A 57230-nucleotide genomic window follows, 5' to 3' on the forward strand; every position below is an offset into this window, starting at 1 on the left:
GGACGCTTGTATTTCTGGCCCGCTCGATCATGATGGCCGCGCGCTCTTCGGCACTCAAATGCTTGTATTTCGTCATCACAACACCCTACCTCATGACGGGTGTTGCACTTGAAACTAGAGTCTAAGCAGCAAGCAGAAGAAGCGCGGCTCGCCGAGCTGGACAGCATCATCACGACGATGCGTGAGCAGATCGCCGAATATGGCATCACACCCGAGCAGCTTTTCGGGCGGCGCCGTGCGGCCGCGACGAACACGCGGGCGCCGATCGCGCCGAAGTACCAAGACCCGAAGACCGGCGCGACCTGGAGCGGGCGTGGCAAGGCTCCCCAATGGATCGCGGGCGCGAAGAACCGCGATCGGTTCTTGATCGAACAATAAGCCCGAAAAACGGTTGAGCACGATGTCGACATCGTTACCCGATGGGAAATACTGGGCGACGTGTCGTGAGCGGACAATCTTTGCTGCCATGGCAAACGGGCATGGCGACGTATTTCCGCGCGCAGAGATGATCGTAAAAGATGGATGGGCTACGTTCACCCGTGACGGCGTCGAAGTGTGGAACTGCAGCGCGCGCTACGCTGCTGCGCACTTCGACGTTCAGTCCGCTTAGGAGGATCTGCCGATGAGCCAGCTTGTTCGGATTGCGCCGGGCGTCGTGTTCTCCGTCGATGTCCTTGGTGCCGAATGGGCGCGCAAGTATCGGCAGACCAACGCGCATGTGAGTTCGAGTGAGAATCCGGAACCCGGACACCAGTCGAGCCGAACTGCGCCGGAAAGCAACCCTGCGGCTCCCTCGAGCATGCCGGACCAGATGTCGTTGTTGTAGGGAGCGATTCAGGCCCGACAGAACTAACGTGTGGGGACGTCTGGCTGCGCACTGTCCGGGCACCTGAAACAACTTCCGTCAACAGAATCAAACTAGGCTTGAGATCAGGTGACACCCACACGTCGCCCGATGCCCGTGCCGCGCAATCGGGATGCCGTCATCCGTCATCGAAGCATCACCCTCCTCGATGACATTCGGTGAGACGCTGGGGTGCTGCGGACAAGAGACAAGGTCACCTTTGCGAGCTACAAAGCGACCATCGAAGCGCATCTTCGTTGACCCGGTTTCGACCTTGCCGCCGTGGTCAGTGGCATCCCCAACTCGAATCAGATTAATCACTCAGGTTCCTTAAGTTTTTGATCTCCAGAGGCGCTGCTCGCGCGTTATCCATCATCAACGCCATACCCAGAAATTGCTCAATGCCCCACCCCGTTATAAATTTCACTTCGACAATCCTGAATGAAACTCATATTCTCGATTGGGGCTTTGCAACTTGCATCATTACTTGATCGAAATCTGATCGGCTTTGATCCAACGAAGCAAATGTTTACCTGATGCGTTAACGTAGTCCACGTAGGCCCACCCCGTCGGAGACTGCTTCAGTACGGTTACGACATCATTCTGGACGAGATAGGCTCGACTTGCGGTCGCGTCGTCGGGAGCGGTAAATAGAGTCGCTTTAGCTACCGATACAGTGGCGGTCCGGCCTTCTGCGTTCGCTTCTTGCACCACTGGTTTAACAGCAGAGGCGCCGGAGTCTTTCGACAGTGCCGCTTCGATCAAACGCGCGTCGTTTGTTGCACCTTTCATGCGCAAAGCGGCTTCAATTTTTCGATAAGATTCCCGGTTACTCGACGATAACGGGTCACAACGAAGTAAATTGTCGGCACCAGAATCGTCGCGAATAATCCCGTCGGCTGGCTGCCCTGCCTCAATAGAACTTAAGACGTTGCTTGCCGACGGACGATCGCTCTTCAGCATTGTGGTAGTTTGCTCGTCTGTCCCCCATTGGGCGGGATGACCGGCTTTCCAGCCTTGTCCGCATATTTCACCCGTTTGATTTGAGGTAATGCAACCCGTGCGTACCTCGATAACTGGGCAAAATTCCCGACTCAGGACAGACTCCGGTTTCCCTTGCCCTTGCCATACTGTTCCGGTTTCCACTCGCCCGATGACAACATACTGGCCAGACGGCGAAATGTTAGCGGTATTCGGCGGCTCAACCTCTGTGCCTTCCGCGTTCTTTTCGCCTGAGCGCGGCAGCAGACCGAACGTCGTTCCGTCCGGCAACGTAAATACCGCACGCTTCCAAGATCGATTGGACAAAGGTGCCTTAGGGTTTGATGGGTTGCTGTAGATGATCGCGCCACCAGCCGGTAAAGAGAACCGAAATGTCGACGATGATGTCTTGGCAAGTACGGGTGTCACAGTGGCAAGTGAAACGACGGCAGCTGCCACGCCGATACAAATAGCATGCATGGAGGCGAAGCCGAGCCGAAGATGGGAAGCCCCAGGTTTCATAGATTTTAACGTTACCTTTCTCAAGACGGCAGTCCGAGAGCACTTACTAAATGTTGATATCGCGTTCCCGCGACCGACACACCATTGACCACCGCCATACTGCGCGTTGGCCCGTAGTCCTGCAGGATACTGGTTTCGTACGTAGCCCTGTTTGCCCCCCATTCTGCCGGATTGCGCGATGCTTGCGGATGGTTCTTGAAGAACCGATCCAAAGAAGCCTGCATACTTCCTGCCGTCGCACCAGGATAGTTGACGTCCTGGTCCAAGGCGGTAGCACGACCGAGGGGTGATTGCAAATAATCCTTGATCCGATATGGATAGCCGCTTGGAGACTTGTTGATCGCCTGATTGAGGCGATCAACAAAGTCCTTGATTTGCAGTTCTTGGTATAGCGGCGACGATACCGCGTGGGCCATCGATGCGACTGGCGGACACTTGATCACCTTGCCCATTGTATCTTTCGAACAATCGCGACGTAGCGCGCGATAGAGGTCGTCACCGATAAGCCGAACGCCATTCGTGAACGTCGGATGTGCGTAGCCTAATTCCGAACTGTCACCCGACCCATTCACAGTCCAGCCACAGTTGGCAAAGTACTGTTGGTACGCATCTGGCTGCGTATCTCGGAATGTCGCGATCTGAACAGCTAACTCCCCCTTGCTCGCCGAACCGCGAATGATCTTCTGCATCGCCCCAGCGCTAATGATCGCAATATCAATTGCTTGAACGGTATCCACACAACCTTCATTCTGAGCCATGGCGCGAAGAATCTTCTCTTCCACCTCGCCTAAGGTTCCTTTGGCACGCATTGTTGCTAGCGCTGGGCAATTGCCTAGCGAGATTTTTCCCGAATGCTGTGGCCCGTACCACGGATCAGTCTTGGTATGCATAAAGCGCGTTCCGGTAACGGTCATGCAGCAACCGCAATCGCACTCACCCCCACTCTGAACGAAATTCCCGATCAAGCCGATCGGATGGAAATGCCATGGCTTCGGGTCCTTAGAGGTGGCCTCACTCGTTCGGACAGTTTTCTGAGATTTCTAAGTGGAACGTCCGAGGCAATCATGCTGCCGATTTGATCGCAGGCAGCGTCGCGAAGTATGCCTCATCCGGCGTCCGATCCGCCAGGCTCGAATGGGGCCGTTTTCGGTTGTACAGCTCGATGTAGTCGCCGATGGAGCGCCGGGCATGGCTGACCGACTCGTAAGCTCGCAGGTAAATCTCTTCGTACTTGACGCTGCGCCACACGCGTTCGACGAACACGTTGTCGCGCCAGGCCCCTTTGCCGTCCATCGACAGCCGCACGCCTCGACCCAGTACGGCCTCGATGAACGCGCCCGCCGTGAACTGGCTGCCCTGATCGGTGTTCACGATGTCCGGCAGTCCGTAGCGGGCGAACGCTTCTTCCAGTGCCTCGACGGCATGCGTGGCTTTTTATTGAGATCGGCCACCCGGAAGACGTCACGGAAGTCTGTTCCGGGACCGTCCGCCAGGCTGACCTTCAACGGAAAGTTTTTCCAGCCTTTGACGGGCGCCGTCGTAGTCTTATTGACCAGACTGCTTTCGACCCAGAACGGATCACCGGTCGGCGTCTCGATCGGATCCTGCTTTGACGGCGGCTTCGCCTTGGACTTCTTCCCCTTGCCAGCAGGAGTAGCCGGCACCGGCTGCGCAGCAGGAATGGTGACGGTCTTCGGCTGCACCTTGACCCATCGTGATTTCGGATCACTGACCGGCACCAATTTCAAGTTCGCCTGCTCAAGCGTGTAGTCCGGATCCGGAATCTTCGTGACAAGCTTCGCGCCCATGAGGATTTCCAGGAACGGCTTATCCGAATCCGTATCCGGCAACTCCTTCGCGCGCGCCTGGCTCTTTGTGATGAACGCCGGCAATTCTGGCCCTGCAAATACTTCTAGATGTAGCAACGGTCGACTCGGCTGCGGGGGGCTAAGCTTTGCCTCTCTGTAGCGCTGATATTGACCGATATGGGCAATGACGTCGCCTGCATTCACGTGGAAGGGCTTCTTCAGCACGACCACCTGATCGAGCGGTCCTGGCTGGGGAATGGCCTCAAGTTCCGACTTGAATACGTAACCCCAGGGCATTTGCTTGTCAGGTGGCCGCCCCATAGTCGAACCAACCGGCGTACCCGCTATGATCTTTGTGACCTTAAAGGGCCGCGACGGCGGGTGGAGACTGCGGATCTCTAATCCACTCGGATTGAACTGAGCAGTTCTGGGGAATGACGCCATGAACAACCGACAGGGACACACATCATGAACACACCCTCCATTATTGCGATTCCCATCCTGCCGTTCGGCATGGTCCACTGCCACCTGATCATCGGTGATGAGGCCTGTGTTCTCGTGGACACGGGCACGCCGGGCTCAGAGGGCAAGATTGAGCGGGCTGGACTTGCCCCTGCATGACCGGTCACGCGGTCACGCTTAGGTTGGAGAATTTGCTTGCTGGCGAAACTCGCGTGGCGAGCGGTATTTCAAGGCGCTGTGCGGATGCGACTCGTTGTAGTGGTCGAACGCAATGGCCAGGTTCTGCAGCGCCGTTCTGGCGTCGGGCTTGGGCATCCACGAAACGTAATCACGCTTCATCGTTTTGACGAAGCTCTCGGCCATCCCATTGCTCTGCGGACTTCTGACGGGTGTCGTGACGGGCTTCAGGCCGATTGCCCGCGAGAACGTCAGCGTCTCGTCGGCAATGTAGCAGGAACCGTTGTCGCTCAGCCACTCGATTTCGCTGTCCGCCTTCAACGCACCGGCGAAACGGTTTTCGACCGCCTGAAGCATCACGTCGCGCACCATGTCGCCGGTGTAACCGCCGGTGCTTGCAGCCCAGCTCATGGCTTCACGGTCGCAGCAGTCCAGTGCGAAGACAACGCGCAAGGGGGCACCGTCATCGCAGCGGAATTCGAAACCGTCCGAGCACCAGCGCACGTTGCTTCTGTCCACCGATACCTTGCCATCGTGCCGACGCGTGGACGTAGCATGACGAGCTCGGCGCTCGAGCAGCAGGCCGTGGCGACGCATGACACGGTACACCCGTTTTGCATTGACGCGAGGTTGGCCCAGTGCGTCCCGGCTCCGCCTCAGCAGCGCCCATGCACGCTGGTAACCATATGTGGGCAGGTCGGCAACCAGCCCTTGAAGTTCGGTGACGAGCGGCATGTCATCCCTACCGGGCGTCTTGCGCCGGTCGCCCCATTCAGCGGGGCGATTCAATTTGACCGCGAGATTCGAGCGCGACACACCCAGGACTTCACATACCGTCTTCAACGGTCGTCCCCCGGCAGCAATGGTGAGCGCGCAATCAATTTTTTTGCCCGACCGTACTCCACGGCTTCACGGAGGATTTCCACTTCCATCGTTTTCTTTCCCAGCAACCGCTGGAGTTCGCGAATCTGCTTCATTGCTTCGGTCAGCTCCGATGCCGGAACCACCTGTTCGCCGGCACTGACCGCCGACAAGCTTCCGTCCTGATAGAGCTTGCGCCAAGCGAAGACCTGGTTGGCATTGACCTGATGGCGACGGGCAACGCCCGAAACCGTGGCGCCGGGCTCGAACGTCTCGCGCACTATCGCGAGTTTCTCTTCGACTGAACGCCGACGGCGCTGCTCCGGCTGGGTCAGAATTTCGACGGGTTCTACGTGGTGACTGGGCTTAAACATAGGCGGAAGACTACCTCATAATTTAAGCGTTACCTCGTGTCCGGTTTTCGCGGGGGCCGGCACAACCTCCACGATTCCCGGCGCAGTTCAACGACCGTGGCGTGCGATTGATTCGCGTATCGAAACGAAAATTCGTGCCACTGCATTTAGCCTCTACATCACAGCGGTACGCTAACGACATCAATTGAATCCGAGCGAGATTGATGAACGAGGCATTGTTACGTAATCGAGCGTAAGCACGAAGCGACTGTCATGTTCACGACATCATGCAACGCGAACAGATTGCGGACGTGCGAGATCCACCATGCGGTTCAGTACGCCCACGCGGATGGCGACTTCGGCCGCTTGCGAGTCGGTACGCCGTGCCCACAAGCGGTTACCGATAAGCGTCTTCAGGCGATACCTGACGTTCTCCGCAAACGAGCATCGAAGGTAGCCGCTACCCTTATTCCATTGGCGACGGCCGAGTCGGGCGATCGTATAGTTGCGCCACCTCAACCTCGACGTGTTTGTGGGCCGATGAGCGGTGCCTTCGCGCAGCGGAATCGAAGGCGTTGCGCCGCGCGTGGCAATTACAGCATGGCACGGCCCGGAGTCGCACCCCCCGTCGCCGACGACATCGAACTGCTCGATGTTCCACATCGTGACATTACCTCGATTGATCAGCCCCGGCGTTGTAGGCCGCCCAGTTCCTGACACTGTAGCGCGCTTTCGGCTCGCTCGTCTGGTTCCACTCCCTACGCATCTTCTCGGAAAAACGTAGTGACCCGATTTCCCCGCGTCCTTACCGAAACTACCCACCAGAGAGGTTTACATGATTAAGAGTAAAGGCGTCCCCGTGACAAGCCAGGCTGCGCAGGCCCAACTGGAGCAGACCAGAAACGAAGACAAACCGATTTCCGGGCGCGAGTACTGCAGCAATGCTGATTCGCAAGGAGCAATGCGCCCCCATCCGCAGCGTAGTTTCTTCTTCGAGGGTTTTAGCAAGCTGTTCCCTGGGGGAAATACGAACCCCGCTGCACAAGCTGCAACCGAGCGACATTTCTCCGCTAGCGCCACCCGGCAAAAACGAATGCAAAGCAGCATCGATTCATCCGCTCACTCGTTGTCATCTGCAACCGGAACGGGTCAGCAAATGAGTGATACCGAACGCGCTCACAAGCCCGATGCGTTAAATATCGAATGCACATGGGATTCCAAAGAGAATAATCTTAAAATTGAAAGCTCGGAATGTCGAAAGATTATTTTCGCAGTTCAAAAACGAAATAACGTTGTTGTGCAATCAAAAGAAAAGTCCGGAAAAGAATACGTAGCCGCCCTTGGCAGCGATGGATATATCATCAAAAGAAAGCAACACGGTATTCTTGGATTGGCTAACGAAAGATTTGCCGAGCACAATTTCACGAAAGCTCTAGCAAGCAAGTTAAATGCAGTACGCGATAGAGAAGAAGTGCTCTCGAAATACCCGAGTGCTGAAAAATATGGGCACTATGTTAATGCACTTAAAGATATCGCAGACTCCATTGACATACCCAAGAATGAGATGAATGATTTCTCGCAAAGATTGCTAGAAATGAACGAATTACACGGGGACATATTGAACAAATTTTCTAGCGCTAGCGACCTGGGAGATCTTCATGGATTAAAATTGAAAGTGGATTTAGCTTCGATGATAACCAAGATTGAAGGCGAGAAAAGATTTATTTCCAAATACATGAAGCTCGCCGACAAGGGCACATTTTTTAAATATGACTCAACGCTTTCGCGAGCTAGCGCAGCTTTGCTTAAGGATATCATAGATTCAATAAAAGACGACTCCACCCGCGAATTCGATCTTGCACGGAACTCACTCCTTAAAATGAGCACCAACGAGAGGATTATTTCAAAAATCAATGAAATTGATTTGCTCAAAACTGAGGCAGAAAATGGATATGAGGCGGCCAAGGATAAAATTGATGTGTTTTTAAAATCAAAAGATGAACGTCTACACCTTCAACGCGAAACGTCTCCGCTTAATGAATTTCCCGAGCAAACAGTCGGAAATGTTTTTTTGGCGGTGCGCTCCCTGATAGATATAACCACCTTGCTCGAGAGTGATCAAGGCTTGGGCTACCAAGCTCTTGCGCGTCTAAATGGATCGGCCGCAAATCAGAAGCTCGAAAGATTAAATACCCTAACGACGCGCGTACAAGATTCAAGCCTTTCTGGAAAGCGGCTAGACGAATTTAAGGGTGAGCTACTCGAAGACATAAATTCGTGCATTAGATTTTTCAAAGAAAAATCAATGATATCTAGCGGATATAGAACGCAAACATTAGAAGCCCTTTCTGATTGGATAAGAAATTTTAAATATGGTCAAGCGTAAAAATAGTTGTTGCGCTCTGGGGCAGCCCTCTGAAGCATCGGACACAGCCTCCCGCTTAAACTAACGGGTAGGCATAAGACTGTGTTTTTGACTAACACCAGGCAGGAAGTGATGGACGTGTTGACGGGCCCGGAGCGTCGGCGGCGCCGGACGGCGGAGCAGAAGCTGACGATGGTGCGCGAGAGTTTCGAGCCGGGGAAGTCGGTTTCATTGGTGGCCCGCCAGCACGGGCGTGAACCCGAACCAATTGTTCCACTGGCGCAAGCTATACCAGGACGGGAGCCTGTCGGCGGTCAAGGCTGGCGAAGAAGTCGTTCCGGCATCGGAATTAGCTGACGCGCTCAAGCAGATTCGCGAACTGCAACGAATGCTCGGCGAGAAGACGATGGAGCACGAGATTCTCCGCGATGCAGTCGATCGAGTTCCGGTGCGACAACGGAGAGCCGCTGCGCGTGACGTTCGCGCTGGACTGCTGCGACCGCGAGGCGATGAGCTGGGCAGCTACGACAGCAGGCCACAGCGGCGACATCGTGCGCGATGTCATGCTGGCGGCGGTGGCAAATCGCTTCGGCAATGCGTTGCATGCGCCATCTGGAATCGAGTGGTTGAGCGACAACGGCTCGGGCTACACGGCTGATGATACGCGCCGGTTTGCGGCGAAAACCGGCCTGAAACCATTGATCACGCCGGTGTGCAGCCTGCAAAGTAACGGCATGGCGTAGATTCTCGATTTTTTCCGAGAAGATGCGTGGGGAGTGGGACCAGACGAGCGCGCCGAAAGCGCGCTACAGCGTCAGGAACTGGGCGGCCTACAACACCGGGGCTGATCAATCGAGGTAATGTCATGATGTGGAACATCGAGCAGTTCGATGTCGTCGGCGACGGAGTTTGCGACTCCAGGCCGTGCCATGCTGCAATTGCCACGCGCGGCGCAACGCCCTCGATTCCGCCGCGCGAAGGCACCGCTCATCGACCCGCGAACACGTCGGGGTTGAGGGTGACGCAACGATACGATCGACCGACCCAGCCGTCGCCAATGGAATAAGCGTAGCGGCTACTCTCTCAATCAATGGGATGCGCTCATTCTGTACTGCGAAGACGGTCGCGTCGAGATCAGCAACGCCCTTGCTTAGAACGTCCCGCGCTGCGTCAGTCTCGGGAGAAAAAATTTCTTGTTTGCAGGTTCCGACAGTGGAGGTGAGAGAGCCGCCGCGATGTACCTCCCGGTCGGCTCGTGCAAGCTGAATGATATCAACCCTCACGCATACGCGAGTTCGATGCGCGAGTAGAAGCCACAGTCGCCCGCGATTTCGCCCGAGCGAAAGGCGCGAATCGTGTCCATGCCGCGCAGGTACAACTGCTCAAAGCCGAAGAGTGTGAAGCTCGTGTATTGCCCGCCCAGCGGGCCACGGCAAACCAGCAATGCCGGGAGGGGCCGTTACTCTTCGAATGGTGTAGCTCACGGGGTAAGGTCATCTTCTGATGGTGTACTCGGAGAGGCAGAATCGTGGCTGCTTGCGTCCGGTATCTGTATTTTCTGAAAATCGGCTGTAATCAGATGACGCGGCACTTTCAACTCTGGGCGAAACATGCCATTCATGACCTTGTTCAAGTCAAATTCACTTTCTGCCCCAAGAATCATTGTCTGCGCCTTGTCGCTCATCCCACGTATCGCATGAATCAACGAGAGACCAACCCCCGGAATCATGTGACGTCCTGAAAACACGTATTTCGATCTATTGTACGTGTAAACATTAGATTGTGCTTTTTCATAGTCTTTTTCGTCAAGATTTGGCAAATGCTCGCGCATTGTATTCTTCCTTGGTTTATACATGTCGTTCATGCTAAGCCATGCGTGGGAAAACTGCGGTTGGTCGAGATTGAATCGCATCAGCGTCGACCCAAAGGTACTAGCCTGTTTTTTTGCAATGTCACCACACTCTAGCGAGAAAAATACATAATCGTCGTTGCGCGCCCATTTGATGTCACTCATCGTGGAATTGGCGTCACTGAACCCTATGTCTTTTTTGCCAATGAGTTTTTGCCTGGAGTACAACGAGGCGACACTCGCCTCAAGATTAACAGGGTCCGCTGTCGTAAAATGGGATGCGTAGAATTTTTGTTCGGTGAAGTTTCTCAAAAACCTCCCCTCCATTTCATTTAGCGGTCTTTCTGTGAGTAGTTCGTTGCGCAGGCGTGAAATATTTTCCGCTGACAAGCGGTCGATCGAGTCAACCTGAGAGATCCACTTATTATCAGTGCGCGACATATGCCAAAGCTGATCTGTCGTGGCGAGATGTTTGGTCCACAAATGCCCTGGCGGCACGAGACTCATGTCGTCGTCTGCGAGTTTATGTTTAAGGAGACGACTGTCTCTTTTCGACAGCCTTTCACGTTCAAGCAAGCCTACCTTGGCTCTCAATACAGGCGAGGTCAGCTTCTCTGCGGGAATAATCTTAGTTTCTTTTTCCACTGTTGGCTTGAGCATGTGTTTTTGTGCATTTATTGATAAGCCCTTTCTGAGCGCTGAAAGTACCACAAGGCCAGCGCGCTGCTCATCCTTCGCGAGCCCCGTAAGACCGTCCAAAGGACCGACATGGGAAGTCGGCATCGGAATTGATTGCCCATTATTATCGAGAATTTCCGAATTACTTTCCGGCTGCGACTCGTAGTCGTTATTGGTCAATCCGATTTCATGTGATGAAATTTTCATTTGCATTTTCCTGAATAGTTCGTAAATTACAATACGTATTCGTAGCCCGTTCTCGGTTCATTGCGAGGACCGCCTGGTGGATCGGTGCATCGAGATCGTCCGTGGACCGGAACGTCCCGTTCGCCAGGTGGTGCCGTTTGAATCATGAGGGATCAAGAAGTCGCTGAACACGCGCTTTACGAATAGTCGTATTCCAATGCGAACCAGAAGGGCGGATAGCGGGCGCTGCTGCTGTTGAGGTCCGAAGATTCTGCTAGCGGTGATCATATAATCGGCTAGCGAAAAGCTAACGTAGTCGTCGATATGAATGGATTTTTTGTTCATCGCCTTCATCGATCGCGCCGTGGCGATTCAGACACTTATCCGTATACGGTCAATGAAGGACGACGGTGTGAGCTGTGGCGTGAGGTGGGAGACTAAATGGAGTTAAGTGGGCATATTCCAGGGCAGCGGCGCGGTGTAGTCGCCTGCGGTTTGCGCGAGCGGAAGGCGCTGGAACAGCCAGGTGAGGTAGCGGTACGGGTCGATGTCGTTGGCTTTGCAGGGTTCGACCAGCGAGTAGAGATTCGCGCTGGCGTGTGCGCCGGCGACGGTGTCGGCGAACAGCCGGACGACGAACGGCCTAATCGCGTTTTCACAGAGGTTGTTGGAGATGGCCGATCGCCGTTCTCGACGTAATGAACCACTGCCCGTTCCGATCCTGCAGGGCCTTGCTGAGCATGCTGCCCGGTACGACGGCTGGCCGATGCTCGATCAGCACCTCCTCGATGACGGCAAGCACGCGTGCGCTATAGCTGCGGCGTAACCGCTACCGACGATCGGCTTCCCACTTCGCGCTGCGCGCCTCGTCAGCGAACAGTTTGCCGATCAGATGGGTGATGCGCGTCACCACCAGGTTCGGTGTGCGGGCCGCCTTCGGCACCGTGTCCTTGGCCTTGACGAACGCGCGTCGCGCGTGCGTCCGGCAACCGAGATGGACGCGCTTGTGGTCGTGCGCGATGCCGCTGTACACGTTGTCGCTCAACCACTCGATTCCAGATGGCGCATGCAACGCATTGCCGAAGCGATTTGCCACCGCCGCCAGCATGACATCACGCACGATGTCGCCGCTGTGGCCTGCTGTCGTAGCTGCCCAGCTCATCGCCTCGCGGTCGCAGCAGTCCAGCGCGAACGTCACGCGCAGCGGCTCTCCGTTGTCGCACCGGAACTCGATCGACTGCATCGCGGAGAATCTCGTGCTCCATCGTCTTCTCGCCGAGCATTCGTTGCAGTTCGCGAATCTGCTTGAGCGCGTCAGCTAATTCCGATGCCGGAACGACTTCTTCGCCAGCCTTGACCGCCGACAGGCTCCCGTCCTGGTATAGCTTGCGCCAGTGGAACAATTGGTTCGGGTTCACGCCCGTGCTGGCGGGCCACCAATGAAACCGACTTCCCCGGCTCGAAACTCTCGCGCACCATCGTCAGCTTCTGCTCCGCCGTCCGGGCCGATTCAGCCCATCCCGAAGAGCCAGAATTTTCCAATTAAGACCGAGACGGAAGTTGAGCCAGCCTCACGGGCACCAGTTGCTTGATCAGTTCTGGGTCCAGGTTCAAACGTCGCCCCGGTTCAATCGTCACTTATTCCTTGCGTTTGCTTGGCATAAAAGTGGCTCCTTGGTCGCCAGTTTATGCCTCGCACACAAAAGACCGGATAGGCTCGATCATACCGACGTTTTTCGGGGGGACTATCCTCTCCGAACGAGCCGAGTCGGGAGTTCCCCTAGTGTTCTTGCCAGCTCAACCCGCAGTGCCTCGATATATCTGCCGCTCAAGAATCTGCACTCGGCCCTCAGCATTCCATACAGAATGAAATCCGTTCCATCGTTCGCGGCCGCACGCATCACACCCTCCCGCACAAATCCGAGATGTTCGTCCAACCGCTGCGCGTCGTGATTGTCGGTTCGTACTAGGCCCGTCACTCGATTGCAGCGCAATACCTTGAATGGATAGGTAAACACCGCACAGATGAATGCCGGCGTAATCAGATGGCGCGATCCGTCGAGCGCGAAGTGCATCAGCACATTGGGACCGTTGTGACCTTGAAATACAACTCCCGCCACAATGCAACCATCCTTCACCAGGCCAATCGTCGCGTAGTCGTCGTAGTGACTTTCTCCAGTCCTGTCAGCGACGAAATGCATGACTTCGTCGCTGCGATCAAGCAGCACTCGGCGCATTGTGAGTCCCTCCGGCTTGCCTCGTCATTTCGGCAACGGGATGCCGAATTGATTGAGAGTGGGATTGACGTTCTCGGCGAATGCTTTCTGATTCTGCGCCTTCTTCACTGCTTCCACGATCGCAATTATGACGCCCGCGATGCCGGCAATCGCGGCGCCGACCGCGAGCACTGGAGCAGCCGCAGCCATCCCTCCCGCCACAGCGCCCAGCACGCCTTCAGCCGCGCCGGCGCCGGCCTCTGCGCCGACTACCGCGCCTTCGGCTCCGGCCACTGCACCTTCCACGCCTTCCGCTCCGGTCACTGCGCCTTCGAAACCTTCCGTAACGCCCGCTACCGCCCCCTCCGCCCCGTCGACCACGCTTGTTGCCGCGTCTCCCATACCCTCGACGGTACCTTCCACTGCGCTGTCCGTCGCAGCTTCCGCACCATCGGTGATACCCTCTGTAACGTCCGTTGCCTCGGCGCCCCCCTCATTCCCCAACTTGCCCTGTCTCTTTGCGACCTTCTCTGCGTTGTCGAGTGAGTCTTCCACCTGGTTTGCGACTTGACGAGCGGAGACCTGGTTCGTGCTGTTCGCACCACCCCTGTCGCCCTCCCCGCCAAGTTCTTCCGCGACGCCGCCCGCCTGCGCGAACGTCGCGTGGAGATTCTGCATCTCCGGCGACACCGTCTGGTGCAAATAGGCGTTCGTCTCGGGATCATTTGCCAGCGTCGAAATGTCCTGCTTCAGTGCAGACACCGTTGCAGTGACATCGCGCAGTTTGTCCGCGCCACCCGCTTGCACGTCGACCAGCGTCTCCATCAGTTTGACCATCACCGCAGCTTTCTGCTGCGATGAATAGTTCTGCGGATTGGCGAAGATGTCCTGATTGAGATTGCTGATGTCGGTGCCGGCGGTAATGTTCTCGAGGCTCGCTTTCTCCAGGAATGCGTGTTCGCTCGCATTGCTGGTCGGCGCATCCGTAGTGATGAAGTGATGCAGGTTATTGGCCGAACATATGTTGTCGGTCTTTGTGGTCGCCTTGTCGTCGCCGGCACGATCAAGGTCATCGAATGCTCCGGTCGTCGACCACGCTTTCGCTGCGCTTCTCAGCGCCGAACTGAAACCTTCATTATTCTTCAGGTCAGCGACTTGCTGCTTCGTCGTCAGGCCGCCTCCGTTGTTCTTGCCGCCGGTGGAATAGCTGTTGTTCTTTCCTGCCGACTGATGTCCCGCCGATTCGCCGACAATCGGCTCGTAGGCTTCCATCAATGCGGCCGAACGAACCGTATTGAGCGCAGCCTCACCGGCGTCCGGATGATCCTTCTGATATGACTTCACGTCATCGTCCGCTTGAGCGAGATTCGCCTCGAGGTCGTTCCGCAGACCTCCAACCTTGTCCCGGTCGATACTGCCATCCGCCTTCAGCGCGCCGGTGTTCTGCATGGCGGTCTTCAGCGAGGGGTTTTCGTTGACGAACTGCATCGCAGCTGCGGTCTGCGCCGCAGATGGCTGCCGCTCTCCAGCCAAAATTTGCAATGCGGCCAGTGGCCGCTCGAGCGACACGCCTTGACCCAGCGCGGCGAGATCGGACCACCGGCCCCGGTCCGCCTGATCGTACATCTGGGTGTAGTCGTCGAGTGGAGCATATTTCGCCGAACTGGAATCGACGCCCCGTCGCTGCGCCGTCGCAACACCACCCTGCAACTGACGCGCCATCAGTTGATGAAGTTGTGCTTCGACGCTCTGCAGCGCCGCAGCTGCCGGACCAGGCACGTTTTCCCAGCCTGTCAGATCGACGGATTGCCTGCTCGTCAAAGTAGTCGATGAGATTGTCATGAAATGTAGGTATCCTTATATATTGATGCAAGTTCGCACCAGAATGGAGATCGTCCACTGGTGCGCGCTTCGCATCCCGGCTTACTACGGTCCCGTGCGCGGGTCTGGGTCGAGCACGCCACGCGATCTCATGGAGCGCAGACCGAGACGCCGGCGCGCCACATGCCGAGCTGAAATGAGGCTCGTGACGGCGACTTACCTGCGTCGTCGCAAGGTAAGGCACCGGCGAACCCCGGTGCTACACGCGGGCGTTCGCCCACACCTTACTTCACCGAATACCGTCGGGTTATGCGTCGTCGTCGGAGTCCGATTCCACCGAGCCAGGAGCCACCGTGCCAGGAGCCGCCTGCGTGCTGGCAGCCATTTTCGCTTCTGCCGCCTCCGCGGTGACACGATACATCTCATCGATCGCACCCTTCCAGCCAGCGTCCTTCAAGTCATCCGGCTTCGCGCCAGCTTCCGTTTTCACATCGACACCCACGTTCGGGCTGGCAGACGCGGACGCGCTAGTACCCGCTTGCGCTTGAGCAACCGCAGAAGCAATGTCGGTTGCCGTGGCAATTATCGGAGTGCCAGACGCGAGCGCCATAGTTGCCGGTTTCGCGTCGCCAGCCGCGGATGCATCGAGCCCACCCTGCGCTGCCCATTGGAAGTTGGAAACCCCCGAAATTCCGTCGGCACCCGGAGCGTCATGCGTTTCGATTTTCTTGAAAGTATCCGGGTTGTCTAGCATGAACTTTGCGGCCATCGACACGTCCTCAGGCGTTCCCGAAGGCGGATTCATCGCGAGTTGGTACAGCTTATCCGGATCGACCGTGCTGACCCCGTTCTGGCTCATGTAACTGGCGAGCGCGCCCGCAGCCGACTGCGCAGTCATCTGCTCACGGGCGCCGCCGGCACCGCCCTCTCTCTTCTGCAACTGCTGCGCGACAAGCGCACCGATCTGCCGATCCAAATCGGCGAGTTGGGATTGCGCATTCGCACCGTCCGACTGCCCGCCCATTTCGATAACCACGCAATTGCGATTTACCATACCTACGCTCATTTCCGCCTCCGTCAAAGTCAATGCATCTATCGTTCAACTACCCCAACTGCGATGCCGCTCGTGCGACTGAGACCAATATTAGTCAGGCTGCGGCGTTGACGAACCCGTCAACCCGAAACGCATCATCGAAACACGAATGGAATCCAGATCATCCGCCTCATGTATCGAAGGCGGCGTGAACGCAATCCGACCGGAAGCGCAATCGCATACCAGTTACAGCGCAAGGTCGCGATGCGGCACGCGTCGTGCGGCTTCGATCACATCTTCATGTGAGAAGGTCATCCACGAAGGCGGCCGCAACGCATCACATGAATAGGTCAAATCGCGTCCTGCGAGAACGAGTATCAGTTTTCGCACGCGAACCGTCTTCAGCGACGAAGAAGGCGGAGATCGAAGGCGAGACCGAATCAGGATACAAAGTCGACCGCTTGTCAAGCGATGCTCACCCGCCAGGTCCGAAGAAGCCGGTAGCAACGCGTGTGGTCGGCGCGAAGATGCCTTGAGAGACGTGGCACATTCGACCCTCGGCGCTCCGGAAAGCGGCAGACGCGATAGTCTGCCAATGGAAAGCAATGCAAGCGACATTATCGTGCCAAAAACAACCGGTCGCGCGTTGCATCGGCAATCAATTGAATCAAACTCGCACGTATTGTGCCCACGTCGGGCAGCAAATATGAACTACAGTCTCGGTGCCTACAATATTCCGCCACCTCGACTGTCCGCCTCCCTCTTCTTCCACATCGCGCCGACTCGATACGGCTACGGAGCGCGGGGCTCACGTGTCCGGGTCGATGATCCGCGGCGACAACAGAAACACACGCTCCTTGTGATTTTGCGAGTCGTTGCTGTATCGGAACAGTGCGCCAAGCAACGGAATCCTTGACAGCCAGGGCACGCCACTCACACCGTTCACGCGCTTGTCCGTACTGTAACCTGCGATCAGCAGGCTTTGACCCTGACCGACGAATGCCTGCGTGTTGATTTCGCTGCTCGTGATAACTGGGAGACTATCGACCTGGTCGCCCGTCAGCTGCCCGTCCGTCACGTGAACATTCATCTTGATCCGGGTGCCGCGACCGTCTTGCACGATCATCGGGAGAACGCGCAGCGAAGTGCCGGTCGACACGCTGTAAAGTTCCGCCGACGCATAACCCGACACCCTGACGAAGAAGCGCGTCGTGTTGTCCATCACGGCCTCCGAGTTGTCGAGCGTCGCGACAAGCGGCGAAGAGTCGATCTTCACCTTCGATGTCGACTGCAGCGCGTTCACGCGCGCCATCAAGAAGCGAGCCGCGTCCCCGACGACTGCCGTGACCGACGCGCCGGCAGGCGTTGCATTGACAATCGCGTTGCCTGCGAGCGCCGTCGTGCCGAAGAACGGATTGACCTGGCCATCCGAATAACTGTTTTGCACCGTCGTGCCCGCGCCCGTCTGAACATCGCCGTGACTGTTATGCGCGCGCCAGTCGACACCAATTTGTCGAAGCAAGTCGTCGTCGATCTCCATGATGTGCGCCTGGATTTCTATGAGCTTGGGTTGAATGTCGAGTTGTCGGATAAGCGGCGCGTACTGTGCGAGGCGATCGGGCATATCACGGATCAACACCGAGTTGGTCATCGGATCGGGCTGGATGATCGGCAACTCGTCATTCCCCGCGGACGGGCCCCCGGTCTGGGATGGGCCGCCAGCTGCGGCGGCTCGCGCCCCCCCGCTTGCACCGCCATTCTGTGCCCCTTTGGTGAACAGGTCGCCCCCCGTCATGCTCGGCGGTAATGGCGGCATCAGCCGATTGTCCCCGGATGCTCCGCCTGAAACGTCGTTCATCGACTGCACACGCTGCACGCCCGGTGCTGCGCTTGGCTGACTGGCTCCCGCCTCCCCCCCCACTCGGTACAAGTTCGCCAGCACAGACGCGATCCCGGGCACGGTCACCGGATTTCCATCGATCTGCACGGTGTGATCTGCCGCCCACGCATGCTTCAGCTTGAAGATACGGATCGTCGACCCGTTCCGACGTCCGGAACGCGTGTCGAGCCGCTGCGCGATATCGATTATCGTCTGAACATATTGCAATGGACCACTAACGATCATGGTCCCCGATTCCTCGTCGAAGTAGATCGGAAATCGCTTGTCGTCCATGCCGATCTGGCGCAGCGCGGAGCGCAAGTCGCTGATCGAAGCGTGATCGAGCGGCAAGACTTGCCGCGTCATATCGTTCGCATTTGTTATCGACAAGATATTGCCGTCGTAGAACCACACAAATCCGAAAGTCGCCGCGAGCGTATCGAGGAAACGCTGCGGCGACAGATCAAATCGGCCCGTGACGGTACCCTGAACGTTACCGGCAATTGACGTCGCGACGCCTTGACTCGCGGCGAAATCTCTCAGCACGTCCTTCAGATCCTTTCCTGCCAGCGCGACGTGCACTATCGTGCCCCTCCAGCGTACAGGCATCGCGTTCGCGGCATTGATTCCTGTAGTGCCAAGTATCGCGGCACACCATGCCGCGCATAACAATGCTTTCGCTTTCATCGTCTTTTTTGGAGTTTAGGTTGGGAGACAGTAGCCAGCCGAGATCAGCCTGCGAGCGTTTCCGAAGGTGTCTCGTCGAACTCCTTTCGGTAGGCGACTACGAGTGTCGACCCGTTCTGGACGCCCCATTTGCGAGCCGCCTCCTTTACGCTCCGCTCGCCGGTCGATGTGAAATCGACAAGCTCCGTACGGATCCGCTCCATCCTCTGTGAGCGAATCAGTTCACGTGGCGAAAGCCCGAGGTAGACCTTGAACGCATTCTGCAGCGCGCGCTCCGTGACGCCTATCTCCGCCGCGACCTCCCGAACCGAAAGATCGCTACGACTGAGATTCTGGAGAATATAGTGATAGGCGCGTCGATACTTCAATGGCAACCGCGCAGTCACGTCGTCGGATTGAGGTGGCTGGTTCAATTTCCGACCAACAAGAAACGGCTTGCCCATCATCGCATCCTCGCGTAGACATCGCGTAGCGACCAGCGCGTAACGCCTGAAGACGCTCAACGATTCCTGAGTGTGGTCCTGCAATTGATGGATCTTGGCCACACAATAGAAATACTCCAGATAGCGACGACCCAATTCGCCGCCATGCACTGTTTCGGACATCGGCTCCAGCACAAAATGTGCCAAATTCGGCGCGTTGCCTGCCAGCAAAGCGAGCGCAATCTCAAGGCGCAGCGTGTGGCGAAAATCAACGAATCCTTGCTCTCCTGCGACATCGAGATACCGCGCCAATTCGGTGATCGCGTTTCGATCTCCTGCGGTCGCGCATCTCAACTGAAGCAGATATGCGACACGATCTCGCAGCAACGGAGCCTCGACGGATATGGCAGGTTCCAGCACGTCGCACGCACGATCCATCAGGCTCATTGACTGCGCAGATTGCCAATACACATGGTCGCTGAACTCCGTCGCTCGCCGCAAATCGCTCTGCACGACAAGATCGAAACGCAACACGGCGATAAAGTCTCGCCAGTACACGCGTGTATCGTCGGACAGCTGTTGGACGATCTCCTCCATCGAATCGATGGCGTCAAACGCATCGTCTATGCGTCCCATTTCATAAAGTGCACAAGCAATCCCGAAGCGCGATTCAGCCAACCATCCTGCTTGAATGTCGGGTTCATCGCATATGCGGGAGAAACATGCGAGCGCAGTGGTGACTCGGTGGCGGAACAGCGCCTGCCACGCGGTGTTCCGGCAGGTCGCGATGCGAACATTGCAGTTTGAGCCGCGAATTTTTCGTTGCGAACGCCGATAGTTCTCTTCGGCCTCTACTTCGAAGCCAAGCACCAATTGCAGATCAGCGTGCAATTGCAGATCGCATGATGTCCGATCTGACGCCACTGTACCGTCGAGCCAATCGCTGGATCGCTCGAGCGCCGCATCGAGCTCGCCCTCGAGAACCAGGGTTAGATGCGACCGTACCTGCGCCGGCGCGTCTGCGCGCAGCAGATTCAACGCCGATGCCATCGGAAAGTAGAGCATCGAGAACATGACATGACTCCTTGTCTAGTCAAACGTACTTCTTTCACCAAACCGGACCTCACGTCGTCACTCTATACCCGGTGCAACGAACCCACTCTCAATATCTCCGAACATGAGGCGAATCTAACAAAATTTGTCTATTCAATCGTCAGGTATGCGAAAGGTATTCACTACTTTTAGAATAGTTGAAAAACCATGGGGAACCGGTTGCGTTCTCCGCAATCTGAAAACCCTGGGCACGTGAACAACGGGAGTCCAAGGCAGGAAACCTCGATTCTTGATGACGAGTATTTGACCTGAACCAACCCGTCATTGCAGCGTCTGAGCCCGCGCACAAGACCGTCCTGGCAAGCCGTGCGTGATGGATCGGCCGCACGAGCCATCGCTTGCGAGACGGCGCGAGACAGGCAGGCTCGGCTTCCCGCCTGCGGACGACCAGACTCACTCCCGGCTCCAAAACCTACCTCGTTTTCGCATTCGCCTCGAACGCCCATCTGAGTTAAACGGAGCTGTCACGGAACTCTGCCACCCCTCGTATTTCATAATATGCTCAGGAATACGATGTAGTAGCCGAGTTTCAGGAACGCTTCGTGAATCTTGGCTCGACGTTCGAAACGAATGCGAATACGACGAAAATTGCGTCGCCAGAATCGGTCTTGAATCGCGGTTCGGGTGCAACAGTCGCGGCTTGACCGAGGTCAACGATTTTTCATCGGTAGTCAGCGCTTCCCGCTGTTCAGGGTCCCAGGAATTGCAGTTCGCCGAAACCGCAAACAGTCCCCATACAGGGGTTTCGAACTGGCCTCCGACGTTCTTGTCAGTCATGCGACATGACATGCGACCACTCGCGAAGCTGTTTTGACAACGTCAACAATGTCACCTGCTCACGCGCTTGATCGACGAACATGCCGATGAACAATGCGAGCATCAGCACAGTTATCGCCCCCTTGACCGGTTGACTCAATCCCATGAGATCGAGCTTCGAAGCCGACTTCGCAGCGAAGCCGAATGCAAAATCGATCAGCAGCAGGACAAGCATCATCGGCGCCGCGAGCTTCGTGACCATTTGCATCAAGGTGTCGGTTTGGTGCACGACGAACGCCTCGAGAAGCACCGGCATGCGGGGAAGCGAAAGCGTAATCGGCCACCACTGATACGATTCGTATAACGTACCGAGCAGAAATGTCATGCCACCGAACACCCAGAATGCAACCGTTGCGACTTGGGAAAGCAGCGTCGCGGTCGGTATCGACTGCTCCCCACGCGACGGATTAGTAATCTGCACGTTGTTGTACCCCGTCAGATCGTCGATATAGCATCCCGCGCCTTCGACCGCCCAGAACACCGTGGACGCGGCGATACCGATGACGGTTCCGATCATCGCCTCTCTCAGACCAGTCACGATCAGCGTCGGGCCGTGCAAGGTCTGCACGAAACCGGCCGGTTGCCCGTATGCGACGTACGAACCAAACAAGAGCACGATCGCATTGCGCACAATGCCTTGCGGCAGCCCGTCGGCTGTCGGCGGGAAGATGGACGTAACGATAAAGAGACGGACCGAGCAGATACAGAGCAGCGTGACTTCATTGAGCAGCACGCCGGCCCAGCCCTGCAAGGAGAAGAGCGAGGAATTCAAGTTACCTCCCGATTCCGCATGCGCCGCGCGTGCGCCGCTTCTTCCATCTCCTCGTCGAGCGCCTCGTCTCCCGCCTGCTCATAATCCCGCCGAATCTGCGCGATGCGCTCGTCGCATGCATCGATACGAGCCAGATTGCGTGCGATCTCAAGATTCTTTTCCTCGATAACGGCTGCAAGCGCTTCGAATGCGGCATGCAGCCGCGCCTCCTCGATCTCGAGCGTACGCAGATGCTCCCCCGCAACGCCGAGATACGCGTGATAGGAAGTCAGTTCATCGAGCGAGAAAGCCTCTGTTCCAGTTGTCAGTGCGTCGACTCGGGCCGCGTGGCAGTTCACGTCGGCTGCTTTCAGCTCGACCTGCCGTGCTTTTTCTTCCAGAAATATTTCGAGTGATTGCAGCTCGGTGCACCGCTTGGCAAGCTCTCCGCGCAATGTCCCGTCCAGCTTGCGGCGCCGTTCGCTCGCTCGCGCAAACGCCATGGCGCGACGATCACGCATCATCGACTTCGCAACCGCCGCCATCAGCGCACCCCGCTCAATGCATACAGTTGAGCAACAGTGTCCTCGCACGCGGCATAGTCGTCTGTCCGTTGCGAGAAAAACGACCGGATCGCGTCGGCCTTCTCAATTGCCTCGTCCGCAAGCGGATTCGCACCCGCCTTGTACTCACCGATTTGCAGCAAAACCTCTACCTCCCGATGCTTCGCCATTAGCTCTCGAATCCGTGCCGACGCGCGCATGTGACCATCGTCGACAACGAGCGGCATCACACGGGATAGGCTCCCAAGTACATCGATTGCCGGGTACTGATTTTTTGCCGCGACCTCCCGCGACAGGATCATGTGGCCGTCGAGAATGCCGCGCACTTCTTCGGCGACAGGGTCGCTGCCGCTTTCGTCTTCCGCGAGCACGGTATAGAGCGCCGTGATCGAACCGGTCTTGCCCATTCCGGCCCGCTCGAGCAAGCGCGGCAACTCGGCGAAAACCGACGGAGGAAAACCTCGCCGAGCAGGTGGTTCGCCAGCCGCAAGACCGATTTCGCGACCGGCTCGCGCAAAGCGCGTCAACGAGTCCATCATCAGCAGCACACGTCGCCCCCGGTCCCGGAAGTATTCAGCGATCGCCGTCGCCGCATATGCCGCCTTCGCCCGCTCCATTGACGAGCGATCCGACGTTGCGCAGACGACGACCGAACGCGACATGCCTTCCGGTCCGAGAATCAATTCGATGAACTCGCGCACCTCGCGCCCCCGCTCGCCGATCAGCGCGATAACATTGACATCACATGCGGCACCGCGTGCAAACATGCCCAGCAGCGTGCTCTTGCCGACGCCCGCCGGCGCGAAGATACCCATCCGCTGCCCCTCGCCGAGCGCCATCATCGCGTCTACGACGCGCACACCCGTAGGCATCGTCTCGCCGATCATTCGACGACTCATCGGATCGGGTGGCGCTGCGATCAACGGCTGCAGCCTATCGGACGCAAGTGGAGGACCACCATCGAGCGGCTCTCCGAGGCCATCGATCACACGGCCAAGCAGCGCCTCGCCGACCGGGATCGACAACGGATGGCCGAGCCCGATCACCTGAGTGGTCCGCGAGATCTGCTCGAGTTGCGAGAACGGCGAAAGCAGGGCCACGTCACGCGAGAAACCAACGACTTCCGCACGTTGCAGCAGCTTGCCTTCGGACGTTCGGAGTTCACACAGTTCCCCGAGCGCAACATCGAGCCCCGACACCTTGATCAGCGTGCCGATCACTTCGAGGACTCGGCCCGTGCGCACGACACCGGACACGGCGAGAATTTCCCGCTCGATCGCATCCGCCAGGCGACTGAATTCGGTCGTGCGCAACGGCTCGCCCACGCTCATGTCTCCGCTCCACGATTCGCGCCCGCTCCCGCAGCACTCTGCCCGGCTTCCTGCCTGTCGCGCCCCTCATCCAGATCCGGCGTGGTATCGATCGATCCGTCATTTCGCGTCGTATCGACGTCATTCGCGCCGGCTTCCTCCATCGAACGCTTGAGCGCACGCGCAACGGCGCCACGCATCGCACGCAGTTGCGTATCGAGGCTCGCATCGATTGCGCCGAAGTCCGACTCGCATATGCAACTGCCAGGCGCAAGCCGTTTATCCGCCACCACCGACATCGGGATCGGGCGACCGAACTCACGCCAGCGCTCCTCGAACGTGCCAAAGATCCCCTTCGCTCGATCCAGATCGTCCTCATGCACGACGACACGCAAATACGTCGCACCGTCCACGATTCGCTCGACCGATGCAAGTGCGCGCTCGAACAACGTTTCGCGACTTTCAGCGCGCACGATTTGCTCGACTGCCGATGCGACGATGTCAGCCAAACGTTCGCGCATTCGCAGTTGCAGCTGGTTCTGTACGTCCGCTACTTCGGCAAGGCGATCCAGCCACTTTCCGAACGCTTGTTCGTAGCCGTCTCGATAGCCGTGCTCGGCGGCCGCGTCGTATTCGCTACGTGCGGCGGCGATCAACTCCTCTGTCCTCGCCACCGCCTCCGCAATGACTCCGTCAGCCTCTTGACGGGCGGCAGCAAGCACCGCGTCGCGATCCTCGTCAAGCGCCGCATAGGCAGACGCGATCGATATCAATTCACCGAAACATTCTCGCGGCACAACGTCGCCGGAAAAGCCAAGTCGAGCTGAGACGTCCGGCGAGACCTGCCCGATTTCGGCGACCTGTGGGCGCCTCAACCAAATACCCATGCGTGCTCCGGCAATAATCGAGGAAGTCGAGCGAAGAGATGCTCGCCGCAGAACGTGTTGGGTCGCGAAGGCAATTCGCCCAGCCAATGAGGCGCGACCAGGTTACGCGGCAAGGCAAGCCGCATCAATGTAATCATGTCCGAGGACGGGTCCGCGCCCGTATCGCGCAACAACAGCATCCAGCCCTCGATCGACAACGTTAGTGCATCGTGAGACACCAGCGGAGGCATTCCGTCTTTCGTATTCAGCCACGCAGCATCCGTCACGCCAATCGAACGCGAGTCTTGAATGAAAGCGTCTGGATGAACTCCCGTCCATGCCGAAATCTGCGAGCGCGTCTGTTTATCGATCAAGAGCCGTACCTCTGCGCTCCGGAGTGATAGCGCGCGCATTCTCAATATGGCCAGCCCGGTCTCTTGCGGCAGCACATCCAGCAGCGCCAGATTCGGTATTTGCGCGGCAACGATTGAACCGTGCGTTGGCTCCCGCAAGGCCGGCTCGAGTAGCATGTCAAGCGACGGCCGCGTCACACCTGCAGCGCGCGCGAGCGCTTGCGAGTAGTTGTCGCGCGCGGCTTCGCCCACCTGCTCGAGCGTCGCCCGCCAGACAGAGTAGCGCGAGTCGTCGATGCCGAGGAGTGTGCAGGTCCACGACGGATCGGCACAACATATGGCTTTCGCGAAATTACGCCGATAGCTATCCAACAAGGCTGCAGCGCGTTGTCGTGGCGGCGAACTCGATATGGCGACCATACATTGCGCCCCCTCAGTTCGTCCGCTGCCGGCGACGCAGGCGCGCGAAGAGTTCGGCAACACGCCCGGGTGGTGGCTGCCCGTCGCCGACTTCATGCGCGCCCGTCATCTCCCGACGGTACCAAAGCAACATGAACACCGCCGCCACCACGACCGACACTGTCACAAACGCCAGAAGACCTACAAGCCAGAGTGGCACGGACGACATCGCCGCTTTCGGTCGCGCAGGATCGACTGAATCCGCGGCCACCGCCGTCACGCTGACCTGGTCATAGGTCAATCCCTCGACGCTATGCATGACGAGCGTCTTGATCTGCGGAGTCAGCGCACCAATGTCGGCACTGGACCGATACTTGATGAACACGGCCGCCGATGACGGCTTGACCGTCTGCGCAAGCGGGTCGTTATTCGGAAGCACGATCTGCACGCGCGCAACCAGCACGCCATCGATCTTCGACAGTGTCGACGACAACTCCTGCGACATCCCGTAAATAAAGCGGATCCGCTCCTCGGTCGGCGTCGAAACGAGACCATCCTTTTTGAACAGGTTTCCGAGGTCATCGAACTTACTGCGCGGCAACCCGCGCGCGCGCAGTACGTCCATCGCGTGAACAAGCTGATCGCCATCGACGTCAAGCTTCCAGTTCTTGCCGCCGTCCGTCGCCTCTTTGGTTGCGTCGACGCCGTTCTCGAGGAGGGCTACCACCATCTCGTTGACGTCCTCCTCCGACAGGCCGGTATACAACTCCTTCTTACATCCGGCGAGCTGAAAGCATAACGCGAGCACGCAGAGAAGCCGCGTGGCAACGCTGTAAATCGACATGCGTCCGGATATCATTCTTTGCAGCCCTTCCTACGGCCACCCGATTCGAGAGTCATTGGTTTTTCATCAGCGTCTCGATCGCGGTTTTCGATGAGTTGACGACGCTCATCTTCGCCTCCATGTCAAGCTGCGTACTCGCGATCTCATACGTCAAACGAATCGTCTCGACGTTCATCTCACTCATACTGAGCGTAGGCGCTCGTCGCTCAACATCCGCGACGTCGCTTACGCTACGCTGGATTTCCATGTCCTGTGCTGCCGCAAGCTTTGAGACCGTTTCGAGCCCCGCGCTCTGCGAAGCGTGCACGGGTTCCATCGGCGCTTTCCGCATCAATGCGCTGAATCTTTCCGCCACATGGGCCGGCGTGCTTTCCACCGTTCCGTTCCTGAGTTGCTCAAGCGACATTTGCATCGCGGTACGACTGACGTCCACGTTCATGTCCAATCTCGCAAATAATTGGGGGTGTGAGGCCGGTCACGCGCGCAACGTGGCACCGTATTGCGATATTTCGATCCGCTCGGCGGGCGACTTCTCGGCCTCCTTCGTTCCTTGCTCAAGCTCGGCATTCAGTTCGCAGACCGACTGCGGCGGCACGAACGGGCCGCCATTTCGGCTTGCATGTACTGCCTTCACCATATCCTCGCGCGCCTGAAGCGCCTTGAGGAGCACCAACGTGTCGTCGTTCGGATTGTTTGCCAGTGCCTCGGTAGCGTGCTGCTTCCATGAATCGTCGCCCTTCGTCGACAGACAGAATGCAAGCAGGGCTTTCCCGTAGTCGAATTGCGGCGCGGCCGCGCAAACCTCGGACAGCGAACGGATTGCGTCATCCCAACGTTCGCAAGCCATGCACAGAACACCATCGAGCATCTGAATCTCGGCCACATTCGGTCGCATCACCCGCAACGCATCGAGAATCAGTTCAATGTCGTACGGGTCCGCCGTCACTTTCGGAAATGTCCCTAGAAGCGCGGCGGATGCCGTCTCGATCAACCCACCGACAATCTCGGGACGGCATTGCAAGTATTCCGGCGTATCAGCTTTCATTTCCTAGTCCCCTGAATCTGGATTTGATTCGTTCAACACGGCGCGCCCAGCACGCCGCGATACCCGACTGAACCTTAGCAATCTTCGAGTCGATACGTCGCCGCCCTCGCGAAGTGCATACGGCAAACGCGAAATCGATACGCATTTCACGCGACACCACTTCACCTTGCTTCGCAAATTGAGCATCGAGTTCGCGCAGACGGTTCGTCTTCCATCCGATGACTGGTAACGTGGCTTCGACCAACGTACCGAGCACCAAGTACGTATTCGATAGCTGAGCCGACGCATGAGCGACGATAAAACCGAAGAACCTACCGATAAGAAGCTGCGTGACGCTCGTAGGGACGGTGACGTAGCCCGCAGCACGGATCTAACCGATGCCGTATCGATGTCGACCGCCGCTCTATTTCTGATGGCGGCAGCCGATCATTTCGGCGAGGCGATGCGCTCGCTCATCAATGGCGCGCTAGCATTCGTGTCCGCCGATCATTCGCTTGTCGCAATTATCGCGCGGTTTTACACGCTCGGCGGCATCGCGCTGTGGGCGATCATGCCGCTCCTGCTCTTCGCAGCGCTCGCGGCCATCGCCGGTTCGGTCCTGCAAGTCGGACTGCAGATATCGCTGAAACCGGTCATGCCGAATATCAGCGCGCTCAACCCCGGCGAAGGCCTGAAGAAGCTGTTCTCGCCGCGCACCGCGACCGAGTCCATCAAGATGGTCGTCAAGGCCACGGTCATATTCTGCGTGGCGTGGAAAGCGATCGTATGGCTGTTCCCGCTCGTTGCCGGCTCGCTGTACCAATCACCGCCGGAACTGTCGCGCATCGTTTGGGAGATTCTGGCGAAGTTACTGATCGTGATGGCAGGTCTCTTCGTACTGGTGGGTGCAGTCGATGTGAAGCTCCAGCGCTTCATGTTCATGAAAAAGATGAAAATGACGAAGGACGAAGTAAAGCGCGAATCCAAGAACGACGAAGGTGATCCGCTGCTCAAGGGCGAGCGCAGACGGCTTGCACGCGAACTGTCGACAGCACCGCCACAGCGCCAGGTCGCACAAGCGAATTTCGTCGTCGTCAACCCTACCCACTACGCGGTCGCGGTTCGCTACGTTCCCGACGAGCATCCGCTGCCCCGAGTGGTCGCGAAGGGCGTCGACGAAACGGCCATGGCGTTGCGGCGAGCGGCGCAAAACGCAAACGTGCCAATCATCGGCAATCCACCGGTCGCGCGCGCGTTGTTCAAAGTGGGCGTCGAGGAGCCGGTACCCGAAGAACTGTTCGAGATTGTCGCGGCGATCCTGCGTTGGGTCGATGCGATCGGTCCGCGCCGGATTGATCAAGCCTGATTTACTGGAGCGTCCATGTTCAAGTCGTTGAAACTGCCCGCAGGTGGCGAAATCGGGATCGTCGCCATGGTCATTGCAATCATCTCGCTGATGATACTGCCGCTGCCCCCGGTCGTGATCGACCTACTGCTCGGCATCAACATCACGATCAGCGTTACGCTGCTGATGGTGACGATGTACGTCCCCGACATTTCCGCGCTATCTGCGTTTCCGTCGTTGCTACTTTTCACGACGCTGTTTCGTCTGTCGCTCAACATCGCGTCCACCAAGTCAATCCTGCTGCATGCAGAGGCAGGCAATATTATCGAGAGTTTCGGTCAACTCGTCGTGGGCGGTAACCTCGTCGTGGGACTGGTCGTATTCGTAATCATCACGACCGTGCAATTCATCGTGATCGCGAAAGGCTCCGAGCGTGTTGCGGAAGTTGGCGCCCGTTTCACTCTGGATGCGCTGCCCGGCAAGCAGATGAGCATTGACGCCGATTTGCGCTCTGGCCTGCTGACCACCGAGGAGGCGCGGAGAAAGCGCGCGACGCTCGCGGTCGAGAGCCAGTTGCACGGAGGGATGGACGGCGCGATGAAGTTCGTCAAGGGCGATGCGATCGCCGGTCTCATCATCACGATGATCAACATCGTCGCGGGAATTGCGGTCGGCGTTGCGTACCACGCGATGTCGGCAGGTGATGCGGCGAACCGCTTCTCGGTGCTATCGATCGGTGACGCAATGGTGTCGCAGATTCCATCATTGCTGCTGTCCGTCGCGGCAGGCGTCATGATCACTCGAGTCTCGGACGAACGCACCACGAAGCGGCGCTCGCTCGGCGACGAAATCGGCCATCAACTCGGCTCGAGCGCTCGCGCGTTGTACTTTGCGGCATTTCTTCTGCTTGGCTTCGCCGCCGTGCCGGGATTCCCCGCAGCGCTGTTCGTGGTGCTCGCCGCCGCGCTCGCGTTCGCCGGTTATCGACTGTCATGCAAAGGTTCGCCGTCGTCGGGCGGGACTCACGGAAATGAGCAGGATACGCTGCGCGCGATGCAGCGTTCGGGCGCCAAAGCGGACGTCCCTCCGATCCTGCCTCGCGCTCCTCAGTTCGCTTGCGCTGTCGGCGTTCGGATCGCGCCGGATCTCGCATCCAGTCTTGCGCTGCCGCGACTCGACGAGGCGCTCGATCTCGAGCGCGCACACCTGCAGGAAGAACTCGGGCTTCCTTTTCCCGGCGTGACGATGTGGATTCATCCAGCGCTCGCCGCGGCAACCTTCGAAGTACTGATTCACGAGGTGCCGCACCTTTCCGTCGCGCTTCCGGCCCGCAAGGCGATGTTGCCGCAAGAAAAGCACCTATCGGCCGCGCACACCACGCTGACGGACGAGCAGAAGGAGCGTCGCAGGGCTTTGATCGAACAAAGCGAAGCCGGCCCACCAGTCGACGCAGGCGGCCAGGCGACCCATTGGATCGACGAACAAGCGGTGACGGCAAAAGACGGCGTATGGCGGGCCGAACAGATTATCGCGTACACCTCGGTTGCTGCAATGCGCGCTCACGCGCCGCTGTTTCTGGGAATCCATGAGGTGCAATGGATCCTCGATCAGTTGTCAACCGACTCCCCCGCGCTCGTCGCCGAAGTGCTGAAGGTCTTGCCGTCGACGCGGATTGCCGATGTGCTGCGTCGCCTGCTCGAAGAGCAGATATCGATCCGCAATGTTCGTACGATCATGGAAAGCCTGATCACTTGGGGAGCGAAGGAAAAAGACATGCTGATGTTGACCGAATACGTCCGCGGCGACCTGTCGCGCTTTCTCGCTCATCGTGCAGCGCAAGGCGAACGTGTGTTGTCCGCGGTCCTGTTGGACATGCGGGTGGAACAGCACATTCGCCAAGCCATCAAGCAAACTCCGACAGGCAATTTTCTCGCGCTGCCTCCCGACGATGCGAATCGACTTATCGATCGCGTTCAGTCGCTTGTCGGCAATGATCCTCGCACTGATATTGCGCTCGTCACTTCGATGGACATCCGCCGCTATGTGCGCCGAATGATCGAGCGACGAATCGACTGGCTTGCCGTGTATTCGTATCAGGAACTCGGCGAACGCGTCGAGTTGCGCCCGGTCGGCCGCGTGTCACTCTAACCATGAATCACATCAGTTCGCGTCAGTTGCGCATCATCCCGGGTAGCCCGACCGCAACGCCGAGTTCAACGAGCAAACGTCGCTTCGACTTTGCTGCACTCGCACGCGGCCGAACGCATCGCAACCCGACTACACGAAGCGACGCGCCGGCCCCGTACGACTCGGATGCCGGTTTGTCACCCGCGCCGCCATCAGAGTCATGTTTGGAAGCACCTCCCCAAGCCGACAAGCCGACAAACTCTCCGACAGCGCCACTCGCCGAACCGCCTGATGGCAACCCCGTCATGGAGCCAGCCGCATGCGCAGTCGATTCTCGTGAGTTATTCGAGCACGTCCGCCATGCGATCGCCCCTGCCGTGTCGGTCATCGTCGAACGACAGGAGCATTTTCTGCAGATCGTCGGCATGCTATCGCGCGAGATCGGCGCATTCTGCGGCGACAGCGCGATTGTGTCCGCCGGCAATTGGGAAGTACAGATGACTCTCGACCCTGAACTGCTCCCACACACGACGCTGCACGTTGCGCTTTCGCGTTTCAACATCAGACTTCGGTTCGATGTTCCCGATCGCGAGACGCGTGATTTACTCTTGACGCATAGCGATCTGCTCGAACGCGAACTCGACAAGGTAGTGCGCTCCTGGGGCGAGGCTCGCGACATCCAGCTATCTGTGTGGTAACCGGCTCTTAACGCATGCCCTCACCATTTTACGTCGATCCGACCGCGGCCCACCCCTGCGGCCTCGCTGCCCTCGAGCCGGACGAACGATCAAATGCATCCGATGGCTCGTCAGATCGATCGGCGTCGCCTCAAGCTGCCGCGCGACAACTTGCAGTATCCGCCATTACACCGCTCTCGCCGATTCGGATTGAACCCGCAGTCGCACGTGCATCGGAGACCGTGTTCGACGCGCGTATCGGAGCACTTGCTGCGTCCGTGCCTGGACTCGCATCATGGAACGTTTCGATAGTCGACGACTTCCTCGTGTTCATCAATCGCCTCGTCGACGCAGCGGTGATCGAACTGTCGATCGGGCCGTCCGGCGGCGCGAGCGCGTTTCCCGTGTTCATCGCCATCGATCTCGACGCACACCCCGATCTCGACATCGCGGCCTACCCGGAGCGTGACGACGTGCGTGCGCGCGCTGCAACGCCCGAGCAGATGGCATTGAGGCAAGCCGTCTCCGGTATCTTGCTTGAACCGCTCGTCAGGCATCTAAATCATCTCGGACTTCCTTCGCCGCGTGTCGTGTCGGTCATGCGACGGTGTTCGGCAGACCACGCCGATGGCTGGGGCGGCCGTCCGGCGGTCGAACTGTCGCTGGTGCTCGACGAGCGCCGCATCGACTGTGCGATCAGCCTGCCAATGCGCGGCTACGACATCGTCGACACGCTGCTGCGGGCGCTACCCACGGCTCGCAGGCCGGTACTGGCGATACCTGGCGCGCTGATCATTGGCGTGCGGCCTCTATCGGTCGACACGCTTAACGTCCTGAAAGCCGGCGACGTGCTGCTACGAAGCCTCTTTCCTCACTTCGACGCGACGCTGCTCTCGACGGGTACGTCAGTCAACGAATCCTTGCGCGCCTTCGCTGCATGGGGAGCGCGCGGACACGTGCGCATTCACGCAGCAGTACAAGTTGACGTTCAATCGTTCGTCATCTTAAAGGAGTGTTACATGTCAGAAGATGTAGACCGAGCAAGTGCCGGGCTCGACGCCACCACGGCCGACGAACCAACCCGGATCGGCGAACTCGAGCTCCCGGTTCAGTTCGAGATCGACACCGTCTCTCTGCCGATCGATCAGCTGTCGGTGCTCGAACCAGGCTATGTCATCGAGCTCCCGGTGGCAGTAAAGGACGCACAGCTGAGGCTCGTCGTACACGGTCAGACGGTCGGCTACGGGGAGCTCGTGGCCGTCGGCGAGCACCTCGGTGTTCGCATCATTCAAATGGCACATCGGCATGGTACAGTTCAGTGACATTACCGGGCTGCTGCTTGTTGTCGTCGCAATCAGCTTGTTGCCATTCATTGCGATGGTCGTTACTTCCTATGCGAAGATTGTCGTCGTGCTGGGACTCCTGCGCAATGCCCTCGGCGTGCAGCAGGTTCCGCCCAATATGGTTCTCAACGGCATCGCGATTCTGGTATCGCTCTACGTGATGGCACCTGTCGGCATGCAGGCGGCGAAGGCGCTCGACGAACAACAACTCGCGTCGCAATCCTCCCAGGCCATGATTCAAGTGCTTGGTGCGGCACGTGAACCGTTTCGATCGTTTCTTGAGAAGCACACCCGGGAGCGCGAAAAGCGCTTCTTTATTCGCTCCGCGTCCGTGATCTGGCCGAAAGAAGAGGCATCGCTCCTGAGCGAGCACGACCTCATTGTTCTCGCGCCGGCTTTCGCGCTATCGGAGTTGACCGACGCGTTCAAGATCGGCTTTCTGCTGTACATCGTCTTTATCATCGTGGACCTGGTGATTGCCAATGTGCTCCTTGCGCTGGGGCTCAATCAGATCACACCGACCAACGTCGCCATCCCATTCAAGCTGCTGCTGTTCGTTGCCATGGACGGTTGGTCCGCGCTCGTCCACGGCTTGGTCATGACTTACAAATGAGTTCGCCTGACCGTCAATTGCCATGGAAATCGACTCGCTGATCCGCTTCTCTACTCAGGCCCTGCTGCTATGCCTGACCGTCTCGCTGCCGCCCGTGATCGTTGCGGCCGTGGTCGGGCTTGGCGTATCGTTCGTGCAGGCGATCACGTCGTTGCAGGATCAGACCTTGCCACAAGTCGTGAAGCTGATCGCTGTCACGATCACGATCGTCATCGCCGCGCCAACGGGTTGCGCCGCGATCTTGCATTTCGCGATTCAGATGATGCAGCTTGCCATCCCGCAATGAATGCAAACGAGCAGGAAAGTCGTTCGAGGTGGTTCGCATGAACCGAGCATTTCCTACTTCTAAGAATCAGCCATCGTCAACTCAGCTGCAACAGTCGACGGAAGCGCAGCAGCGCACCTCCGATCGGCTAGCGGCGCGTAATAGCGCGCTGACTGCAGTGCTATATCGCGGCACGACGAGTTTCACGTACACCCAAGACCCTGCATCAAACAGCAGGCCTCCAAGCTCCCCCAAGATGAATGCCCTCGCGCGAAAGCGCAAGATCGCGAACCGGTTGCGTCGAAATGTCGCCGGCAAGGGCGGGGGCGACGACGGCGACGATTCGCCCGCGCCTCACTTCGAGCCTACACTGGGCGTGGACCGCGATCGCGGCGGACGGGGGGGACGAGAACAGCCGCGCGACGACCCTACGGACATCGAACCTTGCCGACCGCTTCCCCGCATACAGGCCACCGAATCACGCGTCGTAGCCCCACCACGCAGCCGCTTCGATGCGATCGCCAAACTGCATGCGGAACCCGGTCGAGAAGGCGAGCGTGCCGATGCGCTTGCCCTGGCCTGGGAAAGCGAGATGCGTGGGCTCCGCATGCTTCCCCCGAATGCACCGCGTACGGCAGCGATGCTCGAGTTGTCGTTGGATTTTCTTCTCATCCAGCGGCGCATCGGGCCGATTCCCGTCAGCACTCTCGCCAGGCTGCGCGAATCCGTCCCCGCCGATCAGGCTGCCATGGGCGCTGACCGCCTGCCTGACCGCACGGCCCGTGACGACATGCAGCGCTTCAATCTGCTCTTTCCGCTACTGTGGTTGCAATCGGGCATGCCGAGGACAACGGCCCGTCTCGATCGTGCGATCGCCACGCTGCTCGCGATCCGAAATGGACTTCCGAGCGGCTCGATAGCAACAAGTGAGGCCAAGAGGGAGCCGACACCGGCAACTCGTACTGCATCAAGCGAATGACGAATGCGTCTGTTCGCATAACGCTCGTTGCTTTCGTATTTTCGTCAAAAGAACCGATACACCTACCTATACTGACGATTAATCGGTAGATACCTGGAAACGGAACACCGCCACTTTCCATCATTACGCTGGAACGAGACCATGAAGCTGTTACGGATTCTGACAGGTGTACATGCGGGAGCGCAGTTGCAGCTTGCGCCCGGCACGCATCGCATCGGCTCGGACGACGGTGCCGACATCCGTTTAACCGACTGGCACGCGGCCGATCTTTTTCTGCACGTCACGGACGACGTCGTGCGCGCGCAGTTCGTCGAACCGGAAGCCAGCAAGGCGACACCTGCTGCGGACTCGCCCGACGCGGTCCTGTTTGTTGACCTGGTCCCGAAGCAATTCAATGGCACGGTCCTCTGCGTAGGGCCTGACGCGACCGCATGGCCATCCGACTTCGAACTGTTGTCGATCCTGATTTTGCGGCGTGAGACCAGGCCGGTCTGGAATCGTCGTTATGCGCGCACGGCGACCGCATGTATTGCGGTCGGCTCGATCATACTTGCGGTCGTCGCAATTACATCGTCACAAACGAGCAGAGCCGCACCGCCGCCGAACGTCGGCTTTCGCGCGCAGCGCATCACCGGAGCACTCGCGGCCGCTCACATTGACGGACTGCAAGCACGCCCGGTCGGCAACACGGTCGTCGTAACCGGGATAGTCGCGCGCGCGACCGATGCCACGGCGGTGCGCACGCTGCTCGCAAGCATCTCGACCTCCGGCATCGTGAGCCGATACGACGTCGCTCAACAGGTTTCGCGCAGCATTGAGGAATCGCTCGGCATTCCTGGCGCGCAAGTCGAGTACTCGGGCGGAGGCCGCTTCGTCGTGAAAGGCTTGGCGGGAAGCCGTGAAGCACTCGAAGCAGCCGTCGCACGGATCCGCTCCGATCTCGATCCGAACGTCACGGAAGTCACCGTCGTCGCAACGGAATCGGCCGCTGAGACGGCGGCAAAAAATCCGACGTCGTATGCGGAAATGGTCTCGGCGGACGACGTGCAATACGCGCAGACCCCGGACGGCGTAAAGCACATTTACGTGACAGATACGCCAACCAAGGCAAGCGACAGCGCTGCCGTGAGCGGCACCGCGTCTCCTGCAACCGACAACGTGCCCCCGCTTCCGCCCGGTTTGCCGGGCTGATCATCTGCGGTCAATCGTACGCCGCGGCTACGCCTACTTTCTGGAGAATTTTTCAATGTATGAGCCAATGGAACCTTTTGCACGGGACTTCAACGAAGTCCGTACGCTGCTGGATGACCCAGCCGCCGATGGCCGACTCCGCGAACTGTGCGCCGCAATCGACGCGGTCGCGGAACGCCTCGGTGCCGCGCCTGCCGCCAACGACTTCGATCGGAGCAACCTCGCGAAGCTGTATCGCGGCTTTCTCGCGACGTCCCGTGTATTAACCGGATTGCAGGAAGCTGCAAAGGCGCCGGCAATCTGACGGCGCCACGAGCAGGCGTCGTGCCTGCCTGCAACACGAGCCTGTCTTGCTGCTCGGACGGCAACGTTCCGACGCAGGGAAGTCGGCATTGATCGGCAGTAATAGTCTTCAACTAGAGCGAGGTCATTATGGCAATCTCCCTTGGAAAATCTATCAGCACGCTCCAGAGCGGCTTTAATGTGGTCGACAGCGCGGCGAGCACCGCAGCAAATATCGCCAACAGAGGGGCAAGCACAACGCAGGGTGGCACCGACGCTGCGTCGACCCAGGCCCAGATGCAATCGATCAGCAATCAGATGAACGATATGACGCTGGCTTCCGCGCAGATGCAGCTCCAACAAGCGATGACCGCCGCACTCACAAACGTGATGAAAAGCGGCTCCAGTAACGTGAAGAGCGCAGCGCAAGGCGGCTAATCGATGCGCATTCCGGATGCTCGCACTTTCGGGTTCCGGGAACCCGGCCAGTTTCCAAGACACTGGCCGGCTCTTCGTCCGCCGCTTTCATTGTGCCCATCGAATTTTTAAACCATGAGCACCGAGCGCTATATCCGCTTGATTCAGGATCTGTGCGCAACCGTCGGACTCCTCAACGTCGACAACGTGCTGGAAGCACGCACGATTGAAGTGGAAGGCTTTGATGTCCGCCTCGAGTTTTTCGACAACGACGCGGAAGCGATGTACGCCAATTTCCATTTCGGCACGGTAACGGCTGGTCGGACATTGACAGTATTCAGGTTGATGCTCGAAGCGAACCTGCTGATTTATGCGCAGGATCAGGCCCAACTCGGCGTAGATGCCGACACGGGCGGCATCATACTGATAATTCGGTTGCCGTTTAGCAGCGGCATTGACGGTCAAGAACTGGCCGACCTGCTCGCCCACTACGCGGAACATGGCCGCTACTGGCGAACGAATATTGTCGAATCGAACGACGAAATGTTCGAGGGCATTGCTTCAGGTAAATATTTCTGGTTGCGCGCTTGACGTGCCGCCGGCCACTGCCTCCCGTGCTATAGGTATCGCCCATTGTCAAAATCGTTCAGAAAGCGGCGACTGCCAACTCTCGACCCAGTCCGGAAGACCCACGCGATTCATCGCAACGAGATTGTCAGTTTGTTCCGCATGAGTCAATGTCGAACGCAATTTCCGCAGCAGTCGGATGTGCAAGTTTTCAAATGATAAGTGTTGACAGTTTCCCGTTACAGGCGAGTCATATTGAACCAAGCGTACCGATTGCGTTTTGAAGCAATTGCTGTGCATTCGACGTTGTCGAAGCGACGAAAAATGGTTGTGACGCGTGGATCGAAGATCTTGCCGATCAAGCAGAATGACGCCTGGAGTACGGATTTCTCTATAGTTGAACACCAGACGCGTGCCGTTCGCGATACGTGTCGTCCGTAGACGCTTCTCCGAAGTTTCTGCCAGATCCGGCAACATCTCGCGCTTCGCAACCATCCCATGAAGGCACGTGTGTCATCTGTCCATGCTCAAGGAACGTATCGCGGCATGGTATGGCTGAACTGTCGAAATAGTCGTTTTTTTCAGTCATCTATTAAGGATACCTATGCTATATTAAACTCATCCCTCCAATGAAATTGGCGGAGCCTCTGAAGATCGCTCTCATGAGCGGTGTTGTGACGATCAGTTGAATCCGCCCAGTACATCTACGAACGGGTTGCATCACCTCTTCTGACACTCGGCATCGTTGCTTCCCACCGTGAAACTGCCATGAAAGCTAATCGCACTTCGGTCGCGTATTCTGCACGTACGGACAACCACGAAACGGCTCAAGCCGCCAAAACGCCTGGCACGAAGAGCGGCACGTCGGCAGTATCCATCCGCACGGAACTCGTCCACTTACCTAGCCGCGCTCACCAGGCTCCGATTAAGCCAGCGATCGATTCGCATAATCGCCAGCACGTACGGATTCAATCCCATGCCGATGGAATCGGCAGCATGCGGCAGGCATCCCGGATCGATAGTCCGGGTCCGGCGCAAGCGCTTTCCGCCGCGCAAAAGGCAATCCGCGCGCAAGTCGCGGCCGAGTTCATCTGTCCGAACCACATGGCTGCGATCGAGCAAGCATCTGTCAAAGGAAAGTTCGCCGTTAGCTTCCGCGCTGCCGGCGCGGCCACACTTGCAGCGCTCGGCAAAGGCGCGGCAGCCAAAGGACACGATATCCTCGAAAAGACCATCAAGCCCGCCTCGCTCACCAAGATCTACGGGGAGAGAGCCGAAGAAATGCTGAAAAGAATAAGGGAAGCCGGCATCGAAGGTTATGTCGGACACTGGGACGAAAACACCGGCGAACTCTCGGGCATCTACATAAGCGCAGGCCATAATCTCGGCGACTGCGTCCAGAACGGTGTTTACCCGATCGACACGAACGACTTGGACGGCTCGCTCGCAGCGCTAAAGCGGCACCCTGCCTGGGATGCACTCCTGTTCACGGGCGATTACGACATGCACGACTTGCTGACGTTCCGAGGCTCAGGGCCGCCCCATACGCCCCTTGTTGGCTCAGCGGATGAGCGGCAGATCATCGATAGCATTAATAGGGCCGTCGCTGCCGTTGATCCCCACCGGCCTTTTAACGATATCGACCACAATGTCGTTCGTCACGGACCGCAGGTCAATTTCGTCAGTTATATGATGGATCGCGAAGCCGAAAGTGTGAAGAAGAGCGGCGGCGTCTCTGGCGAGGTCGCAAATCCTGGCGCCTTTCCCATCGCAATGGTGCATAAGGGCACCTGGTCGCTCTTGCATAGCGCCAAACAGCTCACAGCCTTTTACGCAAGTGTCGGGGCCCATATCAAGAATACGTGGAATCCGGATGGGACAAGAGGCTATAACCCGACGCACGACGGCATGGTCAAGCTGGGTCACAAGTGACTTTTTCCTCCGAGGAGCGCTGTCAATTTGATCGGTTGGCCTGGTCTGAATCGAAGATAGAATAGAGGCCCGGCCGGGATTCGTGAATATGCGAAGCTTCGCATATTCACGATTATGCTCAGCGCCGGATTATGCTCAGCGGCGGCCGGGACGTATTGAGTGACGGACGTCTTGGGCTGTTTACGCCGACCGAAAATTGAGCCACTTGTAGGGATCGCGCCGACTGAAAATTGAGCCGGGCAATCGACCTATCCTGCTTGTTTTTCAGGCAGGGCTTAGACTCTAGTTTCAAGTGCAACACCCGTCATGAGGTAGGGTGTTGTGATGACGAAATACAAGCATTTGAGTGCCGAAGAGCGCGCGGCCATCATGATCGAGCGGGCCAGAAATACAAGCGTCCGAGCGATAGGCCGGCTGCTCAATCGCAGTGCGTCGACCATTGCGCGCGAACTGACGCGCAACCTCGGGGAGTCGTCGTGCCGTTATGACGCCACGGCGGCGGCCCAGGGATATCGCAGGCGACGTGAACGAAGTCGGCGGCCACGAAAGCTGGCGGCTGGAAACGCGTTGTACTGGCAGGTGCATCACGATCTGGTTTATCGGCGCTGGTCGCCACAGCAAATTGCTGCCAGACTTCGCGACATGCACCCCGAGAATCTGGAACAACGCGTCAGTCACGAAACGATCTACGCGTCGATTTATACTCACCCGCGCGGTGGCTTGAAGCAGGCGATGATCGAAGCGCTTCGCCAGGAAAAGCCGGCGCGCGGCAACACGCGCAAGACGCTGGCCCGCAAGAGCTTTGTGCCGGAAGAACTGCGCATCATCCATCGTCCCGAAGAGATCGAAACACGAAAGTGGCCGGGTCATTGGGAGGGCGACCTGATCAAGGGCGCCTTTAATCGTTCCTGCGTCGGCACGCTGGTCGAGCGCAAAACGCGCTTCGTGGTGCTGTGCCGGATGGACGGTTGCACGGTCCAGGATGCGCTGGAAGGCTTCACGCGCCAGATGAAAAAGGTGCCGGCCTTTCTGCGCGAGAGCCTGACCTACGATCGCGGATCGGAAATGACGTGTCATGTAGAACTGGCCGAGCGACTGAACCTGGACATCTGGTTTGCCGATCCCTATGCCCCTTGGCAACGCGGTAGCAACGAGAACACAAATGGCCTGCTGCGCCAGTTCCTGCCCAAGGGCATGGATCTGTCTGGGGTCACACAGATGCAGTTGAACGATATCGCCAAATTGATGAATGGCCGTCCTCGCCAAACCCTGAATTGGAAAACGCCGGAAGAGGCTATGGCCATGGAACTGGCCGCAGCCGGCTTAGCTAAACGTTGCACTTGATTCTTGAGACCGCCATTTCCAAGGCGATAGAATCCGTTGGGGCAGACAAGGTGAAAACTGTGTCTGCTCAGTTGGGTAATGCAAACCGTGATGCTTACAATTCGGCGACCTCTTCTGGGATTTCGCCGGTTCAAGCAGTTTGGGCTACTCCGCTAGGGAAATCGATGAGCTCTCTCGGATTTAAAGGTGTTGAGGTCAATGGGTATAACGTTAAATTCTATCGGTAGATGATCATGGGAAAGGTGGAAATTATAAGGCTAATGCTGAGCGCTGGAAGGGCGAAGGATATGTTGGACTTCGTTGAGGGCGAGTCGCGTTATCTTTCCGAGGCGTCTGGTGGCGTGCCGCAGGACCCTGAACTCAAGCGAATTTGGATTATGATGGTACATCATCTGCGTTTTTTAGCGGAATTTGGGGGTGATGTATCGATTCAATCGTCTGGCGGGAGGGTGTATAGATCATATCCTGACGAATTCGATAGGTGGTTAAGCGCGGGTGCGCCTGGAATTTCAGAAATTGATATTAAAAGATATTTGGAGGAAAATCCTATTGATGAGAGTGAGTAGGGCATTAGATGAGGCAAATGATGGCGAAGTGCCTTGCCGTAGAAGATGATTGTAAGGTCATGTTTGTATTTTCGGGGTCGCAACTTCAATAGAGGTGATGGAGAGCCGATCGATGTCTTGAATGACATTCCGATCGAACTGAGTCACGAGCCCGTCCCCGCCCGTGATGGTGGGAAAGAATTCGTGCCTCGGTGACCGCAAGACCGTGCAAAAGTAGATCCGTATCGCAGACCGGGATATTGACATGACGAACCTCTCATTAGCGCAGCGTTTCCAAGAAGCTAGAGCACCAAAAATTGAAGTTGACGGTCGGGAGATATACGGTTTGTATGAAATTGATATATCTTCTGGCGACACTGTGCTATCCCTTGATTTTGTATCAAGTAAAAAATCGTCAATTCAAGGCGTTAAAATAAAGGCGTCGAATTGTAATATTAAAGTTAATAATCAAATTTTGACGGATTTCGTCATGTGGGTGGATCGCAGTCCGAAGCATATTCCGATGAGCATCGCGATGAAGAAGGGCGCAAAGGCCACCCTAAAGGTTTGGAATGTTTGGAAATGTGATGATGTTTCGCGTGCATGGATTGGAAATGCTGGGATGTTGGTGAAAAAAAATGATCGTCAAATCGCATTCCATTGCAGCGACGGGATGGGTGATCCGGATTTCGAAGGCCTTGTGTTTACGATTGAGATCGGCAAAGTGGCCAAATAGCCACGGTATAGGGCCAGTAAAAAACTAACCATCAAATGACAATAACCAGACAGCTGGCGGCCGTGCCCTTCGTCGCCTTGATGGCGGTGGCCGTGCAGGCGCAGCAAGCCCCGACGCCGACAGACCAAGCCGCTGCTGCGCGCGCGAATGCGGAGCAGGAGCGCCAGGCGCAACAGCAACGCGATGCGCAGCAGCGCGACGCCGCGGTGCATGCGCCTTCGGTTCGTTCTGAGGTGCCGCGCATCGAAGCATATCCCGCGATTCCGGCCGAAACTCCGTGTTTTCGCGTCGACCGGTTTGCTCTCGACGTACCGGACGCGTTGCCCAGCGCAGCGAAGGCGCAGGGCGCGTCGACGTTGCCGATGGACCGCTTCGCCTTCGCGCGCGAATGGCTTGAGCACTACACTGGCCAGTGTGTCGGCAAACAGGGGCTCGACATGTTGGTTAAAGGCCTGTCGCAAGCGATCCAGGCGCGCGGGTACGTCACGACGCGCGTGCTGCTGCCAGAACAAGATCTTTCGACCGGCACCCTCAAGTTTTCGCTGATCCCCGGCGTGATCCGCCACGTGCGCTTCGCCGACGAGAAACTGCGCGGCACGTGGAAGACCGCGTTTCCAACGGACGACGGCGAACTGCTGAACCTGCGCGATCTCGAACAGGGCCTTGAGCAAATGAAACGCGTGTCGAGCCAGGACGTCTCGATGCAGATCGTTCCGGGCGAGCTGCCCGGCGAAAGTGATGTCGTACTCGACGTGAAGCGCGGCAAACCGTGGACCGTCGTCGCATCGGTCGACAACTCTGGCACACGTGCGACCGGCAAGCTGCAAGGCAATCTGTCGCTCGGTATCGACAATCCGTTGGGCCTGAACGACGTCTTCAACATCGGCGTCAGCCAGGATCTGGAGTTTGGGGACAAGCGCCTCGGCTCGCACGGCTGGAACGGTTTCTATTCGATTCCGTGGGGCTACTGGACGGCCACGCTGTCCGCTTACACGAACACGTACTACCAGCAGATTGCTGGCGTGAATCAGACATTCGTCGCGAGCGGCAACTCAAAGACGGTCGACCTCAAGCTGGCCCGCGTGCTGTCGCGTAGTCAGAATGATGTGTTCGGTGCGTACGTTCGCCTGTCGCGTCGTTTCGGGCAAAGCTTCATCGAAGACACCGAAATCTCACAGCAGCGCCGCAATAACACGATGATTGAGCTCGGCCTGACCGATCGCCACTATTTCGGCGGGGCGCAGTTCGACGGCTCACTTGCATATCGTCAAGGCGTCGGTGGATGGGGCGCTCAGGACGATACGTTGGCGGCTGGAGGTGGGCCGACCTATCGCTTCAAGATGGCGGTGCTCGACGCGAACCTGTCGGTGCCGTTCGCGATCGGCAAGCAGCCGTTCCGCTATGTCGGCACATTCCACGGCCAGTACACCGGAAACACGCTGTACTACATCGACGACTTGACGATTGGCAGTCGGTATACAGTACGCGGTTTCGACGGCGAGACGATGCTCGCCGCGGCGCGCGGCTTCTACTGGCGCAATGAACTGCAGGCGCCGATCGGCCAAACGGGGCAGGCAGTTTATGCGGGACTCGACTATGGTCGCGTATGGGGCCCGCAGCCTGTCGTCCTTGTCGGAACGCAGTTGGCTGGCGCAGTGATCGGCGTAAAGGGTAGCGTGGGCACGCGACTCGGCACATATGCGTACGATCTCTTCGCGGGTACGCCTGTCTACAAGCCGTCAGGTTTTCCGACCGGACGCGTCACGGTCGGATTTCAGCTAACTGCACAGTTTTGACGACGATAAGTTCAAGCACGTCGCCGACACGGACATATCGCAGGCCTGACGAGGCAGGAATTTTCCCGTCTGATCAAGATTGCCACCGAGCGTGGGTTTCCGTTGCTGACGAAGGAATGGGGCGGGTTGAAGTCCTACTATGAATTCCGTTGTGCATCAGGCCGCGACTTCACTCGCTCAGGCACTGTCGCGATGCGAGGCACGATAACTTGCGTCCAGTGCGAACAAGTGCGCGTGCAGCATCGCTTTCAGGAACTGCTGAGTGAACGCGGTCTCGTTTGTCATGAAGGGGCCTTGCTACAGCATCCATTGTTCGATCAAATCGTGCCATTTCCTCAAGAGGTCGAGAGGGCGTCTACGATAATGTTTCTCGTCCAGAGCGGACGGCTTGTGTCCGTGAATTTGAGCGACAACCTCGACTGGAACGTCGTTCGAATCGTGTAGGGCGGGCCAGTCAGATCCCTTGAAGACCTTCGCGGGCCCACCCCGGTTTACACAACCCCATCACTCCACCGTCACCGATTTCGCCAGGTTCCTCGGCTTGTCGATATCAGCACCGCGCAAACACGCCGCGTGATACGCAAGCAGCTGCAACGGCACCACATGCAGGATCGGCGACAACAGCCCGTAATAATCCGGCATCCTCAACACCGACACCCCCTCGCTGTTATCGATCCGCGTATCGGCATCGGCGAACACATAAAGCTGCCCGCCGCGCGCTCTCACTTCCTGCATGTTGGACTTCAACTTCTCGAGCAGCGCGTCGTTCGGCGCGATCGTCGCGACTGGCATCGTATGGGTCACGAGTGCCAATGGCCCGTGCTTCAGCTCGCCCGCGGGATACGCTTCCGCGTGGATATACGAAATCTCCTTCAGCTTCAGCGCGCCTTCGAGCGCGATCGGGTAATGCAGCCCGCGCCCGAGAAACAACGCATTTTCGTGCTGCGCAAATTCCGCCGCCCAGCGTTCGATCTGCGGCTCCAGCCCGAGCACGTCGTCGAGCGCGTCGGGCAGCCGCCGCAACTGCATCGTGTAGCGAGCAAGCTGCGCGTCGTCGACGTAACCTCGCAGCCGCCCGAGCGTCACGGCGAGGATGAACAGCGCGACGAGCTGCGTCGTGAACGCCTTGGTCGACGCGACGCCGATTTCCGGGCCGGCCCGCGTCAGGAACCGCAGGCCGGTCTGACGCATCATCGCGCTGGTCGGCACGTTGCAGATCGCCAGCGTGTCGATATGGCCGAGCGCCTGCGCGTACTTGAGCGCGGCGAGCGTGTCGGCGGTCTCGCCGGATTGCGACACGCTCACCACCAGCGTGTTCGGCGTGGCGAGCGCGTCGCTGTAACGGTATTCGCTCGCGATTTCGACCTGCGCGGGCACGCGCGCGATCGTTTCGAGCCAACGGCGCGCGGTCAGGCCGGAATAGTGACTCGTGCCGCACGCGAGAATCAGCACGTTGTCGATCTGTTCGAACGCCCGGGCGGCGTCAGGGCCGAATACGGCCGGATCGAACAGCCCCGCATCCGGGATGGTCGCGGCCACGGCCTGCGGTTGCTCGAAAATCTCCTTCTGCATGAAGTGCCGGTACGGCCCGAGTTCGACCACGCCTTGCACGGAGGAGACGGTCTGTATCGCACGCTCGACGGGCGCGCCGCTGCGATCGAGCACGCGCACGCCGCCTGCCGTCAACTCGACGACGTCGCCTTCCTCGAGAAAGATGAAGCGGTCGGTGATGCCGGCGAGCGCGAGCGCGTCGGACGCGAGAAAGCATTCGCCGTCCTTCACGCCGACGACGAGCGGGGAGCCGGCCCGCGCGCCGATCAGCCGCTGCGGCTCGTGTTTGCTGAACACCGCGATCGCATAGGCGCCGTGAAGTTGCGACGTCGCATCGCGCACGGCGGCGAGCAGGTCGCCGCGATACTTGCTGTGGATCAGGTGAGCGACGACCTCGGTGTCGGTCTGGCCGTCGAACTCGTAGTGCTCATCTGAAAGTTGCTTGCGCAACGTTTCGTGGTTCTCGATGATGCCGTTGTGCACGAGCGCGATTTCGTCGCGCGAGAAAATCGGATGCGCGTTGCAGGTTGCCGGTGCGCCATGCGTCGCCCAGCGGGTGTGCGCGATGCCGGTGCTGCCGGTCAGGCCGGTGCTGCGCACGTGTGCGTCGAGATCGGCGACGCGCGACACGCTGCGTTCGCGGCGCGCCTGGCCGTCGACGACCGTTGCGACGCCGCATGAATCGTAGCCGCGATATTCCAGGCGACGCAAACCTTCAATCAGAATCGGGACGATGTCCCGTTGCGCGACCGCGCCGACGATGCCACACATTACATGTCTCCTTCCATGTCGATCATCATGGACCGCTTGCGCCCTTGCATCAGCGCGACGCGGTTGCCGTTGGCGTTGCCGTCGCCGTCGTGAATCCGCATTGAGCGGGCGTGACGGGCTCGGCCATCCTGCTTTCGAATGCCAGATACAGCGACTCCTCCAGTACGTTCCAGTGTGCGCCGTGGCGGTACGGACCGGATCGCGCATGCCAGCATGCGACCGTGCTCCAGTCGTTCATCTTGAACGCGGCCAGCGCGATCAAGCCCCACGGATAATCGGTGCCGGCGAGGTGCTGCCACGCCTTGCCGTACTTCTGCATCCATTGCGCGTAGATTGTCTTGTTGGATTGTTCGGGAACCTGAATATCGGACAGAAGCGGGAAGATCTGTGCGACTTTCTCCGGATAAAAGCTCGTACCGCCGATTCGCTGCGTGCTTGAGCGAAAACCGGATTGCGCGCCGAGCCAGAACACCTTCAGGATCGCCGACTCGAGCTGGTCGGCGCGCTGGCTCCACGGGCCCGCATGCATGTAGTCGGCGCGCCGGAAGTAGTAGGCCGCGAGCGCCCGGAACGCGCTGTGTACCTCGACGTTGTCCATCAGCAGCGCGACGTGCAGCGACGACGAGATCTGGTAGACGCCGGCAGGCTTGTCGAGCAGGGTGTCCAGATGCGCGCCTGCGCGACTCAGGCTGAGTTCCCATGCGGCGGGCATGCCGTCGGACGGCGCGAAACGGGCGAGCAGTTCGATCCAGGTCGCCATCATCGCGTCGTCGGTGTCCGCTTCGGCGCAAGTGCTGTACTGGCTGTTCTTCACACAGTAGCGGTCGAATCCGCCGTCCGGTCGCTGGCGGGGCAACAGCCAGGCGATCCACGCGAGTGCGGCCTGATGCGCGTCGAGTCGCGCGTCGGAGGCGGCGAGCAGCGCCTTCGCCGCGAAATAAGGATCGATGCCGGCACCGTTCCGGCGTACGGTGATCGCCCCGTCGGGGCGTTGGTACAGCCCGCTGAGCTGGAGCTCGACGGCGCTCGCGTGCAGCGCGAAGCCGCACACGGCGACACAGCAGGCGACGCGCCACAGGCGGCGCAGCCGGGCGGCGGTCGCCACGCATGCGCGTGCGGCAGGGAACAGCGCGGGCCGGTTCATGATCGGGGGCTCCTGCGCGGGTGGTCCTTCGCAATCGTCGCCGGGTGCGGCGTTGGCCGCGTCGCGCCTGGCGAGCGTGTCGACGTTGTGGCTCAGTGCACCCTGGTGCTGGTGAACGTGAGGCTGGTGCCGTTTTCGCGCTCACGAGCCGGTTCGTCGCATGAGCGCTCGAAGGCGACCCGCGGATCGCGCGGATGTCAGCGGGAAACGACGGCAGGTTCGTCGCGCCGGGGCGGCTGTCTTTTGCCCCAGGCGGACGCGTCGCGTCCCGGCTTCGTTGCTTTGGCGCCTCCGTCTGTCCGCTGTCGTGCGAGTACTTCGGGACACACCTGACTTGCATTAAGCAAGGTGTGAGCCATCAGTCGCGATGCGCCGTGCAGCAAGGAGCGGGGGAGCTGGCTGCGAGTGCGGCCCGGGCGGAGGCGGCATTTTTTGATTCACCGACGAATCAGCTCGTGTGCAGGCGGCGCGACCGTGCACGGTCGGTGTCGCGGCCCGCACGCGGCTCCGGCGAGCGATTTTTCCGCGGAACCCGTGCCGCCTTGCAGGGCGCGGCTTTGCATGGTCGGCGCGTTATGTGTCGTGCGTCGCGTGTGCGTTGGCCGGGACGCCGGGGAGGTTCCCGCTGCCGCATGCACCGGATGGAGCGGACTCCGATGTAGCCGCCCGGTGCCGAATCTGCGTTTCAGATCCGCAACATTTCGCGTTCGTCGATTCGTGTGACGCGAACGACGCCGCGTGTCGGGGAAACCCTTCGTGTATGACCGGAGCCACGCGGTCGATCGCGTGCCGCGCGCTGCACGGAAAAAGTAGCGAACCGAGGCGAAGCAAAGCGTTTCGAAAGATGCGTGAGGTCCGACGCGCAATTGACACCCGGAATGAATTCGTCATTGATCGGACGATGTGCCGGACGGATCGCGCGACCGACCGGATGTTTGTCGATGTCGCGCTCGCCGGGCGATGCGAGCTCGTAGCAGTTGTGAAACATTCCGAAACTCGCTGCATGTGCACCGCGCGCACCGTGCGAACCGAACCCGGCCGGAGGGCGGCTGGTTTGAATATTGCTGTAGTCGTAGTGACGTGACGAACAGACGCGCCGCTCGACGCTGCGAGGAACGACTCATGACGTGACTGATCAAGTGCGACGGGACGCCGGTAGTACGACGATTCGCGTGACGGGGACCGCGCGGACAGGACGGCGCGCTCGCCCCGCGACACCGCTACGTGTTGACCGAGTGCGAGTACGGGAGGCGCCGCCTGAATACATGCTTCGCGCCACGAGCAGGGTCATTCGGCGCGAGACGGCTAAACGAGGATAACGATGAAAAAGATCTTGCTTGTGTTCGGGACTCGGCCGGAAGCCATCAAGATGGCGCCGCTGGTGCGCGCGCTGAAGGCGCAAACGGATGTCGACGTCAAGGTATGCGTGACCGCACAGCATCGGGAAATGCTCGACCAGGTGCTGACGTTGTTCGACATCAAGCCCGACTACGATCTCAACCTGATGCGTCAAAGTCAGACGCTGACCGACGTGACGACCGGTATTCTTCAGGCGATCGGCTTGGTCTTCGACGAATTGCGCCCGGACGTCGTGCTGGTGCACGGCGATACGACGACCACACTCGCGGTCAGTCTCGCGGCGTTCTACCGTTACCTGCCGGTCGGGCACGTGGAGGCCGGTTTGCGTAGCGGCGACATCTGGTCGCCGTGGCCGGAGGAACTGAATCGCCGCGTGACCGACGCGGTATCGTCGTGGCATTTCGCGCCGACCGGGAAAGCGCGCGACAACCTGCTCAGCGAGGGCGTGCCGGCGGGCTCGGTCGTGCTGACCGGCAACACCGTGATCGATGCGTTGCACGAGGTCAAGCGCATGCTGGACCACAACACCGAGCTGACGGAGAAGGTTGCAGCGAATTTTCCGTTCCTCGAACCGTCGCGTCGTGTCGTGCTGATCACCGGCCATCGCCGCGAGAGCTTCGGCGAGCCGTTCCGGCATTTCTGCGAGGCGTTGTCCACGCTCGCGAACCGCTATCGCGATGCGCAGTTCGTCTATCCGCTGCATATGAACCCGAACGTGCGGGAGCCGGCGCGCGCGCTGCTCGGCGGCCTGCCGAACATTTACCTGATCGAGCCGCAGGAATATCTGTCGTTCGTATTCCTGATGTCGCGCGCGCATTTCATCATCACCGATTCGGGCGGCATTCAGGAGGAAGGGCCGGCGCTGGGCAAGCCGGTGCTCGTCACGCGCGATACGACAGAGCGGCCCGAAGCGATCCAGGCCGGCACCGCGCGGCTCGTCGGCACCAATCAGGAGCGGATCGTCTGGGAGGCGTCGCGGCTGTTCGACAACGAGAGCGCATACGGGGAAATGTCGCGCGCGAGCAATCCGTACGGCGACGGGCATGCGAGCGAGCGGATCGTTCACGCGCTGATGCGTACGCCGGGGGCGACCGCGAAGACGACGAGTTTTTCGATGGGTGCCGCGGAAATGCCGCATAACGCGCTTACGCTGGGATTGCAGGCGTTGCGGTCGCGATGAACGTGATCGCGCGGTAGCGTCCGAACCGTTCGGTGCGGTCGTACGAAGGTCCGGTCCGGCCGGCAGGCCGGCCGGACCTTTGCATTTGCGCGATTTCGCGATCGACAATTTGCTGTTCCTCGGCCCGTTGATCGCGCTGGGCGGCCTGGTCGTATGGCTCTACAACCGTGGAGCGGAAGCATCGGACGACGGCGAGCAGGCGGCGTGCGAGAACGAGAAGGAAACGCCTTCCGCCGCGAATCGAGACGCCGGGACATAAGCAGCCGGCGACATCGCCGAAAAAAACGCCGGACGGAACACGGCATTCCCGGCTGAACGTCCTTCCCCGATTGCCTAAAACTCTCGAATCGCCTCGATCCGACGGCAAATTCGAAATGGTTCGATAATGCGATCGGCGATCCATGCGGACGAGCGGTTGACCGGGATGTCATCGAAATGTTGCGAAGGCAACCGTGCGACGGCCTCGTTTGCAGCATCGGCCCGATTGTGTCTGCAGGCGACACGGTCCACGAAACGGCGCCACGCCTGCCTGGTTGTTCGGAATGTGCGCCGCGCCGTTCGAATCCCCACTCGATGCCTGTCCGACGCGGGCGTCGCAACCAGGAGGTGAACGATGATCACGCTGACCGTCAACGGTAGCGAACAGCACTTCGACGGCAATCCCGACATGCCGTTGCTCTGGTACCTGCGCGATGTCCTCGGCCACACCGGCACCAAGTTCGGCTGCGGCATGGCGCTGTGCGGCGCGTGCACGGTGCATCTCGACGGCGTCGCGATCCGGTCGTGCATCACGCCCGTCGCGGCCGCTTCCGGCAAGCGCGTGACGACGATCGAGGGACTGTCGACGGACCTGACGCACCCGCTGCAGCAGGCATGGCAGGAACTGAACGTCGCGCAATGCGGCTACTGCCAGTCCGGGCAGATCATGCAGGCCGCGTCGTTGCTGAAGACGAATCCGCATCCGAGCGACGCCGACATCGACGACGCGATGTCAGGCAACATCTGCCGCTGCGGCACCTATACGCGCATTCGCGCGGCGATCCGGCTGGCCGTGCGCCGCGGAGGTACCGCATGAGCGCGCCCGAATTCTCGGTCCACAACGAAAGCCGCCGCGCGCTACTGCTCGGCTTCACATCCGGCGGGCTGCTGCTCGCGTTCGGCGTGCCGTCGCTCGCGCGCGCGGCCGCGCCGGTGCAGCCGCCCGTCAGCGCGACTCCGCAATATGGCGGCGCGGGGATGCCGCACGGGCTGCGCGACGATCCGCACCTGTTCGTTGCGATCGCAACGGATGGCACCGTGACCGTGACCTGCATTCGCTCCGAGATGGGGCAGGGCGTGCGCACGAGCGTCGCACTCGTGGTTGCCGATGAACTCGGCGCGGACTGGGCGCGCGTGAAGGTCGCGCAGGCGGTCGGCGACGAGCCGCGCTACGGTAACCAGAACACCGATGGCTCGCGCAGCCTGCGCCAGAGCTTCGCCGCGCTGCGCCGCGCGGGCGCGGCCGCGCGCACGATGCTCGAGCAGGCTGCCGCGATGGCGTGGGGCGTCGATGCACGTCAGGTCAAGGTGACGGTGCACGAGGTCGTCGATACGAAGAGCGGGCGCAAGCTCGGCTTCGGCGAACTTGCGGCGAAAGCGGCCGCGCTGCCGGCGCCGGATCCCGCCACCGCGATGCTGAAGGCGCCGGCGGAATTCCGCTATATCGGCAAGGGCAAAACCGCATTGATCGACGGCCGCGACATCGTCGGCGGCCGTGCGCACTACGGGATCGACACGCGGCTCGACGGCATGCTGTATGCGGTCGTCGCGCGACCGCCGGCCTATGGCGACACGGTGGCGTCGTTCGACGCATCGGCCGCCGAGAAGCTGCCGGGCGTCGTCAAGGTCGTGCAGCTCGCGTCGACGGCGCTGCCGTCCGGATTCCAGCCGCTCGGCGGCGTGGCCGTCGTCGCGCGCGACACGTGGACGGCTATCCAGGCGCGCGCGCAGTTGAAGATCGACTGGAAGCACGGGCCCAACGCGAACTACGACTCGGCCGCGTATCGCAAGACGCTCGAAGCGGCCGCCGCGCAGCCGGGCGACGTGATCCGCAACGACGGCGACGCGGCCACGGCGCTCGCCGGCGCCGCGAAACGCGTGCGCGCGACGTACTACATCCCGCATCTCGCGCACGCGACGATGGAGCCGCCCGCGGCCGTCGCGCGGGTGGCCGACGGCCGCTGCGAAGTATGGACCTGCACGCAGGCGCCGCAGACCACGCGCGACGAGATCGCGAAGGCGCTCGGGCTGCCGACGGAGCACGTGACGGTCAACGTGACGCTGCTCGGCGGCGGTTTCGGCCGCAAGTCGAAACCGGACTACGTGGTGGAGGCGGCACTGCTGTCGAAGGCGGTCGGCGCGCCGGTCAAGCTGACGTTCACGCGCGAGGACGACATCGCGCACGACTATTTCCACGCGGTGTCGCTCGAAGCATTCGACGGCGGGATCGATTCGTCGGGGAAGGTGGTCGCATGGCAGCATCGCACGGTCGCGCCGTCGATCCAGTCGACCTTCAGGGCGGGCGTCGTGCACGAGCAGCCGGGCGAGCTCGCGCAAGGGATCGCGGACCTGCCGTTCGCGATTCCGAACGTGCGGATCGAGAATCCGGCCACGCAAGCGCACACGCGGATCGGCTGGTTCCGCTCGGTCTACAACATTCCGCATGCGTTCGGAGTCCAGAGCTTCGTGTCGGAGCTTGCGCACGCGGCCGGCCGCGACCCGAAGGATTTCCTGCTCGAGCTGATCGGGCCCGCACGGCGTTTCGAGCCGCACATCACGGTGAAAAATGTGAACTACGGCGAGGATCCCGCGCTGTATCCGGTCGATACCGGGCGGCTGCGGCGCGTGGTCGAGACGGTCGCGCGCGAAGCCGGCTGGGGCCGCAAGCTGCCGAAGGGGCACGGGCTCGGGATCGCCGCGCATCGCAGCTTCGTGTCGTACACGGCCGCGGTGTGCGAGGTGCAGGTCGGTGCGGACGGCAAGATCTCGGTGCCGCGCGTCGACATCGCGATCGACTGCGGGCCGCAGGTCAATCCGGAGCGCGTGCGCTCGCAGCTCGAAGGCGCGGTGGTGATGGGGCTCGGCATTGCGCTGCACGGCGAGATCACGTTCAAGGACGGCCATCCGGAACAGAGCAACTTCAACGGCTTCCAGGTGCTGAGAATGAACGAGGCGCCGCGCGAGATCCGCGTGCATCTCGTCGCGCCGGACGACTTCGCGACACCGCTCGGCGGCGTCGGCGAGCCGGGCCTGCCGCCCGTCGCGCCGGCGCTGACCAACGCGATCTTCGCGGCGACCGGCACGCGCGTCCGCAGCCTGCCCGTCGCCGATCAGCTCGCGAAGCCGCAGGCAGGTTGACGCAATACCCCAGGCCGGGCCGCATCGCGCGGCTCGGTACGCATCCAATCCCTGAACAAGGAGTGTCGACGTGGCCTCATCCGATGTCAGCCTGAAGCAGGCCGTTTCTCCCGCCGAATGGGATGCGCGAGTCAGCCTGGCGGCGGCTTATCGCCTTACCGCGCTGTTCGGCTGGGACGATCTGGTGTTCACCCACATTTCCGCGCGCGTGCCTGGCCCGGAGCACCATTTCCTGATCAACCCGTATGGAATGATGTTCGACGAGATTACGGCGTCATCGCTGGTCAAGGTCGATCTCGACGGACGCAAGGTGTCCGATTCGCCGTACGAAATCAATCCGGCCGGCTTCACCATTCACAGTGCGGTGCATGCGGCCCGCGACGACGCGCTGTGCGTGATGCATACGCATTCGATCAACGGCGTCGCCGTATCGGCGCAGGAAGCGGGCTTGCTGCCGCTGTCGCAGCAGTCGCTCGCCGTGCAGGCATCGCTCGGCTATCACGACTACGAGGGTATCGCGCTCAACGAGGCCGAGAAATCGCGCCTCGTGCGCGACCTGGGCGGCAACACGTACCTGATGCTGCGCAACCACGGGCTGTTGACCGTCGGCGCCACGCCGGCCGACGCGTTCGTCGCGATGTACTTCTTCGAAGCGGCGTGCATGATCCAGGTCCGCGCGCAGTCCGGCGGCGCGGCGCTGCTGCCGATCGCGCAACCGATTCTCGACGGCATCAAGCAGCAGATCGCCGCGGTCACGAGAGGGATGGGCGCCGGGGCGCTCGTCTGGCCCGGGTTGCTGCGCCGGCTCGATCGGCGTAATCCCGGATACGCGGAGTAGCGCGCGGGTCGTTGTTGTTTGCGAACGACCGTGCTAAATTCGTGCCGGCACTTTGCAACCACGGATCCATTCATTCGGCTGACAAGGCCGGCACCCCGGGAGACGGCACGATGAGCCTGTTGATGTCGCGACGCGATCTCGCGTTCCTGTTGTACGACTGGCTCGATGCCGAAGCGCTCGTTGCGCTGCCGCGTTATGCGGAGCACAGCCGCGAGACCTTCGACGCGGTGCTCGACACCAGCGAGCGGATCGCCACGGATCTGTTCGCGCCGCATGCAGCGCGCGGCGATCGTGAGGAGCCGCAGTTCGACGGCGAACGCGTGACACTGATTCCGGAAGTCGAACCGGCCGTGCGAGCGTTTGCGGACGCCGGGCTGATTGCGGCGGGCCACGACGAAGCGCTCGGCGGCATGCGGTTGCCGAAGCTGGTCGAAGCCGCATCGTTCCTGTTCTTCCAGGCCGCGAACATCGCGACCGCCGCCTATCCGTTCCTGACCGTCGCCAACGCGAACCTGCTCGTCGCGCACGGCAGTGCCGCGCAGATCGACGCGTTCGCGCGCCCGGAACTGGAAGGGCGCTTCCTCGGCACGATGTGCCTGTCCGAACCGCAAGCCGGTTCGTCGCTGTCCGACATCGCGACGCGCGCGGATTTCGAACGCGATTCGCCGCTCGGCCCGCGCTACCGGCTGACCGGCAACAAGATGTGGATTTCCGGCGGCGAACACGAGCTGGCGGAGAACATCGTCCACCTCGTGCTCGCGAAGATTCCCGACGAACACGGCCGGTTGCAGCCCGGCACGCACGGCATTTCGCTGTTCATCGTGCCGAAGTATCTGCCGGGAACGGACGGCGGCGGCGCCGGCGAACACAACGACGTCGTGCTCGCCGGCCTGAACCACAAGATGGGCTATCGCGGCACGACCAACTGCCTGCTGAATTTCGGCGAAGGCACGCGCTATCGTCCGCAAGGGCGTGCGGGCGCGATCGGCTATCTGGTCGGCAAGCCGAACCACGGCCTTGCCTACATGTTCCACATGATGAACGAGGCGCGCATCGGTGTCGGCGCGGGTGCGGTGGCGCTCGGCTACACGGGTTATCTGCACGCGCTCGACTACGCGCGCAACCGGCCGCAGGGGCGTCCGCTCGGGCCGGCCGGCAAGGATGCGGCCGCGCCGCAGGCGCCGATCGTCGAGCATCCGGACGTGCGGCGCATGCTGCTCGCGCAGAAGGCCTATGTCGAGGGCGGCCTCGCGCTGATCCTTTACTGCGCGAAGCTGGTCGACGAAGGGCGCGCGCATGAAGATGCAGAGGTGCGCGCCAATGCCACGCGCCTGCTCGACATCCTGACGCCGATCGCGAAAAGCTGGCCGTCGCAGTGGTGCCTCGCCGCGAACGATCTCGCGATCCAGGTGCACGGCGGCTATGGCTATACGCGCGACTATGCGGTCGAGCGGCTCTATCGCGACAATCGCCTCAATCCGATTCACGAAGGCACGCACGGGATCCAGGCGCTCGACCTGCTGGGCCGCAAGGTCGCGCAGGACGACGGTGCATTGCTGCGCGCGCTCGACGCACGGATCCGCGCGACCGTCGAACGCGCGCGGGCGCTGGATGTCGGCACCTGCGAGCAGGCCGATGCGCTGGCGCGGCGCTGGGCGCGGCTGTGCGAGCTCACCCAGCAGTTGGGCGCGATCGGCGAGCCGCAGAAACGGCTTGCGAATGCGAGCGTCTATCTCGAAGCGTTCGGCCATCTCGTCGTTGCGTGGCTGTGGCTCGACGTGACGCTCGCCGCGCACGGGCACGGCGGCGATTTCCACGACGGCAAGCGTGCGGCGGCCCGCTACTTCTTCCGCTGGGAATTGCCGAAGGTGGATGCGCAACTCGATCTGCTGTCGAGCGTCGATACGACGACGCTCGACATGCACGACGCGTGGTTCTGAACGATGCCGCGCCGATATTCCGGAATGCTGACGATGTGGCGGATGCCGATCCTGCCGGCCGCCGCGTATACGTCGTGAACCGGCCGTGCGGGCATATCCCGCGGACTGTACCGATGCCCGGCCACGCCGCGCAAGGAGAGACGAGAGCATGAAAGCCCTGTTGTGTACCGCATTCGGCCCGATCGACCGCTTGCGCATCGAGGACGTCGCGATTCCCGAACCGGCCGCGGGCCAGGTCCGGATACAGGTGAAGGCGGCGTCGCTCAATTTCCCCGACGCGCTGATCGTCCAGGGCTTGTATCAGGTGAAGCCGGCGCTGCCGTTCTCGCCGGGCGCCGAGTTTGCCGGCGTGATCGAAGCGGTCGGCGAAGGCGTCACCGGGTGGCGGCCCGGCGATTCGGTGGTCGCGTTCACCGGGCACGGCGGGTTCGCGGAACAGTGCGTGGCCGATGTGCACCAGATCGCCGCGCTGCCGCCGGGCATGACGTTCGAGCAGGGCGCGGCACTCGTGCTCGCGTACGGCACGTCGCTGCACGCATTGCAGCAGCGCGCGCGCCTGCAACAGGGCGAGACGCTGCTCGTGCTGGGCGCGGCGGGCGGCGTCGGGCTCGCCGCGATCGAGATCGCGAAGGCGCTCGGCGCGCGCGTGATCGCGGCGGCATCGAGTGCGGACAAGCTGGCGCTGTGCCGCACCGCGGGCGCCGACGAGACGATCGACTACTCGACCGAAGACCTGCGCCGCCGCGTCGACGAGCTGACCGGCGGGCACGGCGCCGACGTCGTCTACGATCCGGTGGGCGGCGCATACAGCGAGGCGGCGCTGCGCGCGACCGCGTGGCACGGCCGGTTCCTCGTGGTCGGTTTCGCGGCGGGCGAGATTCCGAAGATCGCGCTGAATCTGGCGCTGCTCAAGGAGCGCGACATTCTCGGCGTGTTCTGGGGCGACGCGGTGCGGCGCGACCCCGCGCAGCATGTCGCGAACATGCGCTTGCTCGCCGAGTGGTTCGCGGCCGGCAAGGTGCGGCCGGCGATCACCGAGCGCGTGTCGCTGGCCGGCGCGGCCGACGCGATCGCGCGGATGGCGAACCGGCAGGTGAAGGGCAAGGTGGTGATCCTGCCGGACGCATGATCCGGGTCCGGCGCGTGGCGCGGCAAGCGCCCCGTGACGGCATGTGTCGTTACGCAGCGTGCGCGGCCGTGTCGACGGTCGCTACGCGATCCGGTTCAGTTCGCGCAGCAGGTCGCCGTTCGCGTCGTAGTAGCGGTGGCAGTCGGTCACGATCAAGAGCGTGCGCGATGCGAACGAAGGGCAGGTGATGCGCGCCGCGGCGCTCGCAGGGCTCGGCATCCATGACGATATCGTCGCAGGGAAGCTGGTTCCGGTGAGCGCGGGGTGGTGCGCCGCCTGCGTGCGTCATCGCGTCATCGCGGCGGCGCAGCCGTGCTCGTGCCGGCGCCGGGCGCGTCGGCATGGGCGAGGTCTTCCGTCGCGTCGAAGAAGCTGTCCGGCAGCGTTCGCGCGGGCAGCGTGATCACGAAGCGTGCGCCGCCGAGCGGCGAATCCTCGAGCCGCACGTCGCCGCCATGCACCAGCGCGACGCGCCGCACGATCGCGAGCCCGAGCCCGAAGCCGCCGGTCTGCCGGTCGCGACTGGAGTCGAGCCGCTGGAACGGTTCGAACACGCGCGTTCGCTCGGCGGCCGGAATGC

Annotated in this window: 53 protein-coding genes and 11 pseudogenes (1 of these 64 running past the window's edge); 33 read left to right on the forward strand and 31 right to left on the reverse strand. The window is 59.9% G+C overall.

Going from position 1 to position 57230, the window contains the following annotated elements:
* Positions 1-102 precede the first annotated feature (102 nt).
* From GD429_RS18265 to GD429_RS18275, 3 genes are read left to right on the forward strand one after another with little or no spacing between them, the layout of a single operon-like run.
* Positions 103-378, forward strand: a complete 276-nt coding sequence (locus GD429_RS18265; protein WP_152858670.1) for an H-NS histone family protein — start codon at positions 103-105, stop codon at positions 376-378.
* 22 nt (positions 379-400) lie between these two features.
* Positions 401-610: a hypothetical protein gene (locus GD429_RS41115; protein ID WP_152858915.1), complete on the forward strand. Its 210-nt coding sequence runs from the start codon at positions 401-403 to the stop codon at positions 608-610.
* A 12-nt stretch (positions 611-622) separates the two neighbouring features.
* Positions 623-826 (forward strand): hypothetical protein, encoded by a 204-nt coding sequence (locus tag GD429_RS18275; RefSeq protein WP_111020960.1) that lies wholly within the window; start codon positions 623-625, stop codon positions 824-826.
* A gap of 87 nt (positions 827-913) precedes the next feature.
* Here GD429_RS18275 and GD429_RS18280 read toward each other — a convergent pair whose 3' ends face one another.
* The 5 genes and pseudogenes from GD429_RS18280 to GD429_RS18305 form a co-directional block, all read right to left on the reverse strand.
* On the reverse strand, positions 914-1165 hold the full coding sequence (locus GD429_RS18280) for a PAAR domain-containing protein (RefSeq protein WP_111020959.1): 252 nt from the start codon (positions 1163-1165) through the stop codon (positions 914-916).
* 162 nt (positions 1166-1327) lie between these two features.
* Positions 1328-2347 carry a hypothetical protein gene (locus GD429_RS18285; RefSeq protein ID WP_152858673.1) on the reverse strand — a complete coding sequence of 340 codons (1020 nt, stop codon included), beginning with the start codon at positions 2345-2347 and terminating at the stop codon, positions 1328-1330.
* 20 nt (positions 2348-2367) lie between these two features.
* Positions 2368-3237, reverse strand: a complete 870-nt coding sequence (locus GD429_RS18290; protein WP_152858676.1) for a calcium-binding protein — start codon at positions 3235-3237, stop codon at positions 2368-2370.
* A 172-nt stretch (positions 3238-3409) separates the two neighbouring features.
* Positions 3410-3781, reverse strand: a pseudogene (locus GD429_RS18300) (transposase); the annotation flags it as partial.
* Complete coding sequence (locus tag GD429_RS18305) at positions 3715-4452, reverse strand: hypothetical protein (RefSeq protein WP_193727132.1); 738 nt, start codon at positions 4450-4452, stop codon at positions 3715-3717. The pseudogene GD429_RS18300 and the gene GD429_RS18305, both read right to left, overlap by 67 nt.
* A 171-nt stretch (positions 4453-4623) precedes the next feature.
* Between GD429_RS18305 and GD429_RS18310 the strand changes: the two genes are divergently transcribed.
* Positions 4624-4776, forward strand: a complete 153-nt coding sequence (locus GD429_RS18310) for an MBL fold metallo-hydrolase (RefSeq protein WP_321574695.1) — start codon at positions 4624-4626, stop codon at positions 4774-4776.
* 18 nt (positions 4777-4794) lie between these two features.
* On the opposite strand, the gene GD429_RS18315 is transcribed toward GD429_RS18310, so the two are convergent.
* Both GD429_RS18315 and GD429_RS18320 read right to left on the reverse strand, forming a co-directional pair.
* A protein-coding gene (locus tag GD429_RS18315) for an IS3 family transposase (RefSeq protein ID WP_152858685.1) occupies positions 4795-6029 on the reverse strand; the annotation gives its coding sequence in 2 pieces (ribosomal slippage) (positions 4795-5675 and positions 5675-6029; 1236 coding nt in all).
* Between the two features lie 264 nt (positions 6030-6293).
* Positions 6294-6659 (reverse strand): annotated as a pseudogene (locus tag GD429_RS18320) (IS5/IS1182 family transposase); the annotation flags it as partial.
* 184 nt (positions 6660-6843) lie between these two features.
* Between GD429_RS18320 and GD429_RS18325 the strand changes: the two are divergent.
* The 5 genes and pseudogenes from GD429_RS18325 to GD429_RS41125 form a co-directional block, all read left to right on the forward strand.
* A complete protein-coding gene (locus GD429_RS18325) occupies positions 6844-8394 on the forward strand; it encodes a hypothetical protein (protein WP_152858688.1) in 1551 nt (516 codons plus the stop codon).
* Between the two features lie 111 nt (positions 8395-8505).
* Positions 8506-9113, forward strand: a pseudogene (locus GD429_RS18330) (transposase); the annotation flags it as partial.
* A gap of 25 nt (positions 9114-9138) precedes the next feature.
* Positions 9139-9247 (forward strand): annotated as a pseudogene (locus GD429_RS42065) (IS5/IS1182 family transposase); the annotation flags it as partial.
* Positions 9248-9253: 6 nt separating this feature from the next.
* Positions 9254-9452, forward strand: a pseudogene (locus GD429_RS41120) (IS5/IS1182 family transposase); the annotation flags it as partial.
* Positions 9438-9662, forward strand: a pseudogene (locus GD429_RS41125) (IS66 family transposase); the annotation flags it as partial. The pseudogenes GD429_RS41120 and GD429_RS41125, both read left to right, overlap by 15 nt.
* On the opposite strand, the gene GD429_RS42070 reads toward GD429_RS41125, so the two are convergent.
* From GD429_RS42070 to GD429_RS18425, 19 genes and pseudogenes are all read right to left on the reverse strand, one after another.
* Complete coding sequence (locus tag GD429_RS42070; protein WP_415748943.1) at positions 9653-9736, reverse strand: hypothetical protein; 84 nt, start codon at positions 9734-9736, stop codon at positions 9653-9655. The pseudogene GD429_RS41125 and the gene GD429_RS42070 overlap by 10 nt on opposite strands.
* A 117-nt stretch (positions 9737-9853) precedes the next feature.
* A complete protein-coding gene (locus GD429_RS18340; protein ID WP_193727134.1) occupies positions 9854-11107 on the reverse strand; it encodes a T3SS effector OspC family protein in 1254 nt (417 codons plus the stop codon).
* A gap of 426 nt (positions 11108-11533) precedes the next feature.
* Positions 11534-11854, reverse strand: coding sequence for a transposase domain-containing protein (locus GD429_RS42075; protein ID WP_415748944.1), 321 nt, complete (start codon positions 11852-11854; stop codon positions 11534-11536).
* 61 nt (positions 11855-11915) lie between these two features.
* Positions 11916-12565: pseudogene (locus GD429_RS40510) on the reverse strand (transposase).
* A 266-nt stretch (positions 12566-12831) separates the two neighbouring features.
* Positions 12832-13323 (reverse strand): GNAT family N-acetyltransferase, encoded by a 492-nt coding sequence (locus GD429_RS18350; protein ID WP_152858693.1) that lies wholly within the window; start codon positions 13321-13323, stop codon positions 12832-12834.
* A 24-nt stretch (positions 13324-13347) separates the two neighbouring features.
* Entirely contained in the window at positions 13348-15144 is a 1797-nt protein-coding gene (locus GD429_RS18355) for a type III effector HrpK domain-containing protein (RefSeq protein WP_152858696.1), read from the reverse strand.
* A gap of 615 nt (positions 15145-15759) precedes the next feature.
* Positions 15760-16177: pseudogene (locus GD429_RS41855) on the reverse strand (hypothetical protein); the annotation flags it as partial.
* 787 nt (positions 16178-16964) lie between these two features.
* Positions 16965-18722, reverse strand: coding sequence for a type III secretion system outer membrane ring subunit SctC (sctC, locus tag GD429_RS18370; protein ID WP_152858699.1), 1758 nt, complete (start codon positions 18720-18722; stop codon positions 16965-16967).
* Between the two features lie 44 nt (positions 18723-18766).
* Positions 18767-20218, reverse strand: a complete 1452-nt coding sequence (locus GD429_RS18375) for a helix-turn-helix transcriptional regulator (RefSeq protein ID WP_152858701.1) — start codon at positions 20216-20218, stop codon at positions 18767-18769.
* 530 nt (positions 20219-20748) lie between these two features.
* Positions 20749-20856: pseudogene (locus GD429_RS18380) on the reverse strand (IS5/IS1182 family transposase); the annotation flags it as partial.
* Positions 20857-21026: 170 nt separating this feature from the next.
* Entirely contained in the window at positions 21027-21824 is a 798-nt protein-coding gene (gene sctT / locus GD429_RS18385) for a type III secretion system export apparatus subunit SctT (RefSeq protein WP_193727141.1), read from the reverse strand.
* Positions 21825-21841: 17 nt separating this feature from the next.
* A complete protein-coding gene (locus GD429_RS18390) occupies positions 21842-22369 on the reverse strand; it encodes a type III secretion protein HrpB7 (RefSeq protein WP_193727135.1) in 528 nt (175 codons plus the stop codon).
* Positions 22369-23718 (reverse strand): type III secretion system ATPase SctN, encoded by a 1350-nt coding sequence (gene sctN, locus GD429_RS18395; RefSeq protein ID WP_152858707.1) that lies wholly within the window; start codon positions 23716-23718, stop codon positions 22369-22371. Before sctN ends, GD429_RS18390 begins: the two co-directional genes overlap by 1 nt.
* Positions 23715-24584, reverse strand: a complete 870-nt coding sequence (sctL, locus tag GD429_RS18400) for a type III secretion system stator protein SctL (RefSeq protein ID WP_152858710.1) — start codon at positions 24582-24584, stop codon at positions 23715-23717. Before sctL ends, sctN begins: the two co-directional genes overlap by 4 nt.
* The gene (locus GD429_RS18405) at positions 24569-25336 is read right to left on the reverse strand and encodes a type III secretion protein HrpB4 (protein ID WP_152858713.1); all 768 of its coding nucleotides are present in this window, start codon (positions 25334-25336) and stop codon (positions 24569-24571) included. The genes sctL and GD429_RS18405 overlap by 16 nt, the downstream gene beginning before the upstream one ends.
* 13 nt (positions 25337-25349) lie before the next feature.
* Positions 25350-26174 (reverse strand): type III secretion system inner membrane ring lipoprotein SctJ, encoded by an 825-nt coding sequence (gene sctJ / locus GD429_RS18410; RefSeq protein WP_152858716.1) that lies wholly within the window; start codon positions 26172-26174, stop codon positions 25350-25352.
* Positions 26175-26211: 37 nt separating this feature from the next.
* The gene (locus tag GD429_RS18415) at positions 26212-26598 is read right to left on the reverse strand and encodes a type III secretion protein HrpB2 (RefSeq protein WP_152858719.1); all 387 of its coding nucleotides are present in this window, start codon (positions 26596-26598) and stop codon (positions 26212-26214) included.
* Positions 26599-26634: 36 nt separating this feature from the next.
* Entirely contained in the window at positions 26635-27204 is a 570-nt protein-coding gene (locus tag GD429_RS18420) for an HrpB1 family type III secretion system apparatus protein (RefSeq protein WP_152858722.1), read from the reverse strand.
* Positions 27194-27463: a hypothetical protein gene (locus tag GD429_RS18425; RefSeq protein WP_152858725.1), complete on the reverse strand. Its 270-nt coding sequence runs from the start codon at positions 27461-27463 to the stop codon at positions 27194-27196. The genes GD429_RS18420 and GD429_RS18425 overlap by 11 nt, the downstream gene beginning before the upstream one ends.
* A 27-nt stretch (positions 27464-27490) precedes the next feature.
* Between GD429_RS18425 and sctU the strand changes: the two genes are divergently transcribed.
* The 16 genes from sctU to GD429_RS18505 all read left to right on the forward strand — a co-directional run bounded on the left by sctU (position 27491) and on the right by GD429_RS18505 (position 43342).
* Complete coding sequence (gene sctU, locus GD429_RS18430; RefSeq protein ID WP_152858728.1) at positions 27491-28549, forward strand: type III secretion system export apparatus subunit SctU; 1059 nt, start codon at positions 27491-27493, stop codon at positions 28547-28549.
* 15 nt (positions 28550-28564) lie between these two features.
* A complete protein-coding gene (gene sctV, locus GD429_RS18435) occupies positions 28565-30676 on the forward strand; it encodes a type III secretion system export apparatus subunit SctV (protein WP_152858731.1) in 2112 nt (703 codons plus the stop codon).
* 2 nt (positions 30677-30678) lie between these two features.
* The gene (gene sctP, locus GD429_RS18440) at positions 30679-31353 is read left to right on the forward strand and encodes a type III secretion system protein SctP (protein WP_152858735.1); all 675 of its coding nucleotides are present in this window, start codon (positions 30679-30681) and stop codon (positions 31351-31353) included.
* A 221-nt stretch (positions 31354-31574) separates the two neighbouring features.
* Positions 31575-32654 carry a type III secretion system cytoplasmic ring protein SctQ gene (gene sctQ, locus GD429_RS18445; protein ID WP_415748942.1) on the forward strand — a complete coding sequence of 360 codons (1080 nt, stop codon included), beginning with the start codon at positions 31575-31577 and terminating at the stop codon, positions 32652-32654.
* Entirely contained in the window at positions 32638-33288 is a 651-nt protein-coding gene (gene sctR, locus GD429_RS18450) for a type III secretion system export apparatus subunit SctR (protein ID WP_152858922.1), read from the forward strand. The genes sctQ and sctR overlap by 17 nt, the downstream gene beginning before the upstream one ends.
* Before the next feature lie 22 nt (positions 33289-33310).
* The gene (gene sctS / locus GD429_RS18455) at positions 33311-33574 is read left to right on the forward strand and encodes a type III secretion system export apparatus subunit SctS (protein WP_152858739.1); all 264 of its coding nucleotides are present in this window, start codon (positions 33311-33313) and stop codon (positions 33572-33574) included.
* 37 nt (positions 33575-33611) lie between these two features.
* Positions 33612-34532 (forward strand): hypothetical protein, encoded by a 921-nt coding sequence (locus GD429_RS18460; RefSeq protein WP_152858742.1) that lies wholly within the window; start codon positions 33612-33614, stop codon positions 34530-34532.
* A gap of 141 nt (positions 34533-34673) precedes the next feature.
* A complete protein-coding gene (locus GD429_RS18465; RefSeq protein ID WP_152858746.1) occupies positions 34674-35723 on the forward strand; it encodes a secretion protein in 1050 nt (349 codons plus the stop codon).
* A 55-nt stretch (positions 35724-35778) separates the two neighbouring features.
* Positions 35779-36027 (forward strand): type III secretion protein, encoded by a 249-nt coding sequence (locus GD429_RS18470; protein ID WP_152858749.1) that lies wholly within the window; start codon positions 35779-35781, stop codon positions 36025-36027.
* Between the two features lie 128 nt (positions 36028-36155).
* The gene (locus GD429_RS18475) at positions 36156-36443 is read left to right on the forward strand and encodes a hypothetical protein (protein WP_152858752.1); all 288 of its coding nucleotides are present in this window, start codon (positions 36156-36158) and stop codon (positions 36441-36443) included.
* A gap of 114 nt (positions 36444-36557) precedes the next feature.
* Positions 36558-37013, forward strand: coding sequence for a CesT family type III secretion system chaperone (locus GD429_RS18480; RefSeq protein WP_152858755.1), 456 nt, complete (start codon positions 36558-36560; stop codon positions 37011-37013).
* A 744-nt stretch (positions 37014-37757) separates the two neighbouring features.
* On the forward strand, positions 37758-38921 hold the full coding sequence (locus GD429_RS18485) for a hypothetical protein (RefSeq protein WP_193727137.1): 1164 nt from the start codon (positions 37758-37760) through the stop codon (positions 38919-38921).
* Between the two features lie 324 nt (positions 38922-39245).
* Positions 39246-40265 (forward strand): IS30 family transposase, encoded by a 1020-nt coding sequence (locus GD429_RS18490; RefSeq protein ID WP_152858758.1) that lies wholly within the window; start codon positions 39246-39248, stop codon positions 40263-40265.
* A 233-nt stretch (positions 40266-40498) separates the two neighbouring features.
* Complete coding sequence (locus GD429_RS18495; protein ID WP_152858761.1) at positions 40499-40831, forward strand: hypothetical protein; 333 nt, start codon at positions 40499-40501, stop codon at positions 40829-40831.
* A 244-nt stretch (positions 40832-41075) separates the two neighbouring features.
* Complete coding sequence (locus GD429_RS18500; protein ID WP_152858763.1) at positions 41076-41546, forward strand: hypothetical protein; 471 nt, start codon at positions 41076-41078, stop codon at positions 41544-41546.
* 80 nt (positions 41547-41626) lie between these two features.
* Positions 41627-43342, forward strand: a complete 1716-nt coding sequence (locus GD429_RS18505; RefSeq protein WP_415748945.1) for a ShlB/FhaC/HecB family hemolysin secretion/activation protein — start codon at positions 41627-41629, stop codon at positions 43340-43342.
* Positions 43343-43639: 297 nt separating this feature from the next.
* On the opposite strand, the pseudogene GD429_RS41135 reads toward GD429_RS18505, so the two are convergent.
* The 4 genes and pseudogenes from GD429_RS41135 to GD429_RS18525 form a co-directional block, all read right to left on the reverse strand.
* Positions 43640-43771: pseudogene (locus GD429_RS41135) on the reverse strand (preprotein translocase); the annotation flags it as partial.
* Between the two features lie 75 nt (positions 43772-43846).
* Positions 43847-45664 carry a glutamine--fructose-6-phosphate transaminase (isomerizing) gene (glmS, locus tag GD429_RS18515; RefSeq protein ID WP_152858769.1) on the reverse strand — a complete coding sequence of 606 codons (1818 nt, stop codon included), beginning with the start codon at positions 45662-45664 and terminating at the stop codon, positions 43847-43849.
* Positions 45665-45713: 49 nt separating this feature from the next.
* Positions 45714-46808 carry a hypothetical protein gene (locus tag GD429_RS18520; protein ID WP_152858772.1) on the reverse strand — a complete coding sequence of 365 codons (1095 nt, stop codon included), beginning with the start codon at positions 46806-46808 and terminating at the stop codon, positions 45714-45716.
* Between the two features lie 685 nt (positions 46809-47493).
* Positions 47494-47796 carry a hypothetical protein gene (locus GD429_RS18525; protein ID WP_152858775.1) on the reverse strand — a complete coding sequence of 101 codons (303 nt, stop codon included), beginning with the start codon at positions 47794-47796 and terminating at the stop codon, positions 47494-47496.
* Positions 47797-48129: 333 nt separating this feature from the next.
* On the opposite strand from GD429_RS18525, the gene wecB reads away from it, so the two are divergent.
* From wecB to GD429_RS41140, 8 genes and pseudogenes are all read left to right on the forward strand, one after another.
* Entirely contained in the window at positions 48130-49347 is a 1218-nt protein-coding gene (gene wecB, locus GD429_RS18530; RefSeq protein ID WP_152858778.1) for a non-hydrolyzing UDP-N-acetylglucosamine 2-epimerase, read from the forward strand.
* An 85-nt stretch (positions 49348-49432) separates the two neighbouring features.
* Positions 49433-49606: a hypothetical protein gene (locus GD429_RS40515; RefSeq protein ID WP_193727138.1), complete on the forward strand. Its 174-nt coding sequence runs from the start codon at positions 49433-49435 to the stop codon at positions 49604-49606.
* Positions 49607-49960: 354 nt separating this feature from the next.
* Positions 49961-50422 (forward strand): (2Fe-2S)-binding protein, encoded by a 462-nt coding sequence (locus GD429_RS18535; protein WP_152858781.1) that lies wholly within the window; start codon positions 49961-49963, stop codon positions 50420-50422.
* Positions 50419-52743, forward strand: a complete 2325-nt coding sequence (locus tag GD429_RS18540; RefSeq protein ID WP_152858784.1) for a xanthine dehydrogenase family protein molybdopterin-binding subunit — start codon at positions 50419-50421, stop codon at positions 52741-52743. Before GD429_RS18535 ends, GD429_RS18540 begins: the two co-directional genes overlap by 4 nt.
* A 70-nt stretch (positions 52744-52813) precedes the next feature.
* A complete protein-coding gene (locus GD429_RS18545; protein ID WP_321574701.1) occupies positions 52814-53581 on the forward strand; it encodes a class II aldolase/adducin family protein in 768 nt (255 codons plus the stop codon).
* Positions 53582-53691: 110 nt separating this feature from the next.
* The gene (locus GD429_RS18550) at positions 53692-55521 is read left to right on the forward strand and encodes an acyl-CoA dehydrogenase (protein WP_152858787.1); all 1830 of its coding nucleotides are present in this window, start codon (positions 53692-53694) and stop codon (positions 55519-55521) included.
* A gap of 148 nt (positions 55522-55669) precedes the next feature.
* Positions 55670-56650 carry an NADPH:quinone oxidoreductase family protein gene (locus GD429_RS18555; RefSeq protein ID WP_152858790.1) on the forward strand — a complete coding sequence of 327 codons (981 nt, stop codon included), beginning with the start codon at positions 55670-55672 and terminating at the stop codon, positions 56648-56650.
* Between the two features lie 139 nt (positions 56651-56789).
* Positions 56790-56918: pseudogene (locus tag GD429_RS41140) on the forward strand (LysR family transcriptional regulator); the annotation flags it as partial.
* A gap of 25 nt (positions 56919-56943) precedes the next feature.
* Here the strand turns inward: GD429_RS41140 and GD429_RS18565 are convergent.
* Positions 56944-57230 carry the end of an ATP-binding protein gene (locus GD429_RS18565; protein WP_152858793.1) on the reverse strand. 1090 nt of this gene lie beyond the right edge of the window, so 287 of the gene's 1377 nt are visible here — the last part of the coding sequence; its start codon lies off the right edge, out of view; it ends in the stop codon at positions 56944-56946.

The organism is Burkholderia sp. BE17, from assembly GCF_009362305.1.
In the GTDB taxonomy this organism is placed as follows: Bacteria; Pseudomonadota; Gammaproteobacteria; order Burkholderiales; family Burkholderiaceae; genus Burkholderia; species Burkholderia pyrrocinia_C.

What these genes read in the sequence shown, in the direction of transcription:
- sctS (WP_152858739.1), top strand. Translation starts at nt 33,311, where the DNA reads ATGGAAATCGACTCGCTGATCCGCTTCTCTACTCAGGCCCTGCTGCTA.
- sctV (WP_152858731.1), top strand. Translation starts at nt 28,565, where the DNA reads ATGTTCAAGTCGTTGAAACTGCCCGCAGGTGGCGAAATCGGGATCGTC.
- sctC (WP_152858699.1), bottom strand. Translation starts at nt 18,722, where the DNA reads ATGAAAGCGAAAGCATTGTTATGCGCGGCATGGTGTGCCGCGATACTT.
- GD429_RS18390 (WP_193727135.1), bottom strand. Translation starts at nt 22,369, where the DNA reads ATGGCGGCGGTTGCGAAGTCGATGATGCGTGATCGTCGCGCCATGGCG.
- GD429_RS18465 (WP_152858746.1), top strand. Translation starts at nt 34,674, where the DNA reads ATGAAGCTGTTACGGATTCTGACAGGTGTACATGCGGGAGCGCAGTTG.
- GD429_RS18505 (WP_415748945.1), top strand. Translation starts at nt 41,627, where the DNA reads ATGGCGGTGGCCGTGCAGGCGCAGCAAGCCCCGACGCCGACAGACCAA.
- GD429_RS18525 (WP_152858775.1), bottom strand. Translation starts at nt 47,796, where the DNA reads ATGTTTCACAACTGCTACGAGCTCGCATCGCCCGGCGAGCGCGACATC.
- GD429_RS41115 (WP_152858915.1), top strand. Translation starts at nt 401, where the DNA reads ATGTCGACATCGTTACCCGATGGGAAATACTGGGCGACGTGTCGTGAG.
- GD429_RS18460 (WP_152858742.1), top strand. Translation starts at nt 33,612, where the DNA reads ATGAACCGAGCATTTCCTACTTCTAAGAATCAGCCATCGTCAACTCAG.
- GD429_RS18405 (WP_152858713.1), bottom strand. Translation starts at nt 25,336, where the DNA reads ATGGTCGCCATATCGAGTTCGCCGCCACGACAACGCGCTGCAGCCTTG.
- GD429_RS18490 (WP_152858758.1), top strand. Translation starts at nt 39,246, where the DNA reads ATGACGAAATACAAGCATTTGAGTGCCGAAGAGCGCGCGGCCATCATG.
- sctN (WP_152858707.1), bottom strand. Translation starts at nt 23,718, where the DNA reads ATGAGCGTGGGCGAGCCGTTGCGCACGACCGAATTCAGTCGCCTGGCG.
- GD429_RS18310 (WP_321574695.1), top strand. Translation starts at nt 4,624, where the DNA reads ATGAACACACCCTCCATTATTGCGATTCCCATCCTGCCGTTCGGCATG.
- GD429_RS18290 (WP_152858676.1), bottom strand. Translation starts at nt 3,237, where the DNA reads ATGCATACCAAGACTGATCCGTGGTACGGGCCACAGCATTCGGGAAAA.
- sctJ (WP_152858716.1), bottom strand. Translation starts at nt 26,174, where the DNA reads ATGATATCCGGACGCATGTCGATTTACAGCGTTGCCACGCGGCTTCTC.
- sctR (WP_152858922.1), top strand. Translation starts at nt 32,638, where the DNA reads ATGGTACAGTTCAGTGACATTACCGGGCTGCTGCTTGTTGTCGTCGCA.
- GD429_RS18475 (WP_152858752.1), top strand. Translation starts at nt 36,156, where the DNA reads ATGGCAATCTCCCTTGGAAAATCTATCAGCACGCTCCAGAGCGGCTTT.
- GD429_RS18535 (WP_152858781.1), top strand. Translation starts at nt 49,961, where the DNA reads ATGATCACGCTGACCGTCAACGGTAGCGAACAGCACTTCGACGGCAAT.
- GD429_RS18540 (WP_152858784.1), top strand. Translation starts at nt 50,419, where the DNA reads ATGAGCGCGCCCGAATTCTCGGTCCACAACGAAAGCCGCCGCGCGCTA.
- GD429_RS18420 (WP_152858722.1), bottom strand. Translation starts at nt 27,204, where the DNA reads ATGAAAGCTGATACGCCGGAATACTTGCAATGCCGTCCCGAGATTGTC.
- sctU (WP_152858728.1), top strand. Translation starts at nt 27,491, where the DNA reads ATGAGCGACGATAAAACCGAAGAACCTACCGATAAGAAGCTGCGTGAC.
- GD429_RS18485 (WP_193727137.1), top strand. Translation starts at nt 37,758, where the DNA reads ATGAAAGCTAATCGCACTTCGGTCGCGTATTCTGCACGTACGGACAAC.
- GD429_RS18375 (WP_152858701.1), bottom strand. Translation starts at nt 20,218, where the DNA reads ATGTTCTCGATGCTCTACTTTCCGATGGCATCGGCGTTGAATCTGCTG.
- GD429_RS18550 (WP_152858787.1), top strand. Translation starts at nt 53,692, where the DNA reads ATGAGCCTGTTGATGTCGCGACGCGATCTCGCGTTCCTGTTGTACGAC.
- GD429_RS18355 (WP_152858696.1), bottom strand. Translation starts at nt 15,144, where the DNA reads ATGACAATCTCATCGACTACTTTGACGAGCAGGCAATCCGTCGATCTG.
- GD429_RS18495 (WP_152858761.1), top strand. Translation starts at nt 40,499, where the DNA reads ATGGGAAAGGTGGAAATTATAAGGCTAATGCTGAGCGCTGGAAGGGCG.
- GD429_RS18350 (WP_152858693.1), bottom strand. Translation starts at nt 13,323, where the DNA reads ATGCGCCGAGTGCTGCTTGATCGCAGCGACGAAGTCATGCATTTCGTC.
- wecB (WP_152858778.1), top strand. Translation starts at nt 48,130, where the DNA reads ATGAAAAAGATCTTGCTTGTGTTCGGGACTCGGCCGGAAGCCATCAAG.
- GD429_RS18340 (WP_193727134.1), bottom strand. Translation starts at nt 11,107, where the DNA reads ATGAAAATTTCATCACATGAAATCGGATTGACCAATAACGACTACGAG.
- sctP (WP_152858735.1), top strand. Translation starts at nt 30,679, where the DNA reads ATGAATCACATCAGTTCGCGTCAGTTGCGCATCATCCCGGGTAGCCCG.
- glmS (WP_152858769.1), bottom strand. Translation starts at nt 45,664, where the DNA reads ATGTGTGGCATCGTCGGCGCGGTCGCGCAACGGGACATCGTCCCGATT.
- GD429_RS42070 (WP_415748943.1), bottom strand. Translation starts at nt 9,736, where the DNA reads ATGGACACGATTCGCGCCTTTCGCTCGGGCGAAATCGCGGGCGACTGT.
- GD429_RS18555 (WP_152858790.1), top strand. Translation starts at nt 55,670, where the DNA reads ATGAAAGCCCTGTTGTGTACCGCATTCGGCCCGATCGACCGCTTGCGC.
- GD429_RS18415 (WP_152858719.1), bottom strand. Translation starts at nt 26,598, where the DNA reads ATGAACGTGGACGTCAGTCGTACCGCGATGCAAATGTCGCTTGAGCAA.
- GD429_RS18480 (WP_152858755.1), top strand. Translation starts at nt 36,558, where the DNA reads ATGAGCACCGAGCGCTATATCCGCTTGATTCAGGATCTGTGCGCAACC.
- GD429_RS18325 (WP_152858688.1), top strand. Translation starts at nt 6,844, where the DNA reads ATGATTAAGAGTAAAGGCGTCCCCGTGACAAGCCAGGCTGCGCAGGCC.
- GD429_RS18500 (WP_152858763.1), top strand. Translation starts at nt 41,076, where the DNA reads ATGACGAACCTCTCATTAGCGCAGCGTTTCCAAGAAGCTAGAGCACCA.
- GD429_RS18470 (WP_152858749.1), top strand. Translation starts at nt 35,779, where the DNA reads ATGTATGAGCCAATGGAACCTTTTGCACGGGACTTCAACGAAGTCCGT.
- GD429_RS18275 (WP_111020960.1), top strand. Translation starts at nt 623, where the DNA reads ATGAGCCAGCTTGTTCGGATTGCGCCGGGCGTCGTGTTCTCCGTCGAT.
- GD429_RS18305 (WP_193727132.1), bottom strand. Translation starts at nt 4,452, where the DNA reads ATGCCCTGGGGTTACGTATTCAAGTCGGAACTTGAGGCCATTCCCCAG.
- sctL (WP_152858710.1), bottom strand. Translation starts at nt 24,584, where the DNA reads ATGGGTATTTGGTTGAGGCGCCCACAGGTCGCCGAAATCGGGCAGGTC.
- GD429_RS18285 (WP_152858673.1), bottom strand. Translation starts at nt 2,347, where the DNA reads ATGAAACCTGGGGCTTCCCATCTTCGGCTCGGCTTCGCCTCCATGCAT.
- GD429_RS18520 (WP_152858772.1), bottom strand. Translation starts at nt 46,808, where the DNA reads ATGAACCGGCCCGCGCTGTTCCCTGCCGCACGCGCATGCGTGGCGACC.